The organism is Hephaestia caeni (genome assembly GCF_003550065.1).
GTDB lineage: Bacteria > Pseudomonadota > Alphaproteobacteria > Sphingomonadales > Sphingomonadaceae > Sphingomonas > Sphingomonas caeni_A.
This window is the reverse complement of record NZ_QXDC01000002.1, coordinates 57,672-115,342: the sequence shown is the minus strand read 5'-3', so window position 1 is coordinate 115,342 and position 57,671 is coordinate 57,672. Positions and strand designations below refer to the sequence as shown.

Annotated in this window: 47 protein-coding genes (2 of these 47 cut by a window edge); 17 read left to right on the top strand and 30 right to left on the bottom strand. The window is 64.7% G+C overall.

Features of this window, described 5'->3' with window-relative positions:
- The 5 genes in view from gspK to DFR49_RS00455 are tightly spaced (each overlapping or abutting the next) and all read left to right on the top strand, a layout consistent with a single transcriptional unit that may run on beyond the window.
- Positions 1-836, top strand: partial view of a type II secretion system minor pseudopilin GspK gene (gene gspK / locus DFR49_RS00475; RefSeq protein ID WP_119034106.1) — the 3' portion only. The gene continues 160 nt to the left of window position 1, outside the view; only the last 836 of its 996 coding nucleotides appear in the window; the start codon falls outside the window, past its left edge; it ends in the stop codon at positions 834-836.
- Entirely contained in the window at positions 833-1,930 is a 1,098-nt protein-coding gene (gene gspL / locus DFR49_RS00470; protein WP_170150881.1) for a type II secretion system protein GspL, read from the top strand. Before gspK ends, gspL begins: the two co-directional genes overlap by 4 nt.
- Positions 1,927-2,403, top strand: coding sequence for a type II secretion system protein GspM (gspM, locus tag DFR49_RS00465; protein WP_119034104.1), 477 nt, complete (start codon positions 1,927-1,929; stop codon positions 2,401-2,403). The genes gspL and gspM overlap by 4 nt, the downstream gene beginning before the upstream one ends.
- Positions 2,400-3,125 carry a type II secretion system protein N gene (gene gspN / locus DFR49_RS00460; RefSeq protein WP_119034103.1) on the top strand — a complete coding sequence of 242 codons (726 nt, stop codon included), beginning with the start codon at positions 2,400-2,402 and terminating at the stop codon, positions 3,123-3,125. Before gspM ends, gspN begins: the two co-directional genes overlap by 4 nt.
- Positions 3,122-3,883 (top strand): prepilin peptidase, encoded by a 762-nt coding sequence (locus tag DFR49_RS00455; RefSeq protein ID WP_119034102.1) that lies wholly within the window; start codon positions 3,122-3,124, stop codon positions 3,881-3,883. The genes gspN and DFR49_RS00455 overlap by 4 nt, the downstream gene beginning before the upstream one ends.
- Before the next feature lie 26 nt (positions 3,884-3,909).
- Here DFR49_RS00455 and DFR49_RS00450 read toward each other — a convergent pair whose 3' ends face one another.
- The 4 genes from DFR49_RS00450 to DFR49_RS00435 form a co-directional block, all read right to left on the bottom strand.
- The gene (locus tag DFR49_RS00450; RefSeq protein ID WP_119034101.1) at positions 3,910-4,950 is read right to left on the bottom strand and encodes a glycosyltransferase family 4 protein; all 1,041 of its coding nucleotides are present in this window, start codon (positions 4,948-4,950) and stop codon (positions 3,910-3,912) included.
- Positions 4,950-5,840 carry a UDP-2,3-diacylglucosamine diphosphatase gene (locus tag DFR49_RS00445; RefSeq protein WP_119034100.1) on the bottom strand — a complete coding sequence of 297 codons (891 nt, stop codon included), beginning with the start codon at positions 5,838-5,840 and terminating at the stop codon, positions 4,950-4,952. The genes DFR49_RS00450 and DFR49_RS00445 overlap by 1 nt, the downstream gene beginning before the upstream one ends.
- A gap of 73 nt (positions 5,841-5,913) precedes the next feature.
- Positions 5,914-6,990, bottom strand: coding sequence for a phytase (locus tag DFR49_RS00440; RefSeq protein WP_119034099.1), 1,077 nt, complete (start codon positions 6,988-6,990; stop codon positions 5,914-5,916).
- A gap of 13 nt (positions 6,991-7,003) precedes the next feature.
- Positions 7,004-9,847 (bottom strand): TonB-dependent receptor, encoded by a 2,844-nt coding sequence (locus tag DFR49_RS00435; RefSeq protein ID WP_119034098.1) that lies wholly within the window; start codon positions 9,845-9,847, stop codon positions 7,004-7,006.
- 300 nt (positions 9,848-10,147) lie between these two features.
- Here DFR49_RS00435 and DFR49_RS21790 point away from each other — a divergent pair, with 300 nt between their 5' ends.
- Positions 10,148-10,312, top strand: coding sequence for a hypothetical protein (locus DFR49_RS21790; protein WP_170150880.1), 165 nt, complete (start codon positions 10,148-10,150; stop codon positions 10,310-10,312).
- Positions 10,313-10,342: 30 nt separating this feature from the next.
- Here DFR49_RS21790 and DFR49_RS00430 read toward each other — a convergent pair whose 3' ends face one another.
- Positions 10,343-11,212 (bottom strand): LysR substrate-binding domain-containing protein, encoded by an 870-nt coding sequence (locus tag DFR49_RS00430; RefSeq protein WP_119034097.1) that lies wholly within the window; start codon positions 11,210-11,212, stop codon positions 10,343-10,345.
- 179 nt (positions 11,213-11,391) lie between these two features.
- On the opposite strand from DFR49_RS00430, the gene DFR49_RS00425 reads away from it, so the two are divergent.
- From DFR49_RS00425 to DFR49_RS00415, 3 genes are all read left to right on the top strand, one after another.
- Complete coding sequence (locus DFR49_RS00425; RefSeq protein WP_119034096.1) at positions 11,392-12,855, top strand: putative 2OG-Fe(II) oxygenase; 1,464 nt, start codon at positions 11,392-11,394, stop codon at positions 12,853-12,855.
- A gap of 99 nt (positions 12,856-12,954) precedes the next feature.
- On the top strand, positions 12,955-14,136 hold the full coding sequence (locus DFR49_RS00420; RefSeq protein WP_245968174.1) for an acyl-CoA dehydrogenase: 1,182 nt from the start codon (positions 12,955-12,957) through the stop codon (positions 14,134-14,136).
- A gap of 12 nt (positions 14,137-14,148) precedes the next feature.
- Positions 14,149-15,717, top strand: a complete 1,569-nt coding sequence (locus DFR49_RS00415; RefSeq protein WP_119034094.1) for a long-chain-fatty-acid--CoA ligase — start codon at positions 14,149-14,151, stop codon at positions 15,715-15,717.
- On the opposite strand, the gene DFR49_RS00410 is transcribed toward DFR49_RS00415, so the two are convergent.
- From DFR49_RS00410 to DFR49_RS00400, 3 genes are all read right to left on the bottom strand, one after another.
- Entirely contained in the window at positions 15,669-17,261 is a 1,593-nt protein-coding gene (locus DFR49_RS00410; RefSeq protein ID WP_119034093.1) for a spinster family MFS transporter, read from the bottom strand. The two genes, DFR49_RS00415 and DFR49_RS00410, sit on opposite strands and share 49 nt — an antisense overlap.
- A gap of 127 nt (positions 17,262-17,388) precedes the next feature.
- The gene (locus DFR49_RS00405) at positions 17,389-18,609 is read right to left on the bottom strand and encodes an acyl-CoA dehydrogenase family protein (protein ID WP_119034092.1); all 1,221 of its coding nucleotides are present in this window, start codon (positions 18,607-18,609) and stop codon (positions 17,389-17,391) included.
- Between the two features lie 287 nt (positions 18,610-18,896).
- Positions 18,897-21,689: a TonB-dependent receptor domain-containing protein gene (locus DFR49_RS00400; RefSeq protein WP_170150879.1), complete on the bottom strand. Its 2,793-nt coding sequence runs from the start codon at positions 21,687-21,689 to the stop codon at positions 18,897-18,899.
- A gap of 363 nt (positions 21,690-22,052) precedes the next feature.
- On the opposite strand from DFR49_RS00400, the gene DFR49_RS00395 reads away from it, so the two are divergent.
- Both DFR49_RS00395 and DFR49_RS00390 read left to right on the top strand, forming a co-directional pair.
- Positions 22,053-23,255 (top strand): hypothetical protein, encoded by a 1,203-nt coding sequence (locus DFR49_RS00395; protein WP_119034090.1) that lies wholly within the window; start codon positions 22,053-22,055, stop codon positions 23,253-23,255.
- Between the two features lie 26 nt (positions 23,256-23,281).
- A complete protein-coding gene (locus DFR49_RS00390; protein WP_119034089.1) occupies positions 23,282-23,965 on the top strand; it encodes a nitroreductase in 684 nt (227 codons plus the stop codon).
- A 59-nt stretch (positions 23,966-24,024) separates the two neighbouring features.
- On the opposite strand, the gene DFR49_RS00385 is transcribed toward DFR49_RS00390, so the two are convergent.
- The 8 genes from DFR49_RS00385 to DFR49_RS00350 all read right to left on the bottom strand — a co-directional run bounded on the left by DFR49_RS00385 (position 24,025) and on the right by DFR49_RS00350 (position 32,092).
- A complete protein-coding gene (locus DFR49_RS00385; RefSeq protein ID WP_245968173.1) occupies positions 24,025-24,960 on the bottom strand; it encodes a 2-hydroxyacid dehydrogenase in 936 nt (311 codons plus the stop codon).
- A 69-nt stretch (positions 24,961-25,029) separates the two neighbouring features.
- On the bottom strand, positions 25,030-25,413 hold the full coding sequence (gene mnhG / locus DFR49_RS00380; protein ID WP_211325777.1) for a monovalent cation/H(+) antiporter subunit G: 384 nt from the start codon (positions 25,411-25,413) through the stop codon (positions 25,030-25,032).
- Positions 25,410-25,691 (bottom strand): K+/H+ antiporter subunit F, encoded by a 282-nt coding sequence (locus tag DFR49_RS00375; protein WP_119034087.1) that lies wholly within the window; start codon positions 25,689-25,691, stop codon positions 25,410-25,412. Before DFR49_RS00375 ends, mnhG begins: the two co-directional genes overlap by 4 nt.
- Positions 25,688-26,170: a Na+/H+ antiporter subunit E gene (locus DFR49_RS00370; protein ID WP_119034086.1), complete on the bottom strand. Its 483-nt coding sequence runs from the start codon at positions 26,168-26,170 to the stop codon at positions 25,688-25,690. Before DFR49_RS00370 ends, DFR49_RS00375 begins: the two co-directional genes overlap by 4 nt.
- Positions 26,167-27,789 carry a monovalent cation/H+ antiporter subunit D gene (locus DFR49_RS00365; protein WP_119034085.1) on the bottom strand — a complete coding sequence of 541 codons (1,623 nt, stop codon included), beginning with the start codon at positions 27,787-27,789 and terminating at the stop codon, positions 26,167-26,169. The genes DFR49_RS00370 and DFR49_RS00365 overlap by 4 nt, the downstream gene beginning before the upstream one ends.
- A complete protein-coding gene (locus DFR49_RS00360) occupies positions 27,786-28,127 on the bottom strand; it encodes a Na+/H+ antiporter subunit C (RefSeq protein WP_119034084.1) in 342 nt (113 codons plus the stop codon). Before DFR49_RS00360 ends, DFR49_RS00365 begins: the two co-directional genes overlap by 4 nt.
- A complete protein-coding gene (locus DFR49_RS00355) occupies positions 28,127-31,042 on the bottom strand; it encodes a monovalent cation/H+ antiporter subunit A (protein WP_119034083.1) in 2,916 nt (971 codons plus the stop codon). The genes DFR49_RS00360 and DFR49_RS00355 overlap by 1 nt, the downstream gene beginning before the upstream one ends.
- A 159-nt stretch (positions 31,043-31,201) precedes the next feature.
- The gene (locus DFR49_RS00350; RefSeq protein ID WP_170150878.1) at positions 31,202-32,092 is read right to left on the bottom strand and encodes a universal stress protein; all 891 of its coding nucleotides are present in this window, start codon (positions 32,090-32,092) and stop codon (positions 31,202-31,204) included.
- A 276-nt stretch (positions 32,093-32,368) separates the two neighbouring features.
- On the opposite strand from DFR49_RS00350, the gene DFR49_RS00345 reads away from it, so the two are divergent.
- The 5 genes from DFR49_RS00345 (at position 32,369) to DFR49_RS00325 (ending at position 35,484) form a co-directional block, all read left to right on the top strand.
- Positions 32,369-33,247: a pirin family protein gene (locus tag DFR49_RS00345; RefSeq protein WP_119034081.1), complete on the top strand. Its 879-nt coding sequence runs from the start codon at positions 32,369-32,371 to the stop codon at positions 33,245-33,247.
- Between the two features lie 105 nt (positions 33,248-33,352).
- A complete protein-coding gene (locus tag DFR49_RS00340) occupies positions 33,353-33,691 on the top strand; it encodes a GNAT family N-acetyltransferase (protein ID WP_119035187.1) in 339 nt (112 codons plus the stop codon).
- Positions 33,688-34,248: an NADPH-dependent FMN reductase gene (locus DFR49_RS00335; RefSeq protein ID WP_170150877.1), complete on the top strand. Its 561-nt coding sequence runs from the start codon at positions 33,688-33,690 to the stop codon at positions 34,246-34,248. The genes DFR49_RS00340 and DFR49_RS00335 overlap by 4 nt, the downstream gene beginning before the upstream one ends.
- On the top strand, positions 34,208-34,696 hold the full coding sequence (locus tag DFR49_RS00330) for an OsmC family protein (protein ID WP_245968172.1): 489 nt from the start codon (positions 34,208-34,210) through the stop codon (positions 34,694-34,696). The genes DFR49_RS00335 and DFR49_RS00330 overlap by 41 nt, the downstream gene beginning before the upstream one ends.
- A 32-nt stretch (positions 34,697-34,728) precedes the next feature.
- Positions 34,729-35,484, top strand: a complete 756-nt coding sequence (locus tag DFR49_RS00325; protein WP_119034079.1) for a FadR/GntR family transcriptional regulator — start codon at positions 34,729-34,731, stop codon at positions 35,482-35,484.
- A gap of 12 nt (positions 35,485-35,496) precedes the next feature.
- On the opposite strand, the gene DFR49_RS00320 is transcribed toward DFR49_RS00325, so the two are convergent.
- Positions 35,497-36,624 carry an iron-containing alcohol dehydrogenase gene (locus DFR49_RS00320; RefSeq protein ID WP_119034078.1) on the bottom strand — a complete coding sequence of 376 codons (1,128 nt, stop codon included), beginning with the start codon at positions 36,622-36,624 and terminating at the stop codon, positions 35,497-35,499.
- Positions 36,621-39,026 carry an SUMF1/EgtB/PvdO family nonheme iron enzyme gene (locus DFR49_RS00315; RefSeq protein WP_119034077.1) on the bottom strand — a complete coding sequence of 802 codons (2,406 nt, stop codon included), beginning with the start codon at positions 39,024-39,026 and terminating at the stop codon, positions 36,621-36,623. The genes DFR49_RS00320 and DFR49_RS00315 overlap by 4 nt, the downstream gene beginning before the upstream one ends.
- Before the next feature lie 312 nt (positions 39,027-39,338).
- Between DFR49_RS00315 and DFR49_RS00310 the strand changes: the two genes are divergently transcribed.
- The gene (locus DFR49_RS00310) at positions 39,339-40,718 is read left to right on the top strand and encodes an Nramp family divalent metal transporter (RefSeq protein WP_170150876.1); all 1,380 of its coding nucleotides are present in this window, start codon (positions 39,339-39,341) and stop codon (positions 40,716-40,718) included.
- Positions 40,719-40,741: 23 nt separating this feature from the next.
- On the opposite strand, the gene tpiA is transcribed toward DFR49_RS00310, so the two are convergent.
- From tpiA to DFR49_RS00250, 12 genes are all read right to left on the bottom strand, one after another.
- Entirely contained in the window at positions 40,742-41,488 is a 747-nt protein-coding gene (gene tpiA / locus DFR49_RS00305; RefSeq protein WP_245968303.1) for a triose-phosphate isomerase, read from the bottom strand.
- 113 nt (positions 41,489-41,601) lie between these two features.
- On the bottom strand, positions 41,602-42,516 hold the full coding sequence (locus DFR49_RS00300; RefSeq protein ID WP_119034075.1) for a dihydrodipicolinate synthase family protein: 915 nt from the start codon (positions 42,514-42,516) through the stop codon (positions 41,602-41,604).
- 88 nt (positions 42,517-42,604) lie between these two features.
- Positions 42,605-44,041: a sulfatase gene (locus tag DFR49_RS00295; RefSeq protein ID WP_170150875.1), complete on the bottom strand. Its 1,437-nt coding sequence runs from the start codon at positions 44,039-44,041 to the stop codon at positions 42,605-42,607.
- A 95-nt stretch (positions 44,042-44,136) separates the two neighbouring features.
- Positions 44,137-45,312: a four-carbon acid sugar kinase family protein gene (locus DFR49_RS00290; RefSeq protein WP_147373601.1), complete on the bottom strand. Its 1,176-nt coding sequence runs from the start codon at positions 45,310-45,312 to the stop codon at positions 44,137-44,139.
- A 5-nt stretch (positions 45,313-45,317) separates the two neighbouring features.
- Positions 45,318-46,358 carry a 4-hydroxythreonine-4-phosphate dehydrogenase PdxA gene (gene pdxA / locus DFR49_RS00285; protein WP_119035184.1) on the bottom strand — a complete coding sequence of 347 codons (1,041 nt, stop codon included), beginning with the start codon at positions 46,356-46,358 and terminating at the stop codon, positions 45,318-45,320.
- A gap of 108 nt (positions 46,359-46,466) precedes the next feature.
- Positions 46,467-49,298, bottom strand: a complete 2,832-nt coding sequence (locus DFR49_RS00280) for a TonB-dependent receptor (RefSeq protein ID WP_170150874.1) — start codon at positions 49,296-49,298, stop codon at positions 46,467-46,469.
- A gap of 213 nt (positions 49,299-49,511) precedes the next feature.
- Positions 49,512-50,522 carry a LacI family DNA-binding transcriptional regulator gene (locus DFR49_RS00275; protein ID WP_119034071.1) on the bottom strand — a complete coding sequence of 337 codons (1,011 nt, stop codon included), beginning with the start codon at positions 50,520-50,522 and terminating at the stop codon, positions 49,512-49,514.
- Positions 50,523-50,587: 65 nt separating this feature from the next.
- Positions 50,588-51,754 (bottom strand): enolase C-terminal domain-like protein, encoded by a 1,167-nt coding sequence (locus DFR49_RS00270; protein ID WP_119034070.1) that lies wholly within the window; start codon positions 51,752-51,754, stop codon positions 50,588-50,590.
- Positions 51,755-51,797: 43 nt separating this feature from the next.
- Positions 51,798-52,580: an aldolase/citrate lyase family protein gene (locus DFR49_RS00265; RefSeq protein ID WP_211325776.1), complete on the bottom strand. Its 783-nt coding sequence runs from the start codon at positions 52,578-52,580 to the stop codon at positions 51,798-51,800.
- 74 nt (positions 52,581-52,654) lie between these two features.
- Positions 52,655-54,313: a right-handed parallel beta-helix repeat-containing protein gene (locus DFR49_RS22080; RefSeq protein ID WP_211325775.1), complete on the bottom strand. Its 1,659-nt coding sequence runs from the start codon at positions 54,311-54,313 to the stop codon at positions 52,655-52,657.
- A gap of 11 nt (positions 54,314-54,324) precedes the next feature.
- Positions 54,325-56,922 carry a LamG domain-containing protein gene (locus DFR49_RS00255; RefSeq protein ID WP_119034068.1) on the bottom strand — a complete coding sequence of 866 codons (2,598 nt, stop codon included), beginning with the start codon at positions 56,920-56,922 and terminating at the stop codon, positions 54,325-54,327.
- Positions 56,923-57,106: 184 nt separating this feature from the next.
- Positions 57,107-57,671, bottom strand: partial view of an enolase C-terminal domain-like protein gene (locus tag DFR49_RS00250; RefSeq protein WP_119034067.1) — the 3' end only. It continues 746 nt past the right edge of the window; the window shows 565 of its 1,311 coding nt (coding positions 747-1,311); its start codon lies beyond the right edge, outside the window; the stop codon is at positions 57,107-57,109.

Below are 57,671 nucleotides of genomic sequence, written 5' to 3'. Positions count from 1 at the left end.
GCGCCTACACGTTGTCGGCCGAAGCGCTCGCCGCGGCGCGCATCGGCGATCTGATCGCCGCCGATCCCGAACGCACCACGCTCGCAGGTGGCTGGAACGATACCCCCGTGCCGCTCCCCGTCGCCGGAGGCAGCGGCACCGCGCGCGTCACCGACGGCGGCAATTGCTTCAACCTCAACAGCCTCGTGTCAGGCGACGACCAGGCCGCGCTCGCCGCGCGCCCCGGCGGCATCGCCCAGTTCCGCGGGCTGATGCAGATCCTGGGCATCGATTCCGCGCTGGCGACATCGATCGCCGCCGCCGCCGCCGACTGGATCGATACCGACGATCGCCCGCTGCCCGACGGCGCCGAGGATGATACCTACGCGCGCGCCGCCATCCCCTATCGCACCGCCAACCGCTTCGTCGCCGATCCAAGCGAGTTGCGGGCCGTGCGCGGCGTAACGCCCGCGATCTACGCGACATTGCGCCCCTGGGTCTGCGCGCTGCCGACGAGCGACCTCTCGCCGATCAACGTCAACACGTTGCGGCCGGAGCAGGCGCCGTTGATCGCGATGCTCGCGCCCGAGCAGCTTTCGATCGGCGAGGCCCGGCGTGCGATCGCGGCGCGGCCGCTGCGCGGCTACGACAGCATCGATGATTTCTGGAACAGCGGCGCGCTCAAGGGCGTCGGCGTGGCGCCCGCGAACAGGGCGCAACTCGCCATCAAGACCCAATGGTTCGCGGTCGAGACCAACATCCTGCTCGGCGACATGACAAGCCGCGAGACGGCCCTGTTCGATGCCCGCGAGGCACCGGTGCGGCTCGCGCGGCGGCAATGGGGAGACGCGTCGTGACGCCGGCGCTCGTCATCATCCTTCCCGCCGATCTCGCGGACGCGCCCGAATGGCTGCGCGTCGCCGGCGACGCCATCGTCGCGCGCGGCCGGGGCGAGGATTGGGGAACGCCCCCCGATGATCCCGATGCGATCCTGCTCGTCGCCCCCGCCGCCACGATCACGCTCCATCGCACGATGCTCCCCGATCTCGCAGCGCGCCAGGCGATCGCCGCGGCGCGGCTGCTCGCACTCGAAAGCAGCCTCGGCGGCGCCGACACGCTCCACGCCGCGACCGGCCCGCGCGCCTCGGACGGCGAGCTCGACGTCGCCGTCGTGCGCAACACCGATATGGCCGCATGGCTGCTCTGGGCGCAGCATCACGCGCTGGACCCGGGCGCGATCGTCCCCGCGGCCACGCTGTTGCCGCGCCCTGAAAGCGGCTTCACTGCCGCGGCAATCGGCGATGAGCGCATCCTGCGCGACGCGAGTTCGGCGCTGCTCGACGACGGCATCGGCGCGTATCTGATCGGTGACGCGCCGGTCGAGGTACTTGCCCAGGATGCCATCGACGCCGCGCTCGTCGCCGCGCTTGCCGCGCCCGCGCTCAACCTGCGCCAAGGCGCGTTCGCGCGACGGACACGCCGGACGCTCGATTGGAAGACGCTGCGTCGATCCGGGGTTCTGGCGGGACTGATCCTGATCACGCTGCTCGCGACCACGCTAATCCGCATCGTGCGGCTGCACGCGGATAGTGCGGCGCAGGACGCGGCCGCCGTCGCAATGGCGCACGCGATCGCGCCAACGGTGACCACCGCCGACGAGGCGGATGCCGCCGTCCACGCCCGGCTCGCGGCGCGCGGTCTTGGCGGGCGCAGCTTTTCGGGGCCGGCGGCCCAACTCGTGAGCGCGATGCAGAACGTGCCCGACGTCACCATGACCACGCTCGCGCGCACCGGCGACGGCACGCTGACGACGACGCTGTCGGCGGCCAGCGTCGACGAGATCGATGCCGTCCTGCTGGCGGTGCAGAACGCGGGCTATGTCGTCACCGCCGAGCCGCCCTTGACGCAAAGCGGGCGCAACGCCGTCGCGATAACGGTCTCGGCGCCATGATCGCATCGCTTCATGCCTGGTGGATCGCACGCGCGCCTCGCGAGAAGCGCCTGATCGCCGCGATGGTCGCCCTGATGGCGATCGTGATCCTGTGGCTTGGTGTCCTGCGCCCGGTGACGCGCGGCCTCGCCGATGCCAAGGCTGCGCACCGCGTCGCGATCGATCGCGCGGCCGGCGTAAAGGCCGGCCTGGCCTTGCTCCGGCACGCCGCGCCGCGACCGCCACGTATCGACGGCCCGCTCGATCAGTTCATCGCCTCCAGCGCCGCCGAGGCCGGCTTCACGCTCGACGGCAACACGGCGGCCGGGCCTGACACCGTATCGATCACGATCGGCGCGGCACGCGCCCCTGCCCTTCTCGCCTGGCTGAGCACGGTCGAGGCGAAGGGGCTTGTCATCGATTCGGCCGCCATCCAGCCCGGCGCCAACCGCACCGTTTCGGCACGAATCACGGTGCGGAGGGTAACGCGATGAGGCTATCGCGATTGTCGAAGGGCCGCTGGCTGCTGGTCGCGCTCACCTTGCCGATCGCGCTCGTCGCGTTGCTACCGCTGCGGCTCGCTGTCGGTTGGGTCGCGTCCGATGCGCGCGGGCTGAGCGCGCGCGGCGTGCACGGCAGCATCTGGGACGGCACGATCGAGCAGATGCGCGTCGGCGCGCTGCCGCTGGGCACGCTCGACGCCGCGCTGTCCCCCCTCCCCCTCCTGCTCGGCCGCGTGCGGCTGAACCTCGCACGGCCGGCCAACGGCGCGTCCGCGCTGCACGGTACGATCACGATCGGCCACGATCGCGTCGGTGTGGATCATCTTACCGCGTCGCTCCCCACGGCGGGCCTGCTCGCACCGCTGCCGATCGGGGCGCTCGATGTCGACGATGCCAGCGTGCGCTTCGTCCGCGGGCGCTGCGACCATGCCGAAGGGCGCGTCCGTGCCCGGCTCGACGGTGCGCTTCCCGGCGTCGCGCGCGCGCAGGGGCTGACGGGATCGATCCGGTGCGACGGCACACGGGCGCGGCTGGCGCTCGCCAGCCAATCGGGGCAGGAACGGCTTGACCTGAGCATCGGCGCGACGGGTGATTACATCGCCGACGCACGCATCGCCGAACCCGATCCGGCCCTCGAACCGACGCTCACCGCGCTAGGCTTCGTCCGCGTCCCCGGCGGCTTCCGGTTGCGCACCACAGGCGCGCTCGAATGATCGAGACCGCCACGATCATCGCGCCAATGGGTGCCCTGCTCGGCGCGCTCGTCGGCAGCTTCCTCGCGACCGTCCTCGTCCGCTGGCCCGCGGGCGAAAGCGCCCTCACCGGCCGGTCACGCTGCGACGGCTGCCGGCGGCCCCTCACACCGGCCGAGCTGGTGCCGGTGCTGAGCTTCGCCCTGAACCGCGGCCGATGCCGATGCTGCGCTACGCCGATCGATCGTACTCATCTGCATGTCGAGATCGCCGCCGCGGCGATCGCGGGGGCCGCCTTCGCACTCGCGAGCCCGCCCGCCGCGTTCGGCTGGTCCGTTCTCGGCTGGGGCCTGCTGTTGCTCGCGCTGCTCGACTGGCGCCATTTCTGGCTGCCGGACACGCTGACGCTGGGTCTTGCCCTGCTCGGCCTCGTGATCGGCGGCGTCATCGGGGCGGGCTCCGCCGCCGACCGGTTGATCGGCCTGATGGCGGGGTACGGCGTCTTGTGGGCGATCGCGCGCGCCTACACCGCTGTGCGGCATCGCGACGGGATGGGCGGCGGCGATCCCAAGCTGCTGGGCGCGATCGGCGCCTGGCTGGGCTGGCAGGCGCTGCCGTTCATCCTGCTGCTGGCGTCGGCGCTCGGCTTGATCCTGGTTCTGGTCGCGCTGGTCCGCCATCGCAGCGTCGTCGCGACGACCGAACTCCCCTTCGGCACCTTGCTTTGCATCGCGGCGCTACCCGGCTGGCTCGTCGCCCAATCCTTGGGTATCGGATGATCGGTCTCGGCCTCCGATCGGCGAGGTTATGCCGCCACCGCGCCTTGCCCTGCCTCGTCGCCCGACCGCACCGATACGAGCGCATGTTCGAACTGGTCCGCGCTTCGCTGCCAGCTAAAGGTTCGTCCATAAGCAGCACATGACCGGCGGTCCTTGCCGAGCGCAAGGGCCGTGGCGCGCGCGAGGTCGCGATCGGTGGCGCCGACATCGTCGGTCAGGATATCGCGCGGCCCGATGACCGGATAGGCGGCAACAGGGGTGCCGCAAGCGAGCGCCTCGATCATCACCAGGCCATAAGTATCGGTCATGCTCGGGAAAACCAGCACGTCGGCGCCGGCATAAGCGGCGGCAAGCGCCGGCCCGTGAAGCGCGCCGGGAAAGCCAACCTCGGGATATCGCCGCATCAGCAAGTCGCGCGCAGGGCCGTCACCGACGACGATCTTCGATCCGGGGTGGCCGCTTTCGAGAAACGCCTCGATATTCTTCTCGACCGAGACGCGCCCGACATAGAGCTGGATCGGCCGCGCCGCCGCCTCGAAGGCGGCGCACGGCGGTGCGTCGGGGTGGAAACAGTCGAGATCGACACCGCGCCCCCACAAACGGGTCCGATACAGCCCATGCGCGCGCAGCAGTTCGGCCACGCTCGGCGTTGCGGTCAACACCGCACGCGACGGCCGATGGAACCAGTGGATATATTTCCAGAACAGCTCGGGCGGCAGCTTCGTCCGCTTGGCAAGATATTCGGGGAATTGCGTGTGATAGGCGGTCGTGAACGACAGACCGCGGCGCAGGCACCAGGCGCGCGCGGCGACGCCGAGCGGCCCTTCGGTCGCAATGTGGATCGCGTCCGGATCGAACGACGATATCAGGCGGCCCACCACGCTGGCCGACGCAAGCCCCAGACGGATTTCGGGGTAGCTCGGGCATGGAAGCGACCGGAAGCGGTCGGGCGAAACGACCAGCACCTCGTGTCCCCGCGTTTCGAGAACACCGCGCAGCGCCTGCAATGTGCGGACCACACCGTTGACCTGGGGCAGCCAGGCATCGGTGACGATCAGGATTTTCATCAGGCCGCCTCGACCGGGGTCGCCAGGGAGCGAGCCGCGTGCGGTTTTGGCCGCGCCGCAACCTCATCGGCCCAATGCAGGATCTCCATGCGCCCGTCGAAATGTTCGACGAGCGCGGTGCAGCCTTCGACCCAGTCGCCGTCGTTGTAATAAGCGACATCGCCGAAATATCGGGCCTCAGCGGTATGAATGTGGCCGCAGACAACGCCGTCCACTCCCAGCCGCGCTGCTTCGTGCGCGATCGCTTCCTCGAAGCGCGAGATGAAGGCAACCGCGTTCTTCACCTTACTTTTGGCATGCTTCGACAGCGACCAGTAAGGCAGGCCGAGCCGCTGGCGCACCGCGGCGACGACGACGTTGAGCCGCAGGAGCGTGGTGTAGGCGATATCGCCGAACAGCGCGAGCCAGCGATGCGCCATGACGACCGCATCGAATTCGTCGCCGTGTAGGATCAGCAGGCGTCGACCATCGACGGTGGTGTGCACCGCCTTTTTCCTGATTTCGACACCACCGAAATTCGAGCCCGCGAACTGGCGGAACATCTCATCGTGATTGCCGGGAATATAGACGACGTGCGTGCCGCGCTTGGCACGCTTCATGATACGGCGGACGATCGCATTGTGCCGCTCGGGCCAGTAAAAGCGCTTCTTCAATCGCCAGCCGTCGATGATGTCGCCGACCAGATAGATGATATCGCTGTCGACATGATCGAGGAAATCGAGCAGCAACCGGTCGTTGCATCCTCGCGTGCCGAGGTGAACGTCGGAAATCCAGATCGTTCGATACCGGCGCCTGGGGCTGCCCGATGGCCCTACGGGCTTGTCGAACCGGGAAACATCGTTGCGAAATCGGTCGATCATCCCACCGGGCGTGCGCTTGAACGAATTCATCGCCGTGATCCTCCGTTTGCCGTCGCTCTACGGGCGAAATGTTACAGTTCGAAAGAACCGCCGGATGCCCCGCTCATTCGGGAGCCACTCGTTCGGACGGATGCCGCCCGAGCGCGCGCTCGACATCCGCCCAGCTCACCAGTTTGAAATTCTGCGCGGCGGGCGCGTTGTCGCCATCCTGCGCGACCAGCAGCCCGCGCGGATAGGCCGGGCCGAAGTCGCCGACGGCGATCTCGATCCCATCGGTTTCCTGTGTGCCGTCCACCGCGCCGGCCTCGATGCGGAAGCGCCCGACATATTCTTCATCGACGAGTTGCCAGACCGCATAGGCATTATCGCCCTGGCTCGATGCGACGAGATACCCGCCGTCGGCGCCCTCGGGCACGATCGCCAGACCTTCGACATCGTCGAACAGGCGCACGCGATCGACCTTCGCCACCGCGGTCGCCTCTACCGGCCCCGCGGCACCCGCATCGAAACGCCAGATGCCCACATCTTCTTCGGCGACGTACAGCCGGCCGGAGCGATCGTCGGCGACGCAGCCTTCGGCCTGACTGGCGAGGTGGAGCGTCCGAACGAGCCGGCCCTGTGGTGTGGCCCCCTCCAGATCGAGCGCGATCTGCCCGATCGTGCCGTCCTTCATCACCAGAAAGGCATAAAGCGCGTCGGCGGCGCGATAGAGGCACAGCCCATAGGCTTCGCCCGCAAGCGCCGGAATCTTGCCGAGCGCCTCCAGTCGAGCGGCAACCGGATCGAGGCGAAACAACGCGAGGTTGCCATGCGCGGGATCGGAGCGGTCGCTCGCCACCACCAGAATCCCCGCTCGGCCGCCGATCCGAACATCGTCACGCAGATCGACATTGTTGACCCGCCCGGCATCGATGAAGCTGCGCTTGGCGCCGTCGAGGCCATAGACGTAGAGGCCCGCCTTCTTGTCGGTCGCGACGATCAGGCTCGCTTGCGGATCGCCGGCATTGCGCCAGATCGCAGGATCGTCGGCCGCATCGGCGTTGCGCGTCGCCACCGCTTCGGTTTCCGCGACCGCCGTCACCGCGACCGTCGGCGCCGGTGACAGCGACATCGAAGACCGTCCCTCGACGCAGCCTCCGAGCAAGGCGAGCGGCACTATTGCCATTATTTCCAGGCGCATCGTTCGTTCCCCTTCAGAAGTGCGCGCGGACGCCGAATTTCCCTGTCCACGAATAGGTTTCGGACTGGAGCAGACGATCGCGGCCCGGCCCGCGCTGATAGGCGCGATACGGCGCGTCGTTGAGGTTCACGAATTCCGCAAAGAGCTGCACCTGCTCGACGATGCGGTATTTCACCGTGGCGTCGAACTGGAAGTGCGACTTGACGTAGCGATCCTCCTGCGCGTCGCCGCCGATCTCGTCGAGATAGCCCGACCGATGGGCACCGGCGAGGCGGATGCTGAGCGGCCCCTTCTCGTAACCGAGCACGGCGTTGAAGGTATGTTTCGCCGACGCCGGCAGCGGAATGTCGCGCCCCGGCTCGCCCCCTTCACCGTGCAAGCGCCCCTCGGCGTCGGTATAGGTGTAGTTGAGATTGATCAGGAACCCGTCGAGCGGCGCGGGCAGGAACGTCAGCGCCTGCTGATAGCTGAGTTCGATACCCTTGACCTTGGCGCTGTCGCCGTTGACCGGAATCTTGGCCTCATCATACGCGATCCCGTTGAAGCTGCCGCCGAAGGGATCGTTGGCATCGCCATCGAATTTACCCTCGACGATGAAATCTTTGATGTCCTTATAGAAAAACCCTGCCTGCACGACCGCGTTCGTGCTGAAATAATATTCGGCCGCGAGATCGATATTCCAGGCATGATAGGGTTTCAGCGCGGGATTGCCGAATTCGCCCTCACGCTCGCCATCGTCGCTTTCCTCGACGAGGAAGCGCGGCGCGATGGCGCCGAAGTTGGGGCGCACGATGCTCTTGGAGGCGCCGAAGCGCAGCACGACGTCGCGCGCCGGCTCGTACCGCAGATTGAGGCTCGGCAGCCAGTCGGTGTAGCGCCGTTCGAACGCGACCGGGGTCACCACGACGAGATCGTCGCCGTTCGCCGCCCCTTCTTCGATCGTCTCGACGCGATTGCCGGTGAAGCGGTTGCTGGTACGCTCGACGCGCACGCCACCGACAATTCTGAGTGCCGATCCCTCGTAGCGGCCAAGCAGATAGCCCGCGTAGACATCTTCTTTCGCGCCATAATCGGCGGCCGAGGATTCGTAGAGCGTATCGATCGGGTTGAGGATGAAGCGATCGAACCCGCCCGCCAGCAGATCGCGCTCGCCCTCCTTGCCCACCACCGGCTCGATATCGGCGAGGCTGTAGCTCTGGCGGCCCAGCACGTCGGCAAGCGTCAGGTCGCCTTCGACGCCGTCATATTTGTCCTGCGTGTATTCGAAGGTCTTTTTGCGCAGCCGCGCCTTGCCGCCCGCCTGGATATCGAACGTGCCGGTATCGAGCGCGAAGCTGCGCGTCACATCGATACGGCCGCTCCACTCGCGATCCTTCGACAGGCTCAGCGTCGAGCGTTCGATCTTGTCGAATTCGTACACCGTCGGGTCAAAGAAAGCGGCCTCGCCATTGTCGATCGTGTAGCCGGGATGCCCCAGCCGCGTATAATCGAACGTCACCCCCAGTTCGTCCGGTTCCTCGAACTTGTGCCGGAAGGTGATCGGATCGATCGATCCGTGTTCCTGCTCGTCGGCATAGGAATAGGCGCCTTCATAGCGCAGCTTCCACGGGCCGGTCTCGGTCTTGCCGCCTGCCGAGACGGTCTTGACGTGCTGGACCTCGAAGCGATCCTTCAGATCGCGTTCGACGTTGATCTCGCCATCGTCGGATCGGAAGCTCGCGTGGTCGGCGTCACCGGCATAGGGATCGGCATCCATCTCGAAAATCAAGCGCTTGCGCAGTTCCTGGTCGGCGAAACGGCTGTAAAGCCCGCGCACGAACAGGGTGGTCGTATCGCTGGGGCGCCAGTCGAGCGACAGCGACGCGCCAAGGCGCGTGCGCGTCACGTCATAATCGCGGAATTCGAGCGTATCGGCGAAGACAGTGCCGTCATCGGCGGTTTTCCAACCATCGGGCTCGACCCCGTCGGTCGCGAAACGCCGGCGGTAATAAGACAGCCCGCCCGAAACACCGAGATCTTCGCCAAGCCGGGTCGAAAAGTCGATCGATCCCTTGGGCGACCATTTCTCGGTCTTGTCATTGTACGATCCTTCGGCCGAGATCGCGACGAACGGCTTCTTCCGATCGAGCGCATTGGTGGTGTTGATCTCGATCGTGGCGCCGATCGTGTCGGCATCCATGTCCGGGGTCAGCGTCTTCTTGATCTCGATCGATTCGACGAGTTCGGACGGGATCGTATCGAGCGCGACCGACCGCACGTCGGATTCGGGCGACGGGATACGCACGCCGTTGATCGACGCGGCGTTCAGATTGGGATCGAGCCCGCGCACCGAAACGAACCTGCCCTCGCCCTGGTCGTCGAGGACATTGACGCCCGGCGCGCGGCGAACCGCCTCGGCGACGTTCTGATCGGGGAACTGGCCGATCGCATCGCGGGTAAGGACGGTCTCGACCGTTCCGGCAGCGCGCTGCCGCGAAATCGCGCTCGCCAGATTGGCGCGCTGACCGACGATGAGGATCGTGTCCGCCGCATTGCCGAGCAGGAGATCGATATGCGCGACGCCATCGGCGGTGACGGTCGCGGTGGCGCTGACAGGCTCGGTGCCGGCATAGCGCGCGCGCACCGTATAGGTGCCGGCGGGAAGGTTGGCGAAGCGAAAGCGGCCGTCCGTACCGGCATGGTCGACGCGGCCAAGCTCGACGATTTCGACTTCGGCCCCCTGGAGCGCACGGGTGCCGCTCGCGTCGACGACGCTACCGACGATATCCCCCGCGATCGCCGCGGTCGGAAGCGCCAGCGCGATCGCCGCCGACGAATAGAGAAAGGCGAAATGAACATGGCGTTTGCCGAAAAACATGGGTCCCCCGCTGCCGATTTGTTGGCTGACGGGGCGCCGGTAGATGTCGCAAGTGACTCTCGCGTGACACCGGGCGCTACATCGGGGATTTTGACCGTTATATTACTAACGACGGTCACGTCCGGTAGTGGGTCGGCGCGAAAGCCGATAACGATTTGACCTACAGGTTGTGGCGCGACGGTCCCGTTGACTCAAGACGATTTATAGCACACGCTTACTATATCGGCGCGTTCGACTACGAGCACGGCGCCGACGGACAGTAAATGGAAAGCTGCCGCTTGTCGAAGCCGGGAGCTTACCATGAACAATCTCGATCGAAAATATATTGAACGACGCCGTCAAGAATGTCTTGCAGCCGCCGAGAAGGCAGCCGATCCGGGTATCGCCCGCGTTCACCAGAAATTTGCCGACGAATACGACCGCAGACTGAAAGGCGGTCAACCTGCTACTTTGCGCACGGGGTGATCGATAAAGTGTATATAGGGTCAGCGAACGTTACGGCACCACCTGGTTGAGCAGCCAGTTCGCGAATTCCCTTACCTTGGCGTTGCTTTCGGATTCGGCCGGGAACGTCAGCCAATAAGTCCGCCCGCTCTGAATCGGAGAGCCGAACGGGGAAATCAGCCTTTTGCTTGCCAGTTCCTTGGCGATGTACAGCGTCGGTAGCACCGCGACCCCCAGCCCGAGCGACGCGGCCTCGATCATCATGCTGTAGTTTTCGAAGCGCAGCCCCGCCTGGCCGACGGGCGCACCATAATCCTCCAGCCATTTGCCCCATAGTTCAGGGCGCGAAGGCATATAGAGCTTGTTGAAGACCGCGCCCGACGCGGTAACTTCCTCATAATGTTCGGGGGTGACGACGGCCACGATCTCCTCGGTCACCAGCCTGTGCGCCTTGAGATCGGACGGCGCCTCGGGAGAACATTCGATCGCGGCATCGACCCGCAACCGGGCGAAATCGGAGCGGCTCAGGCCCCGCACCAGATGCAGTTCGATATCATCATATTCGTGCGTGAAGCTCGCCAGCCGAGGCATCAGCCACCTTGAACCGAAGGTCGGCAGCACGCCCAGCCGCAAGACCCGGTCCATCGAACCGAAGGTAAGAAGGCGCGCGGTTTCGATTTCCAGTTCGTTGAGCACGCGCGAGACGGCCTCGAAGAAGAAATCGCCGGCTTCGTTGAGGATCAGCCGCTTCTTGTCGCGCACGAACAAGGGCCGTCGGGCGAAGCTTTCCAGATTGGCGATCTGGCGGCTGACCGCGCTCTGCGTCCGCCCCAATTCATCGGCGGCCTTGGTGACGTGGCCCAGTCTTGCGACCGCTTCGAACGCCTCGAGCGCGGGCAGGGTCGGTAGAATTCGGCGCATGCCCAGAAATCCCGGAAATCAGGAACCCAGCCTGTGATTTTACTGAATCGGGTACGCTATTGCACCGATCGCCTCGCTAACGCAAACCTGCCCGTCAATTCACGATCGATCGAGACCTGCGCGCTGCGCGCCGGTTTACGAAGGCATGTCTGGAGGCCACTATCCCCGATCTGGCGCCGTTGGAGAAGGCTGAAGCCGCGTTCGCAAACGCCGATTTCGTCGCGTTGCGCGCCGCGGCACAGGCGCTGGTCGATGCCGAACCCGACACGGCGCGCGGATGGCACCTGCTCGGGATCGCGTTGCGCCATGCGCACGAACCCGGGCTCGCTGTGGACGCAATCGATCACGCCATCGCACTCGCGCCCACCGACGCCAATTTGCTCCACCTCCGGGCACTGCTCGAAGCCGAACGGGGTGGCGCATCCCTCCCCTTCTACACCAAAGCGCGCGACGCCTCTCCCAACGATCCCGAGATCGTACTGGGCGAAGCAGTCGCCTTGTGCGAGGCCGGAGAGATCGACCGCGGGCTCGCGGCGCTCGACGCGATCAGCGCGGCGAATCCGGCATGGGTGAAGGCCCATGCCACGCTCGGCAAATTCCTGTGGGAAGGCGGTCGCGGCGAGCACCTCGCGGCACCGTTCCACCGCGCGATCCGCGATCGGCCCGACGATCCCGACCTCCGCACAACCTTGATCGCGCTGCTGATGCAGGCGGGCCTATACGGCGACGCTCTGGATGAAATCGACGCCGCCCGGCAGGTGTTCGGTGCCGCCGCATGGTTCGACGAGGTCGAAGCCGCCAGCGCCAGTGAAACCGGGCAGATCGCGCGCGCCGATCGCGCCTTCGCGATCGCGGGCGATACGCCGGGGGTCAACGCGGCCCGCGCGCGGCACGCACTGCGCACCGGGCGGTTCGATGAGGCGGCTCGGGTGGCGGAACGGGCCGTGGCATATCCCGAAGGCAAAGCCGCCTGGCCTTGTCTGGCCGCGGCATGGCGGCTGCTCGATGATCCGCGCTGGGCGTGGCTCGAAGGCGATGCGCGGCTTTTCGGCGAGATCGATCTGGCGATCGCGCCGCGCGATCTCGAGACTATCGTCGCGCTCCTGCGCACACTCCACACCGCCAGGCAGCCGCCGCTCGACCAGAGCCTTCGCCTGGGCACCCAGACACCGGGTTCGATCCTAGACCGGCCCGAGCCGGAAATACGCCGGTTGAGGGAGGCCGTGAGCGACGCGGTGCACGCGCACCTCGCCCAGCTCCCATCACCGGACGACAGCCATCCGGTGCTACGCGAGGTCGGCCGGGGCTTCCGATTCGCCGGATCGTGGTCGTCGTTGCTCCAGCCCAACGGTTATCACACCAGCCACATCCACCCGGCGGGCTGGTTCAGCTCGGCGCTCTATCTCTCGCTGCCGCCTGCGACCGGCGACGGCGCCGCGAGTTTCGACGGCTGGCTGCAATTCGGCGCACCGCCCGCCGAATTGGGCCTGGCGCTGCCACCCTTCCGGCGGGTGAAACCGCGCCCGGGGCTGCTCGCGCTGTTTCCCTCGATCACCTGGCACGGCACCGTGCCGTTTGCCGCCGGGGATCGGCTTACGATCGCGTTCGATGTCGTCTCCACCGCGCCGCTTCGGCAAAGTTGATGATCGCGGCGCATGATCTTTCGGCCCAATATTCATGCGACGCGGCCGCGGCGACATCCTACCAGCGAGGCGCCCACTGGTAATTTTGGACGGATTTTTGTGTCTCACTCCGGTTTGTCATTCGCCTGGAACGACCCGCTCCATCTGAGCGCGCAATTGACCGAGGAAGAGGAGAGCGTCGCCCGCTCCACGCGTGCATACGCGCAGAACGAATTGATGCCGCGTATCCTGAGCGCCAATCGCGAGGAGCGCTTCGATCGCGAGATCATGTCCGAAATGGGCGACCTGGGCCTGCTCGGCGCGATGGTGCCCGAACGCTTCGGCGGCGCGGCGCTGGGCCATGTCGCCTACGGGCTCATCGCCCGCGAGATCGAGCGCGTCGATTCGGGCTATCGCTCGGCAATGAGCGTCCAGTCGTCGCTGGTCATCCACCCGATCCTCGCCTTCGGCAGCGAGGCGCAGAAGGACGCCTATGTTCCTAAACTGGCCGGCGGCGAGCTGGTCGGCTGCTTCGGCCTCACCGAACCCGATGGCGGTTCCGATCCCGGCGCGATGCGCACCCGCGCCGAACGCGTCGCAGGCGGATTCGTCCTCAACGGCGCCAAGACGTGGATTACCAACGCCCCGATCGCCGATCTCGCGATCATCTGGGCCAAGCTCGACGGCGACATCCGCGGCTTCATCGTCGAGCGCGGGACGCCCGGTTTCGACACCCCGAAGATCGACGGCAAGATGAGCCTTCGCGCCTCGACCACGGGGATGATCGCACTCACCGATTGCGCCATTGCCGAAGACGCGATCCTGCCCGATGTGACGGGGCTGAGGGGCCCCTTCTCATGCCTCAACAAAGCGCGCTACGGGATCGCGTGGGGATCGATGGGGGCGGCGGAATTCTGTTGGGAAGCGTCGCGCGCTTATGCGCTCGATCGCACCATCTTCGGCAAACCGCTCGCCGCGATGCAGCTCGTCCAGAAGAAGCTCGCCGATATGCAGACCGAAATCGCCCTGGGGCTACAGGCCACGCTTCGCCTCGGGCGCCTGCTCGATGAGGGCGCCTGGTTGCCCGAGGCGATCAGCATGTTGAAACGCAACAATTGCGGCAAGGCGCTCGATATCGCGCGGCTGGCGCGAGACATTCATGGCGGCAACGGGATTGCTGACGAATATCATGTCATCCGGCACATGATGAACCTCGAAACGGTCAATACCTATGAAGGCACGCACGATATCCACGCGCTGATCCTCGGCCGCGCGCAGACAGGTCTGGCAGCCTTTGCCTGAGCCGGCCGGATCGTGAGCGAGGACGCGGCAGCATTGGAGTCGATCGCCGACATCGTACGTGTGCGGGCGCGGACGTGCGGCGACAAGATCGCGATCGTTCACGACGAAAAGCGAACGAGCTATGCGGCGCTCGATGCACGCTCCGGCGAGGTTGCATCGGCACTCGACACCGCCGGGATCGCTCCCGGCGACAGGGTGGCCGTGCTCAGCCGCAATTGCGATACCTTCTACGACCTGCTGGCGGGTGCCGCAAAAGCACGAGCCTGCCTGCTGCCGTTGAACGTTCGCCTGTCCGAAGGCGAACTCGCCTACATCATCGACGATGCGCAGCCGCGCCTGCTGTTCGTCGGCAGCGGGTTCGAAGACGTGGCGGCGCGCGTCGTGCAGGGCTGCGCGGCACCGCCGATACTGGTGACGCTCGACCACGCCTATGCGGGCTGGCGCAGCCGGCGACCCCAAGCGCCCCGGAAACGGGTATCGCAGCCCGACGACGATGTTCTGCAACTCTACACCAGCGGGACCACCGGGCGCCCCAAGGGCGTCGTGCTCAGCAACCGCAACCTTGCCGCGGTGTGGCGGATGAGCGCGACAGTACCGGGCTTCGATTACCGCGCCGACGATGTCGTGATGACCGTGATGCCGCAATTCCACGTCGCCGGGATCAATACCGGCCTCCTTGCGCTCCATCACGGCGCCGCGATGGTGATCGCTTCCGACTTCGCGCCCGCCGCCTTGCTCGCATTGATCGAACGCTACCGCTGCACGCAGGCGTTCCTGGTGCCGTCGATGATCATCATGCTGCTCGATCATGGCGGCTTGCGCCCCGACCACGTGGCGAGCCTGCGCCAGATCGCCTATGGCGGCTCGGCGATCACCGGGGCGCTGCTCGACCGCGCCCGCGCGACGCTGGGCTGCGATTTCGCGCAACTCTACGGCATGACCGAAACCACGGGCGCGGGAACCGTCTTATCGCCGGAAGAACACGATCGCCCCGGCAAGGCGGGGTCGTGCGGGCGCGCCTGGCCGGGGCTCGAAATCGTCGCGATCGACGAGGCCGGATGCGTGCTGCCGCCGGGGCAGCACGGCGAACTCGTCATCGCCGGTGAGACTGTGATGGAAGGCTATTGGCGTCAGGCCCAGGCCACCGCCGAGGCGCTCCGCCCCATTGGCCTGCTGACCGGCGACGGCGGCTATATCGACGCCGAGGGATTCGTCTTCATCGAGGACAGGATCAAGGACATCATCATCAGCGGCGGCGAGAATATCGCGCCGTCACAGGTGGAGGATGTGCTCGCCGGTTATCCGGGCGTGCGCGACGTGGCGGTGATCGGCGTGCCGTCCGAGCGCTGGGGTGAAGCGGTCAAGGCCTATATCGTCGCCGAACACGGCGCCGCGATCGATCCCGCCGCGGTGATCGCCTGGGCACGCATGCGCCTCGCGGCCTACAAGCTGCCCAAGTCGATCGACCTGATCGATGCGATCCCGCGCAACGCCTCTGGCAAGGTTCTGCGCCGGCAACTCCGCGACTTGAATCAAGCGGCGGCGATCGAGGCTTCGGGCCTCGGCTCGCCCGCGGCATAAGCGCGCTCGAACTTGGTCGCCTCGGCCTCGCCGGTGCGGCGCGCGACGATCCACAGCAACACCAGCGACACCGGCGAAATGATGAACAGGCAGTACATGCCCGTCGCCAGCGAGCCGGTGACGGTCGCCACCTTGCCGACGAAATACGGGCCGAGCGCCAGCCCGAGCATCGTCGCGCCCAGCAGATAGGTCGCGCCGATCGTGCCGCGCATCCGGGGCAGCACGAAATCCTGATACGCCGTGATCGCCGATCCGAGCCACAGGCTGTTGAGCAAATACACGATCGCGCTCAGCACACAGTAGAGCGCGAAATTATCGATCGCGAACATGATCGCGGCGAACGGCGCGGGAAGAACAATCGCCAGCATGCAGACATAGACGCGCCCGCGCACGTCGCGGCCCTTCCACATGTCGGAGAGCCTCCCGCCGATGATGACCCCCGCCGCCGACGCCGCGGCCGCCGGAAGCCCGATGTAGAGCCCGGCGACATCCTTCGCCACGTCGAACGTGCGGATGCCGTAGGGCGCGACCCAGAACATATAGCCGTAAGTGAAGAACGACAGGCTGCCGAAACCAAAGATCGCGAGCAGCACCGTCTTGCTGCCCCAGATCAGGCGATAGGTCGGCGGATCGCTGAATTTGAGCATCTGGATCCACGAGAACACCGAATAGATGCCGACTCCATAGCCGACCCATTGCGCGGTATCCCCCGTGCCGGTGACCAGCGCGTAGACCGCCAGTGCAACGCCGCCGAGCACCATCAGGTTGATCCGCAGCGCGCCGGGAAAGCGCGCCACGCTCCATAAGGTCAGCGGGGGCAGGACCGCCGCCATTTCGAGCGCGAAGCGCCGCCACGCGCCGGGCTGCGCGGGCGGCATCGGCGTGCCGTCGCTCGCGCCGCGCATTGGTTCGCGCAGCGTGAACATCCACAATGCCATCAGCAGCCCCGGCAGGCCGACCGCGAGGAACGCCGCCTGCCACCCCGCAAGCCCGAAGGGCGCGCCGCCGGCGGCATAGGCATGGTTCCAGCTATCGGCGATCCAGCCGCCCAAGGGCAGGCTGAGCCCCATCCCCAGATAAAGTCCCGCCGAATAGATCGAGATGGCGAGCGCGCGCCTGCGCTTCGAGAAGTAATCGGCGAGCATCGAGAACGCGGCCGGCGACGCCGCGGCTTCGCCGATCCCGACGCCCACCCGCGCCACGGCAAGCTGCGCGAAATTCGCCGCGAGTCCCGACAACGCGGTCATGCTCGACCAGGCCAGCAGGCCCAGCGCGATCAGCCGCCCACGATACCAATCGTCGGCCAGTCGCCCGAGCGGAATCCCGAACAGCGCGTAGAAGATCGCAAACGCGGTCCCGTAAAGAAAACCAAGCTGCGCATCGGTGAGCGCGAGATCCGCCTTGATGTCCTCGGCAAGGATCGAAATGATCTGTCGATCGATGAAATTGAGCGCATAGACGAGAACCAGGACGCTCAGCGCATACCAGGCATAAGGCCGATCGGATTGCGTGGCGTCGTCCGCCCCGTTCTCATTCGCCGCCAATCGTCATCCCCTCATAAGGCGTTGCTCTGTGGTCAAGGTCGCAAACCGCGCCCGAGAAATCTCACAAAAAGTACGACTGGGTTCATGATCCTATCGAATGGATCGGTCTCGGTGATCGCGACCCCTGTCATTCGCGGAGATGGCGGCGCGCGATCACCACCTTCTGCACTTCGGACGCACCCTCATAGATGCGTAGCGCACGGATCTCGCGATAAAGGCTCTCTACCGCCTCGCCCTTGACCACCCCCAGCCCGCCGAACATCTGGACGGCCTTGTCGATGACGCCCTGCGCGGCTTCGGTGGCATAGAGCTTGGCGATCGCCGCTTCGCGGCTGTTCTGGCGCCGCGCCACGTCATGCGTCCACGCCGCGCGGTAGATGAGCAGCGCCGAGGCATCGACCTCGGCCACCATTTCGGCGAGGCGCGATTGGGTGATCGGGTTGGACGCCAGCGACGCACCGAAAAGCTGGCGCGACCGCGCGCGACCGGTCGCCTCGTGCAGCGCGCGGCGGGAAAAGCCGAGCGCCGCCGCGCCGACCGTCGATCGGAAGAGATCGAGCGTCGTCATCGCATTGGCGAAGCCACGGCCCACCTCGCCGATCAAGGCGTCTTCATCGAGGAGACAGTCCTCGAACCGGATTCGCGCCAGCGGGTGCGGCGCGATCACCTCGATCCGCTCGGCGACGTGGAGCCCCGGCGCGTCGGCATCGACGATGAAGGCCGAGACACCTCTCGCCCCCGGCGCTTCGCCAGTGCGGGCGAACAGAACGTAGAAATCCGCGATACCGCCGTTCGAGATGAACGTCTTTTCGCCGTTGATCCGATAGTGCCCGCCACGCCGCTGTGCGAGCGTTTCCATATTGGCGACATCGGATCCGCTGTGCGCCTCGGTCATCGCGAAGGCGGCGATTTTTTCGCCGCGCACCACCGCGGGCAGATAGGCTTGCTTCTGCGCTTCGTTGCCCGCCAGGCTGATCGTGCCCGATCCCAGCCCCTGCATCGCGAAGGCGAAATCCGCCAACCCCGAATGGTAGGCGAGAATCTGGCGGATGATGCACACCGACCGGATATCGAGTTCGTCGAAAATGCCGCCATAGGCAGCGGGCGCGACATACCGCAGCCAGCCCCCCGCGGCGAGCGCGCCGACCAGCCGGCGACACGCCGCATCGATATCGGTTTCGTCATGTGGGTGCGCGGCAAGCTCGGTGGCGCACCACGCTTCAAGCTCGGCGGCGAGCTGGCGGTGATGGTCCTCGAAAAAGGGCCATTCGAGGTACGTCTGGTCGACGAACGGCGCCGGCGGCTCGCCGTGTTCCGCGAGCGGACCGGTATTCGTATCATTATGCATCGTTGATTTCACTCAAGGAGCGCCCGGCACGCTCGGGGAAGCGTGCCACGGCCGGACCTTCACCGTGCAGGCAAGGAATTGGTGCGATCGTGTCGCGGGCTCACGGTGCTGCGGAGGCAGCAACCCTACCCGCACCCACGACGGCCCCGATGCTCGCGACGCCTCGCCGGAACGTCCGCCGCGCGGTGCGCGCGGCCAATACGCCGCGCATTGGGAAAGCATCCGATGCGCCCGGTGCTTCGATCATAAATTTCCCTTTCATTCTCGACGTACGAGCAAGACGATGATCAGAACCGGAAGCGGAAACCCGCCGTGTAATAACGGCCGATCGCGTCGTAGACCGAGTAGTTGGACCAGCTCAGATGCGTGCCCGACACGCGTGGTGAGAGCGGCGGATCGCGGTTGAACAGGTTGTTCACCGTCAGATAGAATTCGTGCTGTTGGTCAGCCCCCACCCGGAAGCGCGCGGCAAGATCGGAATACCAGACGGCCGGGATGGTATTGTCGTTGATGTCGACGCCCTCGACGAAGGTGACGTCATACTTCCCCTTGTGGATGTAGCGTTGCTTCCAGCTAAGCTCGATCGGACCGGTCTTGTAATTCGCGGTGAAGGTGCCCTTCCATTCGGGGTTGTCCGACAGGCCGACCTCGCCCGCGCGATTGATCGAGATCGACCCCGGCGTCGTGCGCGCGAACTGCCACTGATAGTTGGCCAGCGCCGACAGGCCGAGCTGTCCGCCCAGGAACGGAAGGCGATAGTCGATCTCGAAATCGATACCGCTCAGCTTGAGCGCATCGAGATTGAGGTTCGGAAGATCGATCCGGTAATTGGTGCCGGCGACGATGGTGATGTTGTCGCAGGCGGTCTGGTTGTTCCTGAGATAGCACTCGTCCATCGTCTCCTGACGGCCGAGGTTGGAGATCGCGCCCTTGATGTTGATGTTGTAATAATCAACCGAGGCGCGGAAACCGCGGATGAACGCCGGCTCCACTACCACGCCTGCCGTCAGCGTATCGGCCTTTTCCGGGTCGAGATTGGGGTTGCCGCGCGTCAGCGTGACGACATCGACCGTCTCGCCGGTGATCGGGTGGCGCGCGGTGCCGATGCCCTGGCTGCCGCCGGTGAAGAGTTCGGCGACGTTGGGGCCGCGAATATCGCGTGAACGGGTCGCGCGGAAGCGAAGGCCGGAAATCGGCATATAGTTGGCGCCGAACTTCCAGGTGACGACCGTTCCGCTGGTGCTGTAATCGGCAACGCGCGCGGCGGCGTTGAATTCGAGCAATTCGACCAACGGGGCGTTCCGGGCGATCGGCGCGGCGATCTCGAGGAAGCCCTCCTTGATGTCGAACGAGCCCGCTAGCGGCTGCGGATTGCCGACGATGAACGGCCCGACGCGGCCGGCGAGCCCCGCGGGGCCGCCACGGACGCCGGTGTAATCGACGATCTCCGCGGTGTTGGCCGACGTCGTCTGGCGCGCCGATTCCGAGCGGTATTCGATACCCGCGGCAACCGTGATCGGATCGGACCACAAGGCGAACAGCGACCGCTGAACCGTCAGTGCGACGACATCCTGCCGCAAGCTCAGGTTTCGCCATTCGTCGCCCGTAATATAATCGAGCGCCCCGGCAGAGGGTGATCCCGCGCCGAAGGGATTGAACGGCACGCAGCCCGCGTCATAGCCCGCCAGGGTCGAACGGCAGACGATGTCGCCCGTCACGGGATCCTCGACGGCGTCGATCGCGGCGTAGAAGCGGCGATTGTGCAGAACGTCGAAATTCGTGATCCGGATCTCGTTTTCGCCGTGCGTATAATAGCCGTCGATCGTCCAATCGCCCGGTGTCGCGGTGAAGCCCGTCGCCACGCGCCACATTTCCTTCTTGTTCTCCGCCCTGATCATGCTTTCGGAATGGATGCGGCCGAGGCGGAAGGACGCGATGCCCTCGTCCGCCATCCGATCGCGGATGACGTCGGGCAGAAAGGCGTTGTTGGCGTAGATGGTCGGGGCGGCGGTGGCGTAGGTGTAGTTGTAATACTGGTCCCAATTGGCTGTCGCCTTGCCGTAATTGCCCTCGACGAAGACGTTCAGGTCGTCGGTGACGTCATAATCGCCGCGCAGGAACCCGGTGTAGCGTTCGGTGCCCGCCGAGATGTTGCGATCGTTGCGGATACCGTCACCGCCCAGCATGAAGCTCGCCGAGCGCACGGTGCCGAATTCGAACGGCGCCGGCGCGCCGCCCGGCAGGAACTGGGTTCCCGCGAGTGGCCCCGCGGTGATCAGGCCGCCGAAGGTCGAGTTGGAAACCACCGCGCCATCGGCGACGATCAGCCGCGCCGGGCCGTCGCCCGAATTGGGGAGGAGCCCCGATCCGCGCCGGTTCCAGGCGCGATCGCCTTCGTACGGGCCGATCCCCGAATTCTTGTAATATTCGACGCTCGCGAGGATGTGGCCGCGCCCGAGGGCCTTGCCGGCGGTCAACGACGCCTTTTGCGATCCCGCATCGCCATATTCGGAAATCCCGGCCTGGACGGAACCCTTCAACCCCTCGAATTCGGTATCGAGGATGAAGTTCACCACGCCCGCGACGGCATCCGAACCGTAAGCGGCCGATGCGCCGCCCGTCACCACCTCGACCCGCGAGACGAGGCTTTGCGGCAGTGTGTTGATGTCGGTCGCGCCCTGATCGGTGCCGGCAACCACGCGACGCCCGTTGAGCAGCACGAGGTTCCGCTCGGCACCGAGATTGCGCAGGTTGAGCAGGTTCGCGCCCGCCGCTCCGTTGGCGGAAACGCCGCCCGCCTGGGGCACGTCCGAGCCGCGGAACTGGGGGAGCTGGTTGAGCCCGTCGGCAAGCGTGCCGGGCGCCGAGGTGAGCAGTTCGTCGGAGGTCTGCACCGTCACCGGCGTCGGCGCGGTGAACCCCGAGGTGATGCGCGTGCCGGTAACCACGATCGCGTCGGCCCCGGACTGGTCGGCATCACCCGATTGGGCCGCGTCCTGCCCGAATGCCGGCGCCGCGCCCAGCGCAAGAGCAAGGGCAAAAGCCGAGGGCGCCCCGTAGAAACCATGCTTCCGCCTCATGACATCATCTCCCTCTTCACGATTTTTTTGAATCTTAGGGGCAGGTATCGACGAAGCCTCACGACTAATCTGTATGAAATGATGATCGGGATGAATGATCATCGGCGTCGCGGGCTCGAATGACCCATCTGACACCACGTTAAGTCGCTATGCAGCCGCGCTCAGAACACCGCCCTCGCCGGTGCCCGAGCGCGGATTCTTGCCGCGTCCACAGTGCCGTCAAAAACAATGACGGCAACATCGCCGCTGGCAGTGCCCGGATCGGTCATTCGCTAATCGCATACTCCCATGAACATTATTCCTGAGGCATCCGCGGTTCTGGTGCTAATCTCAAGCGAACGACACCAGGGAGAGGGCGAGTTCATGACTTTCGAACATGGATTGGAAAAGGCCGGATCGAACGACGTCGATCAGCTCGACATCGGACGGCGCGAATTCTTCAGAAACGGCGGCGCGGCCGGCATCATGGGGGTGGCGCTGGGCACCGGTTTGATCGTGCCGATGGGCTCCGCGATGGCACAGACCGGGCCTGAATTTCCGAAGCCGAAGGGGTTACTGCCCGGCGGTCAATCCGATTCGCGTTTCCCGGTCTCGTTCGCGGAACCGGTGACCGAAGGGCTGCGGCTCGTCATCGAATATTTCACCGCGCTCAATCAGCGTGATGTCGCGGGAATCGCGAAAACGCTCCATTTTCCGTTCGCCATTTACGAGAACATCGAACCGCTCGTCTACCAGAGCGAAGCCGAGTTCCTGCGCAATCCACCGCCGACGCTGAACGCCACCGGTAGCGGGCCGACGCACATTTCCCCGCACTCGTACGACCTGCTCGAATCGGTCAACGTACACCTCTACTGCCCGGTCGGCGGCGTGTTCTCGCTCGGCTTCACGCGCTACAAGCCCGAAGCCGACAAATTGTTCGATTGCGAGGGCATCTATGCCGTCACCAACAACGACGGGCGATGGGCGATCGAAATGGTATCGACGATCATCCACGAACGCGGGTTCGAGGGCGATCCGCACCCCGATGCCGAAACCACCGCGCGGCTGGCCAGCGAGGGTTATCTCGCGGCCTTCGGCTATCGTGATGAAACGCTGCTCGACGATCGCACCAAGGGGCGCGGATCGTTCGAGGAGCGCCTGCCCATCGGCACTCGGACCGCGAGCGTGGATTTCGGTTACGGGCCGCGCGATCGAACCCGCAATGCGCGCAATAACGATCCGATGAAGGGCTGGAAGGTCGCGGGCGTCAAAAGCCGCTTGCGCGTGTCGAACGTCACCGCCGACGTCGGCGAACAGCAAACCAACCTGAAGGAATTCGTCGAGCTCGCCGGCGGCACCGTCGGCGATTACGGCTATACGCGCATCAACGAGCACCGTCCGCTCGTGCTCCATGCCACGCACGACAAGGCGCATGTGCTCGGCGGCTATACCCGCTTCACCACCGACAGCCGCTTCATCTCGGAAACGCGCAGCGTCGGCATTCGCGTGCGCAAGGGCGGCCATTGGGGGTCGTCGGGCGGCATCGGCCAAGTCACGCATCACGACGCGTCGAACTCGAAAGCCTGAGGGCGCACGAACGAAACCTCGCTGGTATGATGCGCGATCTCGATCTTTTTGAAGCGATCGCACGGCGCAGGCGCGCGGTCAGGGCCTTTCTTCCGCAATGCGTGGACCGTGCCCTGATCGAGCGCCTCGTCGCGGCGGCAACAACCACACCATCGAGTTGTAATACCCAACCCTGGACCCTCCACATCACCTCCGGGATGGCGCTCGATCGCCTTCGTGTGGCGCTGATCGATGCGGTGTCTTCGGGGGTGCCGCCCGAATACGAGGTGGAAGCTGCCGGTCGTTACGAAGGCCAATTCCGCGAACGCCAGATCGACGCGGCGGTCCGGCTGTTCGAGACCCAGGGTGTCGACCGGAACGACAAGGCCGCCCGCGCCGCCTCGATGCTGCACAACTTCGCCTTTTTCGGGGCGCCGCATGCCGCCTTCCTGTTCATGCCACCCGATGGCGGCCTGCGCGAGGCGGCCGATTGCAGCAAATTCGCGCAGACGTTCATGCTCGCGCTGGCGGCGGCGGGGCTCGGCTCGTGTCCACAAGCCTCTCTCAGCGGCTATCCGTCGATCATTCGCGCTGCGTTGCGTTTGGACAACGAGCCAGGAAAGTTATTGCTCGGCATGTCTTTCGGCTATCCCGACGACGAAGACCCGACGGCGCTGGCCCGCCCGCCCCGCGCGACGACACAAGATGTGGTGTGTTTCCACAGCGACTGAACGCGTCTCCGCCGGTTGAACGCCTTGCCCAAACGAGGCAAGCGATGCCGCCCCTGCCTTCAGAACCGCGTCTCGGCGACCGGGGTCAAGGCATGGCCGTTTTCGAACCACGCCATGAGGTTGTCGGCGACGAGCGCGCCCATCGCCGCGCGGGTATATTCCGAGGCCGACCCTATGTGCGGCAGCAGCACTGCATTGCGTGACGTGAGCAACGCCGGCGGCACGTTCGGCTCGTCCTCGAAAACGTCGAGGCCCGCCGCGAGGATAGTGCCGTCTTCGAGCGCCGAGGCCAGCGCCTCGCCATCGACGACGCTCCCCCGCGCAACGTTCACGAACACACCGTTAGGGCCGAGTGCCTTGAGCACCGCCGCATCGACAATGTGCCGTGTCGCCGCGTTGCCGGGCAGGATCGCGATCAGCGTGTCACATGCCGCCGCCAGCGCCACCGGCGTCGGATGCCACGGATAGGCGACGGCCTCCTGCCGGGTGCGTCCGTGATAGGCGATCGCGACATCGAATCCTTCGAGCCTCCGCGCAATCGCCTTGCCGATGCCGCCCAGGCCGAGAATGCCGACCCGCCGCCCGCGCAGCGTCGGCGAGAGCGGAAACGGGCCGTGGGGCCATCGCCCCTCACGCAGGAACCGTTCCGCCTGCGGTAGTCGCCGGATCGTCGCCAGCAGCAGCCCGATCGTGAAATCGGCCACTTCCTCGTCGAGCACGCCGGGCGTGTTGGTGACGACGATCCCGCGCGTCGCCGCGACCTCAGCGTCGACATTGTCGTAGCCGACCCCGAAACTCGCCACGATCTCAAGCGCGGGCAGGCGCGCGAAAAGCGTGTCGTCGACGCGTCCGTAGAGCGTGCTGGTGGCGATGCCGCGGATCACGGCGCCGTGCGATCGGAGAAATGCCTCGGGATCGTCCTGTTCCCACAGCCGGTGGAGGGCGAAGCGCTGGTCCAGCCGCGCGGCAGCCGCGGGATGCATGGGCGCTGTCATGAGAATATCGGGGCGAGTCATGACGCGTCCGATAGCCGCACGATCGCCATCGCTCCACCCACTACGTCATCAGGTCGGCGAGCCATCGTCGTCGACGGCCGCGGTCGCGATCCTGTCGTCCGGGACATTTTCCGAACCCTCGATCCGGTCGCGATACAAGGCCGCGCGCGCGAGCAACATCAGCGTGATCGGCGTCGTCAGCGTCACGAAGATCGCGATCAGGATCTCGTGGACCATCGGGCGGGCGTGGAGCGTCGAAAAGCAGATCATCGAGGCGATGAGGATGCACGCCGTGCCCAGCGTCGTCCCGAGCGTGGGTGGATGAATGCGCTCGTAGAAATTACCCATCCGAAGCAACCCCAGCGCGCCGACAAGCGTGATCGACGCGCCGAGAAGCACGAAAAAGCCCACCGCGATCGCGGCCCATAGCGGCAGATCGGGCGCCTGGATCATTCGATCACCTCGCCGCGCATCAGGAACTTGGCGAGCGCCACCGTGCCCGCGAAGCCGAGCAAAGCGATCACGAGCGCCCCTTCGAAAAAGAGCGTGCGGCCCGTCTGGATGCCATAAGTGAGAAAGAGCAGCATCCCGGCGATGTAGAGGCTGTCCATGCCCAGCACCCGATCTTGCGCGCGCGGGCCGCGTAAGATGCGGAAAGCCGCGCAGCCCATCGCGAGCGCCAGCAATATCTGCGCGCCGGTGATGGCAAGGGCGAGCACGAGCGTGGTCATACGAAAATTTCCAGCAACAACCGTTCGTAGCGATCGCTAATCAGCGCGATCCATGCCTCGTCGTCGACCAGATCGAGCACATGGATCAACACCACATGGCGCCGCGCGTCATGCTGCACCCACAAGGTTCCCGGCGTCGCGGTGATGATGATCGCGAGCACCGCCAGCGCATAGGGGCTGCGCAGCTCGGTGGGGAATTCGATGAATCCCGACCGTTGCTCGGCCGGCCGGAACAGCACGATCCTAGCAACCGCGATATTCGATCGCACGATATCGGCGACGACAAGCGCGGCCAGCTTGACGATCGCCGAGCCGAACCGGATTCGCACCGGTTCCGGCCCTAGCATCAGCATGACCCGCGAGACGAGCAGCGCGACCACGGCCCCCAACAACACATGGCCGGGCGAAAAGCCGGTCAGCAGCACCCACATGACGAACAGGGCCGCGGCGAGCAGTGGAAAAGGCACGAGCCGCGTCATGGCCCGGCCTCGCCCGCGCGCGGCGCGTGCCGCACCGCCTCGATATACGCCGATCGATCGCCCAGCGCGACGGCGGTGGTTTCCATGTAGAGGAAGATCGGCCCGGCGCAGACCATCAGCGCAAGGCAGGCGGCGAGCAGCAACCCGATCGGCGCGACTTCGATCACGCTCAACCGCGGGGGGCTATCCTCGGCCGGGGTCCACAACAGATCGATGCCGGCGCGCGTCAGGCCGATCAGTGTGGCGAGGCCCGAACAGATGATGATCGCGATCAGCAGCCAACTCGTCGGCGTGATGACCGCGGGGCCGAACAACGCATCGATGATGGCGAACTTGGCGATGAAGCCGGACAGCGGCGGCAGGCCGGAGAGCAACAGCGTGCAGAAGATGAAGCCGCCGCCCAGAATCGCGATCGTCCCCGGAATGACGATGCCGGTCTCGTCCTCATCCTCCTCGAGCGCGCCGGTATATTCGTCGTCGAACACCGGTTCGAGGATGCGGGGGGTCTTGTCCTCTTCCTCCACATTGCGCCCGACCGGCTCGATGATGAGATACAGCGCCCCCACCGCGAGCGTCGAGCTGACGAGATAGAACAACAAGGCCGCCGTCACCGCGTGCCCGCCGATGCCGATCGCGGCCAGCAGCGTCCCCGACGAGACCAGGATGTAATGGCCCGCGATCCTGGAGAGCGTGCGCGCCGAGAGGATCCCGATCGTGCCGTACACCATCGTCGCAAGCCCTGCCCAGATCAGCCAGCTATCGGCAAAGCCCGCCACGCCGCCCGATGCGTTCCCGAACAGCAGCGAGGTGAGCCGCAGGATGACGTAGATGCCCACCTTGGTCATGATCGCGAACAGTGCCGCCACCGGCGGGGCCGCCGCCGCATAGGTTCGCGACAGCCAGAAACTGAGCGGCCAGATGCCCGATTTGACGAGGAAGGCGGTGCCCAGGATCGCGGCGCCGCCTTGCAGGATGGCGAGGTCTTCGGATGGAACCTCGGGGATACGCTCGGCCAGATCGGCCATGTTGAGCGTGCCGGTGGCGGCATAGATCATCGCCACGCCGATCAGGAACAGCAGCGAGGTCGCGATATTGATCGCGATATAGTGCAGGCTTGCGCTCGTGCGCTCGATTCCCGAACCATGCAGGACGAGGCCGTAGGACGCCGCCAGCAGCACCTCGAAGAACACGAACAGGTTGAAGATGTCGCCGGTCAGGAACGCGCCGTTGATGCCGGCCAGCAGCAGCAGGAACAAGACGTGGAAGCGCGGCCCCGATCGATCCCATCGCGCGATGGCATAGAACAGCGCCGTGAAGCCGAGCACGCTGGTGAGCAGCAGCATCAGCACCGACAGCCGATCGGCGACCAGCACGATCCCGAACGGTGCCGGCCAGTTGCCGAGCAGATAGGCACGCGGCGCCGACGCGGCGTCCAGCCCGAAACCGTCGGTCACCAGCCACAGCAGCATGACGGCGATGCCGACGAGCGCGGCCACCGTCGCCAGGCTGACCAGCCGCTTCAAGGTGCGCCGGCGTTCGTCGAAGGCGAGCAGCAACCCGCTGACCGCCAGCGGCAGCAGGATCGGCGCGACGATCAGATGCTGCATCCAGCCGCTCACGGATCGCTCTCCTCGCCGTCGACATGGTCGGTGCCGGTGAGGCCGCGCGATGCGAGCAGGACGACGAGCAGCAGCGCGGTGGTCGCGAACGAGATGACGATCGCGGTGAGGACCAGCGCCTGCGGCACCGGATCGGCATATAAAGCGGGGTCCGCGGCGCCCTTCCCCACGATCGGCGGCGCATCGGTGCGCAGCCGCCCCGCCGCGAGGATGAACAGATTGACCGCATAGGACAACAGCGACAGCCCCAGGATGACCTGGAAGGTCCGCGGGCGGAACAGCAGCCACAGCCCCGATGCCGTGAGGATGCCGATGGCGAGCGCGAGCACGATCTCCATCAGTCTGCCCCCTCGCCGACGTCTTGCGACGGTTTCGCCGCGCGGGGCGATCGAATCGACTGGTGCGCCAAAGCGACGAGGATGAGCGCGGTCGTCCCGACCACCACCGCGAACACGCCGATATCGAACAGCAACGCGCTCGCCATCGGGATCGCGCCGATGATCGGCAGATCGAGATAGCGGAAATGCGTCGATAGGAACGGATAGCCGAACAGCCAGGCCGCCATCCCCGTGGCGGTCGCACAAAGCAGCCCGGCGCTGATCCATTGCACCGGTTGCACGGTGAGGCGCATTTCGACCGAGCGCGTCCCGCTGGCCATATAGAGCACGATGATCGCGATCGAGGCGGTCACGCCCGCGGCGAAGCCGCCCCCCGGAAGATCGTGTCCGCGCACCAGAAAATAGAGCGCGCACGTCAGGATCACCGGGAACAGCCATTCCATCAGCACGCGGGGGACGAGGAGGTAATGCCGAACCGTGTCGCCGCGGTCGCGGTCTTCGCGGGCATCGTCGAACGCGTTCTGCTGGCGTTGCTGCTCGGGCAGTTCGATGCTTTCGGCCGCGGGACGGAACCGTCGGAGCAATGTGAACACCGTCAGCGCCACGATCGCGAGCACGGTGATCTCACCATAGGTATCGAAGGCCCGGAAATCGACCAGGATGACGTTGACGACATTGGTGCCGCCGCCGCCCGAATAGGCGTGCTCGACGAAATAGCGCGACAGGCCGTGCGGCGCGTCGCGGGTCATCATCGCATAGGCGATCGCGGCGATGCCGCCGCCGCCTGCCAGCGCGAGCAACAGGTCTCCGCCGCGCCGGAAATAGACCGTGAACGGCATATGCGCCTCGGGCCATCTGTCCGGGAGCCGCTTGGGAAGCCAGCGCAGGCCGAGCAGCAGCAGAACGAGTGTCACGATTTCCACCAGCAACTGGGTCAGCGCCAGATCGGGCGCCGACAGCCAGGCGAAGCTGAGGCAGGTGACGAGACCGCAGACACCGATCAGCACCAGCGCGGCGAGACGGTGAAATTTCGCCTGCCACGCCGCGCCGATCGCACTTGCGCCCGCCAGCATCCAGAGGATGGCGAACCCCGGATCGACGAGCGTATCGGGCCGCGGCCCCCGGCTATAGCCAACGTTGAGGAAAGGCAGGACGCCGACGATGATCGCCGTGACCACCAGCAGGCGCAACTGGACCTGCAATCGCTTTGTCCCCGAAATCCGATGCACGACGCGCGCGCCGTCGATGATCGCCGCCAGCACGATTTCGAACGTCCGCCGTCCCTTGAAATGGCCGATGATCGGCGATTGCGAGAAACCGTTCAGGCGCGCGCCGAACAGGAGATAGAGCCCCGTTCCGCCGACCAGCGCGGTGACGCTCATCAGCAGCGGCAGGCTGAACCCGTGCCAGATGGCGAGGCTGTAGGTCGGTGTCCTGCCCCCCAACACGGATTGCACGGCGGTCGCGAGGAAGGGGCCGATCGTCAACGCCGGAATGATGCCGACCAGCAGGCAGATCAGCACGAGAATCTCGATCGGGAAGCGCATCCAGCGCGGCGCCTCACGCGGCTCGTGCGGAAGCTCCACGGGGGGCGGGCCGAGAAACGTCTGATGGATGAAACGTACCGAATAGAGCACGCTGAACACGCTCGCCAGCGTCGCCAGAACGGGCAATATGCTGTCGAGCACGGTGCCGCTATGCGTCTCCAGCGCCTCGGCGAGGAACATCTCCTTCGACAGAAAGCCGTTGAGCAGCGGCACGCCGGCCATCGCGGCGGCCGCCACCATCGCCAGCGTGGCCGTGATCGGCATGAACCGGGCAAGACCGCTCAGCTTGCGCAGGTCGCGCGTGCCGGTTTCGTGGTCGATGATGCCCGCGGCCATGAACAGCGAGGCCTTGAAGGTCGCGTGGTTGACGGTGTGGAAGATCGCCGCCACCGCCGCCAACGGGCTGCCCAGCCCGAGCAGCAGCGTGATGAGCCCGAGATGGCTGATCGTCGAATAGGCGAGCAGCCCTTTCAGATCCTGCTGGAAGATCGCCGCCCATGCCCCGATCAGCAACGTGACGAGGCCGGTGGTGGTGACGATCAGATACCAGCTCTCGGTGCCCGCGAGCACCGGCCAGAGCAGGATGAGCACATAGATGCCCGCTTTCACCATCGTCGCCGAATGGAGATAGGCCGATACCGGCGTCGGCGCCGCCATCGCGTGCGGCAGCCAGAAATGAAACGGGAATTGCGCGCTTTTGGTGAAGGCGCCGATCAGGATGAGGATCAACGCCGGCAGATAAAGGGCATGACCGCGGATCAGGTCGCCGGCGTCCAGCACCCGATCCACGTCGTAGCTGCCGACGATGTGGCCGAGCAGCACGAAGCCGACGAGCAGGCACACGCCGCCGAACGCAGTCACGACGAGCGCCATCCGCGCGCCGTCGCGCGCGCTCTGGTTGTGATGCCAATAGCCGATCAGCAGGAACGAAAAGAGGCTCGTCATCTCCCAGAAGAAGGCGATCTGGATGAGGTTGCCCGACAGCACCATGCCGAGCATCGAGCCCATGAAAGCCATCAGAAACGCGAAGAAGCGCGACACGGGATCGTCCGACGACAGGTAATAGCGCGCGTAAAGGACAACGAGCCCACCGATCCCGAGGATGAGGATCGAGAACAGCCACGAAAATCCGTTGAGCCGCAGCGTCAGATCGAGCCCGAGCGTGGACAGCCAGGGAATGACGAGGCGCACGGCGCGCCCCGATGCCAGCACCGGATAGAAGCCGGCCGCGAGAACGAGCCCCACCAGCGCGACGGCGCCGGCCAGCAATGCTGCCCTGTTTCGCCCTCGCGTGGGCAGAAACGCCGCGCCCAGACTACCCAGAAAAGGGAGCGCGAGAATGATCAGCAGCAATCGCGCGTCCGTCATGGGCGGGTGCGTGGCTCCTTACTCCAGGTGCTTTGCCAAGAAGGTCGGTCTTCTATGATAGAAATCGGCCCGGCCGGGCAAGCACCGAATATCGATAATCACCTGCATGAAGACCGGCGGCCGGATCGCGCGCCGCGTCGGCCGACCCTTCGGGCAGCCTCAGCTTTCCTCTTCCCTGTGGCGTACGATCAGCAGATCGCCTTCCAGCGATTCAACCAGGCGTTTTGCGGTGCTGCCGATCAGCGCGTCGAATACCGCGCCGCGGCCGTGGCTGCCGATCACCGTCAGGTCCATATGCTGGTCCTCGACGAAATCATCGAGCAGCGCTTCGGGTGAGCCGTGCTCGATCTCGACGTTGATCCGCGCTCTGAGCGCCGGATCGATACGCTCGTCACCCAGAACCCGCGCGGCGACGTCGCTCTCCATCGCCTGCAATTCTCTGCTGAAATCGCGATCGGTGACGAAACCGGCGAACGGGATGTCATAGGCGTGGAACAAGGTCAGGCTGCTTTCGGGGAAGATGGCGGCGGTCCTGAGCAAGGCCTGGAACGAGGCTTCCGAAAAATCGGTCGCGACGGTGATGCGGCGATAGGGCCGCGCGCCGCGATCCTGCACCATCAGCACCGGTGACGGCGAGCCCCGGACGAGGCGGATGATGGTGCTGCCCCATAGCATCCGCTCGATCGATTCCTGCCGCGCCGCGCCGGTGACGATCAGGTCGCATTCCTCGCGTGCGGCGATTTCCACGAGCTTCTCGGCCGGTTCGCCCTCCTCGAGGATGAAGCGCATATTTGCCATGTCGCCCGCGAGATCGCGCCGGATGCGCCATCGCATCCGTTCGAGGGGATCGTGAATTCTGCGCCACCGGCGACGCGACCGATCGACATGGAATTGGGGCGTATGCGCCGGATCGACGATATGCGCCGCGACCAGTTCGGCGTCCCATTCGGAAGCGAGCTGGCTGGCGCGATCGAGCGCGCGATCGCAGCGCGAGGTCAGATCCGTCGCGAGCAGGATCCGCCGGGGCTTCGCGATCGCCGTTACGGTCAAAGAAAATCCCTCACTGATGGTTTGAAACAAGAACGTTCGGATGCCTGCGGCAACAATGCCATCCGCGCCCTCAGAAACAAACCGGGATTTTGCAGGCGGGGACATGGTGCCGATCCCATGCCAGGCTTTGATGGTCGCACGCGAACAGTTCGCGTGCGACCGGCCCCTTTCCACAAAGCGGCCGGGCCGAATAATATCCCCTCAAACGGCCCGCACGCCGTTACGATACCGATCGTCGGATCGTCGATTTCAGAAAGCAAGGGAGCCGCCGGGAACATGACTATCGAACGCACCATCGACAAGCGCGAACGTGATCTGGGCGGCGGCTTCGTCGTCGGGCGGGTGCTGCCCTTCCACGCGCGCCGGATGGTCGGGCCGTTCATCTTCTTCGATCACCTGGGGCCGCTGGAACTGGCGCCGGGCATCCCGCGCGCCCTCGATGTGCGCCCCCACCCGCATATCGGTCTTTCGACCGTGACCTACCTTTATTCGGGCCGGATCACCCATCGCGACAGCCTCGGCTTCGAACAGGAAATCCGCCCCGGCGAGGTCAACTGGATGGTCGCGGGCAGCGGTATCACGCATAGCGAACGGCTTGAATATGCGCGTGTTCACGGGGCGAACATGCACGGCATACAGGCCTGGGTGGCGCTGCCCACCGACGCCGAGGAAAGCGATCCCAGCTTCCACCACCACGAAGGGGCCGATCTGCCCGAATGGCACGAACAGGGCATCAAGGGCCGTTTGATCGCGGGCGCGGCCGACGGCCTTTCATCGACGGTGAAGGTTCATTCGCCGCTATTCTACCAACATTGGGAGATGCAGCCCGGCGCGCGCCGCAGCGTCACCACTGCCTATCCCGAACGCGCGGTCTATTGCGCGGCCGGCGAGATCGACATTGGCGGCACGGTGTTGGGCGCAGGCCAGATGGCGGTGCTGAACGGCCGCGACAGCGCCGATGTCGTCGCGAACCGGCCCTCCACGGTGATGGTGCTGGGCGGCGAACCGATCGGCGAGCGCTTCCTGCTGTGGAATTTCGTCTCCTCCAGCAAGGAACGTCTCGAACAGGCAAGAGAGGACTGGAAGGCCGGACGCATGAAACTGCCCGATGCCGACCATGCCGAATTCATCCCGTTTCCAGAGGCAGTAAAATAGGCGCGGGCGGCTCCCCGCCGATAGTGGCGGCGTGCCGCTGCAGAATATCGTAGATATTCGGGAATGTCGGAAAACGCCGATAACCAGATCAGGAAAGGTGCAGCGATGGCCGATGTAACGATCACCCGGGAAGACGATGGCCGCCACGGCCGCTACGTGGCGCGGATCGCCGGGATAGACGATGAGGCCGAACTGACCTTCACCCATCGCGGCCCCGGCCTCGTCAGCGCGGATCACACCGGCGCCCCGGAGAGTATGAGAGGTACGGGCGCGGCGGCGGCGCTGGTCGACTTTCTCATCGCCGATGCGCGGCACGGCGGCTTCCGCATCATCCCGCTGTGCCCCTATGTCCGCGCGCGATACGAAAAACATCCGGACTGGCAGGACGTGATGACCGTCGGCCCCGGCGAGAAGCCGAGCATCCCCGTCAGGCCGCGGGCGTGATCCGCCTGCTCGGCATTTCGGGCAGCCTGCGCGCGGGCTCGTTCAACACCGCTCTGTTGCGCAACGCCGCCGAGTTGCTGCCGCAGGGCGTGTCGCTCGATATCCGCACGCTGCATGGCATCCCGCTTTACGACGCCGACGCGGAGGCGGCGCATGGCCCGCCCGAGGCGGTGGTCGATCTCAAAGACGCGATCGCCTCGGCCGACGGCGTGATTTTCGCGACGCCCGAATATAACAACGGGATACCCGGCGTGTTCAAGAACGCGATCGATTGGGCGTCGCGCCCGCCGGGCGATATCGCGCGGGTGTTCGGCGGGCGCCACATCGCGATCCTGGGCGCATCGCCGGGCGGGTTCGGCACCGTGCTCGCGCAAAATCACTGGTTGCCGGTGCTGCGCACATTGGGCGCGACCCTGTGGACCGGCGGCCGCATGCTCGTCCCGCGCGCCTCCGGGGTGTTCGATACGACGGGCGCGATCAGCGACCCCGCCGTCCGCGACCAGCTCCAGGTGTTTCTTGCCGGCTACGCCGCCTTCCTCCGACAAAAGGACGATTGAACCGATGGTGCAAAAAACCGTGGCAAACATTTCCGATGCGCAGGGCAGCCCGCTCGCCGTCGCCATCGAGGTATCGGGCCATCATGTCTTCGGGGACGAGCCCGTGGCACAGGGCGGAAAGAATCTCGGGCCGACGCCTTACGATCTCCTCACCGCGGCGCTGGGCGAATGTACCGCCATCACCATTCGCTGGTATGCGATGCGCGAAGGCTGGCCCGTTGAGCATGTCGACGTCCAGGTGCGTCACGGCAAAAAGCTGGAGGCCGGCTCGAACCAGATGATCGACGAGTTTCACAAGACGATCTCGATCGTCGCCCCTGATCTATCCGAAGCGCAACGCCAGAAACTCTTCGACGTCGCCGGGAAATGCCCGATTCACAAAACCTTGACCGGGACGATCAGGATCGAAACGGATCACGGGCAAGCGAACAACCGAGGCACCAGTTGACAAGTCGGGGGCAACTTGGCCAAGCTGTCAATATGGCGAACATCGATACCGTCGCTCGTCCCTCCCCTGCGGACGAGTTCACACCGCCGCGCCCCGTTACCCTCGCCGAGCGCGTATACGATCAATTGGCGGGGCTGATCGCCGAGAATCATTACGGACCGTCAGGCAAGCTGCCGAGCGAACATGAACTCGCCAGGACTTTCGATGTCTCGCGGCCGGTGGTGCGCGACGCATTGCGCCGGTTGCGCACCGCGGGCGTCATCTATTCGCGCCAGGGCGCCGGAAGCTTCGTCGTCGGCACGCCGGCGGAGAAAACCAGCCTTGCCTTTCGTCCTGCCGAAACGATCGCCGACGTCCAACGCTGCTACGAATTCCGGGAGACGATCGAGACGATCGCCGTCGCACTCGCCGCAAACCGCCGCAACCAGGCGATCCTTGATCAGCTCGAGGCGATCGTCAGGCGATTCCAGCGCGCGACGGCGAGCAACACCCATTCGGAGGAACTCGATTTCGAGTTTCATCTCACGATCGCGCGAGCATCGAACAATCAGTATTTCCCGACGGTGATGATGGCGCTTCGCGAACAGATCGCCGCCGGCATGCGGCTGCATGGGCTCGCGCTCATGAGCCCTACCGGGCGGCTCGAGCAGAGCACCGAGGAGCATATCGCGATCCTCGATGCGATCCGCCGGCAGGATTCAGCGGCCGCCACCGAGCGGATGCGGCTGCATATCCGCAACTCACGCGACCGTCTGTTCGGCGGGGGTCTGCTCGACCTCAGCATGTAACCCGCAAGGGCGCTACAACGCGGCCTGGTAGAGCCGCTCGATGTCATCGCGGGTCAGCACGCGCGGATTGTTGTCGAGCAGGCGCCTGATCCCGAACGCTTCTTCGGCCATTTTGGGCACCGCGTCGGCGCCAATGCCACGGCGCGACAGTCGCATCTCGATCCCGAGATCGGCGCAGAACCGGTAAGCGGCCTCGAACACCGTGTTGTCGCCGACCGTGCCCCAACCGAGCGCGCGGCAGATTTCGTGCGTTCGCGCCGCCCGGTCCCGCACGTTGAATGCCAGCATGTGCGGAAAAACGATCGCATTCGCCGCACCGTGCCCGATCCCATGTTGCGTGCTCAGCGGATACGCCACCGCATGCCCGCCGGCGGTGTTGACCGGCCCGAGGCAATACCCCCCATAGAGCGATGCGAGTGCCATTCCGGCGCGCGCCTCGAGGTCGTCGCCATGCGCCACGGCGCGGGAAAGATAGCGCCCGACGAGGCGAATGCCTTCGCGTGCATAATGGTCGATCAGGGGATGCGCCTTCACGTTGGTGAAAGCCTCGACGCAATGCGCCAGCGCATCGACACCGGTTTCGGCGGTGACCGCGGGAGGCAGGGAGGCCGTCATCAACGGATCGAGCACCGCGACATCGGCGAGAAGGTGGCGACTTTCCACCGCGATTTTTGCGTGTGTCGCGCTGTTGGTTATCAGTGCGCGCGTGCCGGCTTCGCTACCGGTCCCCGCAGTGGTCGCGACCTGTGCGAGGCGGACGCGGCGCGATGGCGCGCGATCCGGCCCCGCGATATCCATAAGGCTCAGCGCGGTGCCGTGGAGCACCGCGACGACCTTGGCGAGGTCCATCGCGCTGCCCCCACCAAAGCCCACGATGAGTTCGGGCTCGGCCTCCATCGCCATTGCCCGCGCCGCGGCGAGGGTCGCATCGTCCGGCTCACGGGTAATGGCGTCGAACACCGTGACATCACCCGCCAGACCCAGCACCTCGACGCGGGTCGCATTGAAAGGATCGGCGATGACGAGCGTGCGCCTCGCCTGCTCGGCGGCGGCGTAGCGCCCGATCTCGGCGGTGCTGCCGGTGCCGAAATGGAGTAACGTCGGGCGTTCGAGAGTGATCGGGGTCGTGAGGTCGGTCACGGATGCACCCCTTTCGTCTGCGCTCCGATGATTTCGCCGCCGGCAGGCGCCCCTTCGTGGAACGTGGTCGAGGTCAGAAGCCTGCCCTCCGGATCCCAGGTCATGGCCTCGCCATCGGCATTGGTGCCGTTCCAATGCGAGATCGCGCGGCGCTTGCCGTTGGCCCACCAGCGTTTCCACGTCGAGCGCCCGTCGGCCGCGTAATCGCGTTCGGAGATCAACACGCCCGTGCGATCGAATCGCTTCTCGACCCCGGTCTTGCGTCCAAGCGTGTAATCGGCCTCCCACGCCGGTTTTCCGTCGGGATAGAACCAGCGTTGTGGCCCGTCGAACACGAAGGCGCCGTTATCGGCGCGTCCCCCGCTCCAGGTGCCCCGCAGCGCGCCGTCCGAATAGCGTTCGGTGAAACTCTTACGCGGACCGGTGAGGGCCGTGATGGACGATGTTTCCAATGCCTCATCGGACGAGGCAGAGGCTTCGGGCGCATCGAGCCAGGCTTCATTGAACGCCAGCGTCACGATCGGATGCGTCATCGTCGTAACGACGTGGATGACGCCATCCGGGGCTTGCGCCATCGCGGCATAGCCAAGCGTCCCGCCCTTCATTCGTGCCGCGGCTGCCGGGTCCTGATGCGGATTGACGCCCGGCAATCGCTTGAAGCGCCATGTTTTTCCGTCATCGTTCGAAACGGCGGCATACGATCCGCGCTTGCCCGGCAAGGGGCCGACGCCGTCATTCTTGCTCACATAGTCGCCGATCATCAGCAACCGCCCGCTTGCAAGCCGCAGCACCGCCGGGCGCTGGTTCGATCCGAGCGGCGGAAACGGCGTCTTGGATTTCACATAGGTCTTGCCGCCGTCGTGTGAGGTCGCAAGCGGCATGAAGCCGTCGATATCGGTGTTCTTGCCGCCATAGCCCAGCAGCCGGCCGTCCTTGCCTTCGACGAACGTGGTGTGGCGGCCGAAGGTGCGGCCGCCGGTATCGTACCAGGTCATGCCGCTATCGTCCGACGCCCATAGCAGCGCCTCATTTCCACTACCGAGGCCGGTCTTCGGATCACGCCCGCCATCGCTTGCGAGCAGCAACCTCCCGCGCCGGTCGCGGAATGCGGTGTTGATCGGCTGGCGGGTATGGCCGCCAACAGACCCTATGACCTTGGGATAGAGAATCGGCGACCAGGTTGCGCCGCTGTCAGCGGTCACGATCTGCTGGAATGGAAAGCCCTGCGGACCAACCTCCTGCCCGCCAAGAAAGGGGGAGCCCCAGAAAAAGCGCACGTCGGCGCCGTCGCGAACAAGCAGCGGCGCATGATCGTTGACGCCGACGATATCCACGAACGCAGACGGCGGATCCCATTGATCGGCGCCGTGACGCAAACGCGTGGCGATGATCGAAGTGCCCGCCTCATATTCGCTGTAGCTGGTGTAGATCGTGATCAACACATCGCCGTTGGGCATCACCGCGACGCCCGGGCTGTGATGATGATTGCGCAGGCGGGCATCCCAGCCCGAGGCATCGATCGCGGTGCTGTGGCTGTCATCGGGCGGCGTCGGGAGGAAGGTGCGTTTGCGGAAATAGGGCTTGCTCGGATCCGGCCCCATTGCCGCGGTCGACAGGTCCTGGCGGACGCCGAGAGCGTTGAGGGGCGGCGTCGGAGGGATCGGTTGCCCGGCCGGATCAGGCCCCTCGACCAGCCGGATGCCGATGGTGTGCAAGCCTCCGCCGTTCGGTGCATCGGCGAACGGGGCGAAGCTCGGAGGCAGCGCGAGCCGCGCCTCGGCCCGATGATAATCGATCTCGAGCATGCTCCAATCATGGTCGGGATCGTGGGAGATCGGGCCGCCGCGCACGACCTTGAGCATGCCCGACGCCGCACCGACCGGATCCGTCCTGGGGCTCGGGGCATAAGGCCCGAACCAGTCGCTGGTCCATTCCAGCGGCCCCGATTCAAGACCCTGAATGGCACCATATCGCCCCGGATCGGCGGTCTTGAGCTTCGCGACATATTCCCATTCGGCTTCGGTCGGCAGCCGATAATGACGGCCGGTTTTCCGTGACAGCCAGGCGGCATAATCCTCGGCGTCCTTCCAACTCACGCCCGCAACATAGGGTGTAAGCTCGGTGGTCACGACCGCGTCGGGGCGGAAGGCGCGATATTCCGCGAGGGTGACTTCGTGTGTGGCGATGCGGAAGCCCCGGCTAATCGTCACTTGGTGCTGCGGGCGCTCGTTGAACCAGTCGCGCGAGGGCAGGTCGGCGCCGGCCCCCATCGCGAAACTACCTGCCGGAATCGCCACCATCTCCGGCTCGGCCGTCGGCGCAGGCGATGCTCCGACGGCGCTTGGCATCACGATCACCGCGATCGCCGCACCAATCGTCGCCGCCTCTGCGAATCGAGTCATGTCGCCCCTCCCCTGGAAAGTTGTCTGGTCATGACCGTCCCACTTGTTATAACTGTTTGTCAACTCGATTTCCCGCGCACCGCTCCAAGAGGTGTTATGCGAAAAAGAGCCATAATCTAAGATATTGCGTGCTCCTATGAGTCACCTCGAGATCATGCCCGACGCTGGAGACGGGATGTATGTTGACAGGTATATATTTACATGTCACGCCGATCGCAGCGAGGTCAGCTCAAACATAGCGACCCGAAACGGGGAGGATTGCGTGTCGATTCGAATGATCGCCGACGAGGCCATTGGCGTGCCGTGGCGCGCATGAAACCGGCTGCCGACGCGCTCATGCCGCCCGGTGCCGGCCCCGCCGATCGCCCCGAGGCGGGGCTGTCGCAAGCGCCGCCGACGGGCCTTCGCGGCTATCTGCGCGGCATGGGGCCGGGCCTCGTGCTGGCCATGACCTTCCTCGGCACCGGCGATCTGGTGAGTTCGAGCGTTTCCGGCGCGAACTACGGCTACGCGCTGATGTGGACGCTCATCATCGCGCTCGCCGCCCGCTATTTCATGATTTCCGCCATCGCCAAATACAAGTTGCAGAACCGCTTCGGCGACCATTCGCTGCTCGCCGGCTACCAACGCGTATGGTCGGGCTTCCCGATGTTCTTCGCGGTGACGATGCTGTTCTACGGCATGATCGTGCAGGCGGCTTTCCTCCGGGCAGGCACCGTCGGGCTTTTCGAGCTGTTCGGCCGCCACGGCGGCGAATGGGGCCATTTCTTCTGGGGTGTGCCGATCGTCGCGCTGACGGCCGTCGTGTTGACGCGCGGCAGCGCTTTCCGCTTCCTCGAATGGAGCGCGAAGGTCGCGTCGATCGTCATCGTCGGGTCGTTCCTGTACGCACTCATACGCATCGGCCATATCGATTGGGGCGCACTCTTGCGCGGACTCACGTTCGACGTGCCGGCCGACAACGGCCCGTTCGACGCGCTGTTCATCGCCGTCGCCACGATCGGGACGATCGGCGGGTCGGCGGCGAACCTGCTCTATCCCTATTTCATGGCCGAACGCGGCTGGACGGGGCCGGAACACCGCAAGATCCAGAATTTCGATCTTCTATCCGGCATCCTGCCGCTGCTGCTGATCAACATCCTGATCTGGATCGTTGCCGTGGAAACGATCCGCGGAACCGGGTTCACCGTCTCCAACGAGGAGGGGCTGGCACGCATGATGACGCTGGCGGTCGGCCCGATCGGGCCGACGTTGCTGTGGATCGTGTTCGGCCTCAAGGCCTTCACCAGTTTCCCGGCGCAGGCGCACGGCTTCGCCAAGCTCATGTTCGACGGCCTCCATCGCGGCACCGCGCGCGGCAGCCGTCACGAGAAGGTCACCGACGATCGATGGTTCAATCGCGCGATGATCGTCTTCTTCATCATCGTGCCGCTGGCGATCACGTTGCCGGGCGCCCCCGATCTGGTCCATCTGAGCATCTTCGGCACCAGCGTCGTCACTGCGTTGACGCTGCCGCCGATCCTCCTCGGCATCCTGCTGATGACGTCGAGCAAGCGCTTCATGCTGCCGCAATATGTCAATCGCTGGTGGGAAACGCTGATCCTGGTGATCATTTCCGCGGTCGGGATCTGGTCGCTTTACGCGATCCTGACGAATCTGACCGATGCGATCGCTCGCGCGTCGGCGGGATGAGAACGCAGGCAGGCGCCTCCGTTTCAGCGTAACCGAGACAGGCTATGGCGCGCGGCGGCGGCGATGATGGGCGCGAGTCGTTCGGCGGTCAGGCTTGCGCCGCCGACGAGAACGCCGTCCACCGTCTCCAGACCCAGGATTGCATCGGCATTGTCTCCGGTCACCGAGCCGCCGTACAGGATCGGAACATCGGCGCCTTGGTCGCCCAGCCGATCCTGAACCGCGCGTCGAATGTCGGTATGGATCGTTGCGATTTGCTCACCGGAGGCTGATCGGCCGGAGCCGATCGCCCAGAGGGGTTCGTATGCGATCATGAGACGATCGGCCCTCGCCTGCGCCGGGAGCGACGCTGCCACCTGGCGGCACACGAACGCCGCCGGATCGCCCTCGCGGCGCTGCGCTTCCGATTCACCGACGCAGAGGATGACACCCAGGCCGTGGGCGATCGCAGTATCGAGCTTGGCGTTGACGATCGCGTCGGTTTCACCGTGGTCCCGCCGGCGTTCGCTATGGCCGATGATCGTCAGCCGCGCGCCGGCGTCCGCGATCATTGCCGCGGAAACATCGCCCGTATGGCTGCCGCTCGCGTGCGCGTGGCAGTCCTGCGCGCCGATGATCGGGTCGCGGGCGCGCTGCGCCGCCGCCATAAGCAGCGTCGCGGGAAGACAAACCGCCACATCCACCCGCGCATGCCGTGCCGCTTCGGCAATGCCATCAAGCTCGACAAGCGCGGCCGACGAGCCGTGCATCTTCCAGTTGCCGACCACCATTTTGCCACGCCGCTCAGCACCGCGCGAAGCAAAGAACGAGTCGCCCGCAGCAGCCCTGGGACCGGGCCGATCCCCGCAAAGCATGCCAGCCACGCGCGCGCCTCCGGCCGCCGTCAGCCCAGATAGGCGCCGAAGCGGACACGCACCTCCTCAGCGACGCGCGCAAGTTCGTCGTCGGCAAGGGGCTGCATCGGCGGCGCCACGTCGGGGCCGCACAAACCCGCCGCCGCCATCATTGCCTTGAAGACGGGAATCGCCCGGCTGAGGATGCGCCCTTCCTGATAATAACGGCTGATGTCGTCGGTGACGGATTGCAGCCGATCGGCCTCGGCGACATCGCCTCGCTTGGCCGCATCATAGAGGGCGCGGTACAGCGCGGGCACCAGATTGGCACTGCTCGGCACGATGCCGTCCAGCCCGTTTTTGAGCCCGTGCGCGGATTTGGCCGCCCAGCCGAGGTGAAAGGTAAAATCCTCACGCTCCCGCCAAAGCGCCAGCGCCTCATCCAGCCGTTCATCGCCGCGTTCCGAATCCTTGAAGCCGACGATATTCTCGTGGCGGCTGAGTTCATCCACCAGCGCAAGCGGCATCGACAGCCCGGTGGTGACCGGAATGTTGTAAAGGATGACAGGCAGCGGCGATCGCTCGGCAAGCGCCAGATACCAGCGTTTCATCTGGTCTTCGTCGATCGCGTAATAACACGGCAGGTGCGCAACCACGGCGTCGGCGCCCAGCGCCTGATATTCCCGCGCCTTGTCGATCGCCGAGGCCAGGCGGTTGTCGGCAATGCCGGCATAGACCAGTTGCCGACCCGCGGCCTGATCGACGGCTTCACGGACCAGCGCGGCCTTCTGCGCGTCCGACAACGACGCGGATTCCCCGGTCGTGCCGGCGACGAAGGGCGCGCACCGCGCCGAGACGCTCGCTTCAACGATACGGCGCGTCGCGGCGGCATCCAGGTCGCCGTCGGCGGTCAACGGCGTAATCATCGGCACGACGACACCGATATAGCGTTCCTTGTTGGTCATGCTTTGCGGTCCACCTTCGAACAGCGGCTGAACGTATCAATGACGATTGGCGCCATCGGGCGACGAAGACGTTGCGGCGGCATTCCCACTATTTCGAATCGTCTCCCTTGGAATCCGCGAAACGCCAGTCGACCCGCTTGATGTCGAAATTCGGGTTGGGCGTCATTTCCCCGGCCCCCACCTTCTTGCGCCAGTTCTTCAGCGCGGCGGCCATCTCAGCGACGATCTCGGGCTTTTCGGCGCTGAGGTCGTCCGATTCGTCCACGTCCGCATCCATGTCGTACAGCGTGTATGGCTTGCCGGATTCCCCGATCGACCCTTCAAACCATTCGATCAGCTTGTACTTGCCGCGGATAATGGCACCCCCCGGCTTGAAGCCGAGATGGTGATAGTGCGGATAGTGAAAATAGAGCGTGTCGCGCCCGTTCGATCCCGTGCCGGTCAGCGTCGGAATCATCGACATGCCATCGATATCCTTCGGCAGCCGCTTCGCCCCGATCATGCCCGCGAAGGTGGGAAAGAAATCGTCGGACGTTACGAGATCCCTCGCCACCGATCCCGGCGCCACCTTGCCCGGCCATCGGACGGCGAGCGGAACGCGAAGGCCGCCCTGCCAGACCGTCGCCTTGCCGCCCCGGTAAGGATATTGGGACTGCAATTGTTCGAGCCCGCCATTGTCGGAATAGAAGATCACCATCGTATTGTCGTCGAGGCCGTCCTGCTTCAGCCGGGCGAGCAGGCGACCGATGCCCTTGTCCATCGTCTCGATCATCGCGCCCATGACGGGATTGTTGATCGGATCGTTCGAATGCGGCTTCGCGGCGTATTTCGCGATCAGTTCGGGCCGCTCCATGATCGGCCGGTGCACCGCATGATAGGCGACATAGAGGAAGAAGGGCTCGTTCTTGTGCCGATCGATGAACTGGAGCGAGCGCTCCGTGATCTCGAGCGTGTGATGCGCGTCCTTCAGCGGATCCGCATCGGGTTCCGGCTTCACGGTCGTCAGCACTTCGTCGAATCCCTGGCTGCCGGGGTCGCCGGGACGGACCGGATCGTAGATCTTGTCCTCACTGAGATGCCATTTGCCGAACAGGCCCGTGGCATAGCCCTTCGTCTTCATCAGTTCGGCAATTGTGAATTCCTGCACAGGCAGCGCGGGCACCTTGTACGGCGTCTTCAGCAGGGCATAGGGATAGGGGCTACCCGGAATATAATCGGTGATGTGCGTTCGCGCGGGGCTCTTTCCGGTCATGATGCTCGAGCGGGTCGGCGAGCACACCGATGCGGCCGCGTAGGCATTGGCGAAGCGCATGCCGTCTTTCGCGATCGAATCGATATTGGGCGTCTCGTAATAGGTGGAGCCATCGAACCCCACCTGATTCCAACCCAGATCATCGGCAAGGATGAAGACGACATTGGGGCGCGCCGGTTCGGGCGCGCGCGCCTGAGCATTCGCCTGGGTCGGGCCAGCAAGCGCTGTCGTCAATCCCAGCGCCACCAGACACTTTTTCACCGCAGATCGCATGGTTCCTCTCCTTTGTGGTCCGGCGCCCTCGCCGCAGCGCACGCCAGCATCGGCGGCGTTAGGGACGACGACAGCGCAATCGGGGACGCGCATCTTCACAGCCTTTTCTCGTCGAACTTCCAGATGACACTCGGCCATGAATAGCTGCCGGGCTTCATGGTGACGTGAAGCCCGTCGCGCCCCGCGACCCGCATCCGGGTTACCCCGGCCGATAGCGCCTGAACAGGAAGAAGGGTTTCGATGTTCAGCGCTTCCATGACGGCCTGTGCCGTCGCCCCGCCCTCGATCATGAGTTCGTCAGGGGCCGCGCGGTCGAAAACGCGGGCGACGCAGCGGGCGAGGACGCGCGTGACGTCCGAGCCTGCGAAACCCACGCCACGCGTCGATTGGGGAGCGAACAGGATGACGTCGTCGTAGCGCTCGAACGCGCGGACGACATCTTCCGCCCAGGCTTCGATCAGATCCGGGTCGAAGTCGCGGTCGAAATAGATGGCATCGGGCACATAGGCGACACAATGGCCGTTTGCCGCCGCCGTGCGCACCGCTTGCCCACTCGCCGGAAACCGGCTTCCACAGACATACAGCGATTTTGCCGCCTTGAACGATATCGGCGCGCCGCTCGGCGCCCCCGCCGATGGCCGCAGACGATCGAGCAGCGCCGAAAAGAAGTCGGCGGCACCGGCGGGCACCACATCATCGGTTACCTTTTCCGCCCACGCCGCAACGTCGGCGGGCGTGCGGGTATTGCCGATCGCGATGCCGTCGCCGGCGCCGCCATAGTCATCGATGTCGAAGCAGGCGAGGTCGGGATAGCCGCGCTCTTGCAGGATATCGACCACGCGAGAACTGCCGGTCGCCACGGCATTGTCGGCGGCGAAGCCGCTTTCGGCGATCGGCGTTCCCGACACGAAATAGATGCCGTCCTCGATCGTCCGCCCCAGTGATGGATTGGCAGGCACCAGAAGCGCGCGCGACTTGCCCTGAGCCTCCATCATCGAACCGAGTTCGGGCCCGATATGGCCGCGCAGCACCGAATCGACCTTCTTGAAGATCATCCTGGGCTGCAAGGCCATCAGGCCGGCCGTCAGGCGCGCCGATTCCTTGCTGGCATCGGTGCGCCCGATCGAGCGCATATTGGTCGCGATTACGAGGACGTCGGAGGTGGTGGCATGCACCGTGCGGGTTTCGATCGCCGCGGTGAAGCCCTTCGCCAGGACGATTCCGGCGATTTCGGCAGCGCCTGTGAAATCGTCTGTGATGACTGCAAGCATGACCGTCAGTTCCCGGCCGCGGCCGACCGGCACAATCTGACGGCATAATCGATCGCCAGATCCATCGCGTCGGCGCTGGCGATGTTGCGCCCCGCAATCTCCATCGCGGTGCCATGATCCACCGAGGTGCGGATGATCGGCAGCCCGAGCGTGATGTTCACGCCGCGTACGCTCTTCATCGCCTCGACGCCGCGATCCCAATCGAATCCCACGACCTTGAAGGGGATGTGCCCCTGATCGTGGTACATCGCGACCACGCCGTCATAGACGCCGCCGATCGCCTTCGGGAACAGCGTGTCGGCGGGCACGGGGCCGTCGACGCGATAGCCGTCGGCGCGCGCGCGGAGGATCGCGGGCAGGATTTCCTGCCGTTCCTCGTCGCCGAAAAGGCCGTTATCGCTGGCGTGGGGATTGAGCCCCGCGACGCCGATGCGAGGCTCCGCGATGCCGAGTTGCCTGCACGCGCCGTCGATCAGTTCGATGGCAGCGAACACCCTCTCTTGCTTGACGAGATCGCACGCTTGGCGCAGCGAGACATGGGTGGAGACATGGACCACCCGGAGGTTCTCCTCGACCAGCAGCATCGCATATTGCTCGCTGCCGGTATGGGTCGCGTAAATCTCGGTATGGCCGCCGAACCGGTGGCCGGCGAGATGCATCGCCTCCTTGTTGATCGGGCCGGTGACGGTAGCGTCGACCTCGCCGTTCATGGCGAGTTCGATCACCTTCGCGACATAGTCGAACCCCGCCTGGCCGCACATCGCATCGACCTGGCCGAGGCGAAACCGGGCCATGTCCACATTCGCGAGATCGTAGACATTGATGATACCCGGCGCGAACGTCGCCTGATCGACGGCGGTGATCGCGTTTATGTCGAGCGCCACCCCGGTAAAGCCGATCACGTCCCGCACGACGTTGGCGTCGCCGACCACGATCGGGTGGCAGCGACCGAGCATGGCGGGATCGGCAAGCGCCTTCACCGTCACCTCGGGGCCGATCCCCGCCGGATCGCCCATCGAAATACCAAGGACATAATCGTTACGCATCAACGCGAACCCCAATCACTGCCGGCTGGATATCGTGGGGCGCAGCACCCACCGCTTCGGCAGGCGCACGCGCCCTGCCGCCCAATCCCGTGTTCCCGCTTCCCATGATCAGAATGTGTACCGCGCGCCGATCGTGATGGTGCGGCCCGTCAGCGAATATTCGTCCGATCGGGTCGGCCGACCGAAATAGGCGTACTTTATGGCATTGGTCAGATTGTTGCCCTGCACGTACAAATCGAGATGATTGCGGAACTTGTACGTGAACGAAAAGTCGACCGTAACGAGTTTATCGTCCCAGAAATCTTCCTCTTCGTTGGCGCCAACTTCATCGATCGATTTTCCGGTGTAGTTGAGCGCAAGCTTCGAGAGGATCGCGCCCCGCTCATAGGTGAGCGCCAGATTGCCGACATGCTTCTTCTGTTGGGGCAATGCTCCGAGCGACGTGCGCTCGCTGTCCGGTGCCAGATTGACGTTGAAGGCATCGGTATAGGTGTAATTGGCATAGATCCCGAAACCGGAGAGCAATCCGGGAAGGAAGGTGAATTGCTGCTGCCAGGCGATTTCGGCGCCGACGAGTTCGGCACTCGCCCCGTTGGCATATTGCTGCACTTCCAGGCCGGCATACGGGCCGTCGGGCTGGTCATATCTGGAGAGATAGGTGAAGTTCTCGATCTTCTTGTAAAAGATCCCGGCAGACAAAAGCCCGAGCCGCTTGAAGAAATGTTCGCCGAGCAGATCGAAGTTGTGCGAGACAGCCGGATTGAGCCCTGGGTTACCCCGCACGATCGCCCCGTCGATCTCACCGTCCTCGATTTCGACGGACGTTGTCGAATAGGGAGTCGCATCGAAGAAGTTCGGCAAGGCGAGCCCCTTCGAATAGGCCGCGCGAATATTCGTGCTTTCACCAATCCGATAGCGGAATTGAAGATTGGGAAAGAAATGATGATATTTGCGCTTGGAGTTAACCAATTCGTTGAGGATGACGACGCCATCGGTGCCGGTATCCTGGTTGGTCTCCAAAATCAGGTTGGTCGCACTATAGTCGAGCTTGCGGAACTCGGCCCGCACCCCGGCCAGGACGAGCAGGTCGCCATATTCCTGAGTCGTCATCGCATAGACGCTCGAGATGGTCTCCTTCGCGTCATACGGCTCACCGAGGCTGACCTCGGCGCGCTGAGTGAGTTCGAAGCTCGATAGATTGTCTTCCCAGAATTTGCGGAAGGCGTCGCGATCGGTCGTCGGGCCGACGCTGTAACCGTTCTTCAGGTGATATTCGTCGCGCGACGCGATGAAGGGCGTCAGCGTCAGATCGTCGTCGCCCGCCCAATGGTATTGGTTGCGGATATCCGCGCGGACCTTGTGTTGCCGACTGTACTTGGCGCCGATCTTGATGCTGCCGGTATCGCTGCCGAACGTGATCGGCTTGGTGAAATCGAGCCGCGCGGTATCGATCTTGCTGGTCGTGTTCTCGTAACGGAGGTCCAGCGTGTCGAATTTGTAGATGTCGCCATCGGTCAGGTCGACGCCGTTGGTGATCGTCCAGTGCGGATGGCGGGTGTCCAGATCGCTGAACGCGTAATCGAGCCCTCGCGCCTCGAATTCGGGCTTGAGCTGGCCGTTGCTCTTCTTCGTATAGGCCTTGCTGTGCGACAGCGAGAATTCGATCGTCGAATCGCCGATATATTGCTCGCCGCCGAGCATGTAGGAGGTGATCAACTGCCGCTCCATCCGGTCGTGCAGCCCCATGATGGCGCGCGCGCCTTCCACCGCATCGGCCGACAGATAGTCCCCGCGATCGAACCGATGCCGAAGATTCTGGCGATCCTGGTCGTCATAGCGAACGTTATAGACGCCGGACGCGTACAGGCTGGTGGTGGGGCTGGGTCTGAAATCTATGCGACCGTTGACTCCGTACCAATCGCGGACATTCTTGGAATAGGTCGCGGTCGCCTCTCTGAAGGCGTAAGGCAACGTATTGCCGTTCACGTCCTCATTTTCTTCCCACCGCGCCTCCATGATATGCTGCTCGGTATTGGTGCGCGCGAAGTTGGCGCCGAGTGCCAGCCCGATGCTGTCATCGGCACCGATCACGTCGGAGAAGAAGCCCGAAGCACGCAGATCGGTGCCGTCCGCGATCGAATTTCGGCCGGCGCCCGCATCGACGACGATCCGGCGCCCGTTATAGTCGAACGCACCGCGCGTCTTCAGGTTGATCGCGCCGCCGACCGCCGTCGCATCCATGTCGGGCGTGACGACCTTGGTGACCTCGATCCCCGAAAGCTGCGCTGCGGAAACCACGTTGAGTTCCACCGACCGATCGGAGGAGTTCGAGAAGGCGACCTGCTCGCCGTTGATGGTGACCTCGGTCATCTGCGGCGCGGTGCCGCGGATGGAGACGAAACGCCCGTCGCTCGAAACACCCGGTACGCGCGACAGCACGTTGGCGGTATTGAGATCGGGGAAGCTCGAGATCATCTCCTCGGAGATGACGTTCTTGATATTTGCGGCTTCCTTCTGTTCGTTCAACGACTTGGTCGTGCCGAACCGATAACCCTGCACCAGGATCTCGCCCATGTCGGCGCGCCCCGACGCGATGTCGCTCGCCTCGGCCCGGAGGGCGATCTTCTTGGCGATCGCACCGTTGTCGCCGATCGTGACGGTGTCGCGGTAATCAGCGAAACCGACATAGGAAACGGTCAGCGTGTACGTTCCCGGCGCGATGTCCGCCAGGCGATAGCTGCCGTCGCGGCCCGTGACGGCGCGATATTCGGTGCCCTCCAGCGTGACGACCGCTCCGGGCAGCACGTTGCCGCCCCCTTCGCTGGAAACGGTGCCGGTGATGCTCCCTGCCGATTGCGCATACGCCGCGCTGACGATGGCAAGGTTGAACGCTGCACCGCAGATGGTGGCGCCCATCATCGCTTTGAAACCGTGTCCCATTCCCCCTCCCCTCCTGGCATTTTGACACAGACTTCCCCGCTCCACCGCACGCATGTTCCGTGGTGGATGAGCGAAAATCCTGCCGTTGCTCGATCTAGTGATGCTTTAATGGCAACGTTTTCATTGGGGGTCAAGAGTGTTTGCGACGTGGCCGCGGCAGGGCGAATCGCAGGCACCGCTCACGTGCGGACCGGTTCGCCAATTTCAGATATTTTAGTTTCTTGTCAGTTTCTTGCAAGACTTCCGCTTGACCAGCGTGGTTTCGAAAATGACATTCGTGCTGTGCCGGGCCGCCGCCCCGACTCGCTGGATCAGAAGTTCGGTGGCCTTGTTCCCGATATCGTAACCCGACTGCTGAACCGCCGTAAGCGGCGGATTGAGCGACACTGACCAGTACATATCGTCGAAACCGATGATGGAAATATCATCCGGCACAATGAGATCGTTATCATAAATCGTCTTGAGAGCGCCGAGAGTCAGCAGATTGTTCGCGGCGAAAACCGCGGTCGGGCGTTCGGCAAGGTCCAACAGTTCCTGCATGATCGCCGCGCCGCTTTCGTAATCGGATTTGGAATAGCGGACCAGTTCATCGATCACATCGACGCCGTGCTTTTCCATCGCCGCCTTGTACCCGCCGACTCGCTCGGTGGTCGTCGGAATATGCGACAGCCCCGCGATATGTGCGATCCGGCGGTGCCCCAGCTCGATCAGATATTCGGTCGCGGTGAAAGCGCCCTTGCGGTTGTTCACCTTCACCACATCGACGTCGACGTCACCAAGGCCGCGATCGATGCAGACGACGCTGAACCCTTCCGCGATGGCATCGAGGATATGCCGGTTCTCGCCCTGCGACGGCGCGACGATAAGGCCGTCGACCGCCTCCGACTTGAAGATATCGAGATACAGCTTCTGGCGCGTTTCGTTCTGCCCGAAATTACCGATCATCACGGCGAAATTATGCTGGTAGGCATAAGCCTCCACCCCGCGGATCACGTCGACGTAGAACGGATTCTGGATATCGGGCAGCACCAGGCCGATCAGGCCCTTGCGCGCCGAACTGCGCAGCCGCTGCGCCACTCTGTTGGGCACGTAATTGAGTTCGCGGATCGCCGCCTCCACCCGTTGGCGGGTCTTGGGATCGACGAGCGGCACGTTGTTGATCACCCGCGACACAGTGGAAATCGAAACCTTGGCGTAATCGGCCACCTTGCGCAGGCTGGTCATGGTCTTCAATGGTTCCGTTTCGAGTGATGCGTCGCGATGATCGGCGTCAATGATGCCAAGCCGTTCTATGACAACGTTTCCGTTGACAAGATACGATAAATTTCATCGATCGCCTCATACCCGATGCCGGGGTGGTCGGTCAGCGTGACCTTGCCGTTCGCCAACGTCATGTCGGGGGCGAACCGGCCGAAGGGCTCGAATACCTTCGGATAGGCCTCGTTACCCATCAGGCCCAGGCCGGCGGCGAGATGAAGCCCGAACTGATGCCCGCCGTGCGGCACGCACCGCCGCGCCGACCAGCCGTGCGACGCCAGCATGTCGAGCGTGCGCAGATACTCGACAAGGCCATAGCTCAACGCGGGGTCCATTTGCAGGTAATCCTGCGCCGGATCGAGGCCGCCGTACCGCACGAGATTGCGCGAATCGACCATCGAGAAGATATTCTCGCCGGTCGCAATCGGCATCGACGCCGCCGCCGCGACCTCGGCCAGTCCCGCGAAATCCAGTACCTCGACCGGCTCCTCATACCATCGCAGCCCATAAGGCCGCATCGCCCGCGCGTAAGCGAGCGCAGTCGCGACATCGAAGCGGGCATTGGCATCGACGGCCAATGCGTCACCGCCACCCGTAACCGCAAGCGCGGCCTCGATCCGCCGGAGATCGTCCTTGAGCGGGGCGCCGCCGATCTTCATCTTCACGGCGGTGAAACCCATGTCGAGATAGCTTTTCAGCTCGTCCTGAAGCTTCGTTTCCTGCTCGCCCGGATAATAATAGCCGCCCGCGGCATAGACCTCGACAGCGGGGTCCGCGACGACGCCGCGATACCGATCGGCAAGCAGCCGATAGAGCGGCACGCCTTCGGCTTTCGCGGCGAGATCCCACAACGCCATGTCGATAGTCCCCACGGCCACCGATCGCTCGCCGTGGCCGCCGGGCTTCTCGTTGCGCACCATCGTGTCCCAGCATTTGAAGGGATCGAGGACGCCCGACGCATCGACCAAGGCGTCGGGATCGGCAGCGAGGAGCCGCGGAATGATCCGCTCGCGCAGAATGCCGCCCTGCGCGTATCGGCCGTTCGAACTGAACCCATAGCCCACCAGCGGCCGCCCCTCGACGACATGGTCGGTCCTGACGGCGACGGCCGAAACGGTCATCGCGGAAAAATCGATCACGGCGTTGCGGATCGGCGAGCCGATCGAAACGGTTTGCTCGACGATCTCGGTGATTTTCATGACATCTCCAGACGCGGTCATCCGCGAGTGCCGGGTATTCCCGTCACCACGGCATCTTGCGATGGGTATGATCGCGGCCGGCCTCGGCCGAATCCTCACGCCGCCCCGCGCCGATCATCACGCCACGATCGAGCTGCGCCGCGACATTGTCCGGCAGCACGTTGTCGAGGAAGAATATCCCGTTCTTCCTGGTGAGCGCGAGCACCTTGTCGCCTGCCGCATTGACCTCGGGCGGCACGGGCGGATCGGCGCGGCCCTCGAGGTGGCCGTAGGACAACCCCATGTCTCGCGGCCCGTGCTCGGCGAAGGCGATCCCCGGCACGGCGAGCGTCCTGGGCGCATTGGCGAGCGCGACGCGATCCTCGATCTTCACCCCGAGCATGATCTCGCCCTTGGGATTGAGCGGCCAGACGTCCGCTCGCTCCAGATATTCCCGCGGACTCACCCCCCACACCCAGGCGGCGAATTTCTGGCTTCCCCATCCGCGCAGGCCTTCGCCGACACTGTTCGTGCCCTGCTTGTGAAACGGATAGCGCGCCGCGCGCACATAGCGTTCCACGGCTTCGGGGTCCTGTGCGCGGGCGAGGTGGAGGCCATGCACGCCCTGCGCCAGCGCCTGCTCGATCATCCAGCTATTCGCCTCGACCGCCTGTGGGCTGGTTCCGAGCATCGGCAGCACCACGATCACCGCCGGGGTGCGGTGCCCGCTCCTGGTCGGCCCCGCATCGACCAGCCCGCGCATGAACTCGTGAAGCAGCGCGAAATCGAGCGGCGCGTGCTCCATATTGTAGGTGATATAATCGGCCCAGGTGCCGCCCAGGCGCACCCCTTCGTCATAGCCGCCATAGGCATCGGCATAATAGATCGGCTGCCCGCGCTCGAGCAGCTCGATCGCCTTGTTTATCCGGTGGGGAGCCCAGCTAGGGTCTTTTTTTTTACGGCGTCCGCCCCCTTCCCGGCACCCTTCGAATCCGCGGTCTGGCGGTATTGCGACACGACCGTCAGGTTGCGGACGCCGCGCATGTCGCCCCACAGCGTCAGGCTGTTCGCGGTGGCGTTCTTGATGACTGCCCATTTGCCGTCGCCGAACACCGCGCGGCCTTCGAGATCAGCCGGGTCGATCGGATCGGCAAGCAACATCCTCGTCTGATAGCTGTCCGTGGCATAGGTGACGCCGAGCGGGGCGATATGGCGCTCGTCGTCGATAAAGCTGGGCTCGCCCGTTTCGTTACCCTTGAATCCGTCGCGGAACAGCGAATTCGTCACGCGCGCCTTGGTATCGTATTCGATCGAGCCCCAGACGATGTTGTTGTCGAAGATGCTGGGTTTCAGATAATCCTTGCTCTCGATCAGGATGAGGTTCTCGAGGATGGTGTTGTTGACCACCTTCGTCTCGGTGCGCTGGAGGTAGAAGCCCGAATTATAGGCGGCGACATTGCCTTCGATCAGCCCGCGCGTCTCCATCGTGATCCGCGTCGCGCCCGAATTGCGCGAGGAATTGCTGTTGCCGAACAGCCGGTTGCCGATCACGTTGACGAAATAATCGCTCGCGGGGGGCATCGGATCGAGCGGCGCGCCGTAACGATGCTCCTGTCCACCGACAAACAGCCCGCCCGCATCGTCCCCCGCCTCGTTGCCGACGATCAGATTGTCGCGCACCTGCGGCGATGACCACAAGGCGACGAAGATGCCCCCGGCATCATTCTTCGCGAGCGCCTTGTTGTTGAGGACGACATTGCCCTCGACGATCGGCGCCGACCAGTCGAAGATCGATATGCCGCCGCCGTCGCTGCTGCGCATCGGATCGTCGAGGCCGGCCACGTTGTCGAGAATGACGTTGTCGGCGATCTTGCCCTTGCAGCGATGGTTGAACGCGATCGCCGCGCCTCGGCCGTTCTCGGTCTGGTTGCCGACGAAGAGGTTGTTCGCGACGATCGGGGCGCCGCCGTTGGTGCAATAGAGCGCGCCGCCGTCGTTCGCCGTCTCGTGCCAGTATTTCGGCTTCCAGTTCTGCGGCCCCAGCGTTTTGTTGGCGGTGAAGATGTTGTTCGAGATGACGGGAGACGTGCCGTCGATCCGAACGCCGCCCCCCGTGCCACGAACGACGCCGCCGCGAACCTCGAAGCCGTCGAGCGTCGCGTGGTCGGCCGCCACGAGCACGCGGCCGCTGCCCTTGCCGGCAAGCGTCGTGCGATGCGCCCAGATATCGCGGCTCCAGTCGGCGGCGTCGAAACCGCCGTACAGATCGATGCCGGCGGGCAGTTGAAGATTTTCTGTGGGATAGCTTCCCTCGGCGACGAGAACCGCGGTCGGTTGAGCGGTTTTGGCAAGCGCCGCGAGCGCCGCGCTCACGGTCGCCCAGGGCGCCTGCTTCGTGCCGCGCGCGGCGGCGTCCGATCCGTTCGCCGCCGATACGTAGACGACGTTCTTATACGCCGTCAGATCGACGGCGACGGTCCGCGGGCCGTCTTGCGCCGCGGCGGCGACGGCCCCGCCCGAAACCCCGGCAACGATCAGCATCGTCCGGCCGACGCGCATGGCGGTTCTCAAAGTCTTCACGATCCGTCCCCTCAATTGCCGGCCGAAGCGTCGGCGCTCCGGGCAAATTCCATCGAGTACAGTTTTGAACCACGCAGGCGGAAGACGAGCCTGACTTCCTTGCCCGCAAGCGCCGATACATCGACGCCCTTGTTCAGCCATTTGACGTCTTCGCTGATGAAATCGCCGTTGATGTAAATGCAATCATCCACGCCGAACCCCGGGATCGGGCGGCCGCTCGCATCCACGAACCCGACCTGCGCATAGCCGGTGGCGTCGGTGTCGATGTTGAGCTTCAGCCGGTCGCCGTCGAACACGAGCGGCTTGGTCGTCACTTCGATTTCATGATCGTAAGGGCTGTCGAGCGACACGAAACCGTCGAGCCGCTGCACCAGCCGGTAGACGCCGCGCTCGTCCTCCGTCCGCTTGATCGCCGAGTGATATTGCGTTTCGCCGAAATAATATTGCCAGATCTCGTCGCCGCGGCGAACCATGCCGTGGGCGATATAGGCGGTCTTGACGTCGCGCCCTTCGTGAAGGCCGATACCGACGTAAGCCGGCCGGGGGGATCGCGTCCAATCGAGGCCGTTTCGGCTGACCGAAATCTGCGTCTCGAGAGGGCCGGAACCGCGGCCTTCTTCTTTCGAACCCAGCGCCTGCCGGGCGGGAGGGCCGACATCGTACTGAAAATACGCCACCGGGAACGCGAGATAGGTATCCGGCGCCCAGCGATATTTGGTCGCCTTGGTGAGGTAGAAATCCACACCGATGGGATCCATCGGCTCGGGATCGAACGCGTGCGGCAACTCCAAGCCGAACCCGCCCGGCGTGAGCGGGCCGTTGTCGAGGAACCAGGGCATCAGCCCGTCCATTTTATAGCGCTTCGCCAGCTTGAAATAATCCTGCTGGGTCAGCGGGGTGTAGTGGATCGGCACCCCGAGATCCTTTTGCTGCGTGAGCACCGAACTGCGAAGGCGAAGCGCATCGGAGCGGTGATAGCTCACAAAGGTCTGGCGCTGATCGTCGTAGAAGGTGGCGGTTTGCGAGCCGGCGCGGAACGGCACCGACGCCGTCCGTTCGCGCTTCCAATGATAGCCGTCGGGCGAGGTCCACAGATAGATGCCGCGCCGATCGGTGCCGGAGAAATATTTCCAGCGTTCCTGCGGCGGCGCCTCGCGGTCGATGAAGGGATTGCCCATCCCTCCCACTGCATCGGGAATGACGATGTTGCGACGGCCGGAATAGACGCCGTTGCCGACATCCGGCGCAGTGAAGTGAATGCCGTCTTTCGACGTGTAGACCGCCAGATAATCGTCCTCGACCGAATTGTAGATGCGGATGACGCCGTCATCATCCTCCTCGACGGTCAGATGCTTGCGGAACGGCCCCTTGATATCGCCCATCACCCGCTCGGCGCGCCGGGGCGGGTTCACGACGAGCTTCGCATCGCCGAGCCCTTCGAGGATCTTGCCGTCGATGAAGAGATATTTGCGCGCGCCGAAATCGAGCGGAGCGCCCGGCTTCACATCCGCGAACAGCGGATGAGGCCCCTGTGCCCGCTTGATCACGGGACGCGGCTCGACAAGGCTCGCGGGCGGCGTGAAATCGCCCTGGTAGCGCGCGCCCGCCGAAAAGCGCACTTCATCGAGCGCGCCCTTCAGCCCGGATTGCCAGCGCGCATTCTTGCCGATCGTGAAATAGGCTTCGTCGCCGCGTGGAAGCTCCTCGATCGGTGCGGCGTTCGGCAGGCGCTGCGCCTTGCCGTCGACGAAGTGGACGAGTTGATCGGTCGCGGCATGATAGACGAAGGCGTAATGGTGCCAGCCGTCGGACGTCGCCGCCCGATCGGTTGGAATGTCGAGGTTGAGGCCCGTCGGCTGGTTCACCAGAACGAAGCGGCTGCCGTCGGCGGCGAGCCGCAATTGCGTGATCTTGTCGTTCTCGCCGCGCGGACCGGTGCCGATCTCGAACACGACGCCGTCTTCGCTCAAGGGCTGGCCCGCGCGGGTGTACCAGAATTCGACGGTCCAGTCGTAATCGCCCAGATTGAGGTCGGTATCGGTCGGGTTGGTGAAGCCGACCTCCTTGCGCAGATGATCCTCGCCGTCGGTGATCAGGGTCGCGAACTGCGCGTTGAACCAGGTGAGCGGCGGCACGGTGCGCCCCGGGGCCGGGGGCAGTTCCACGAGACCGAAGCTCGCCTGCTCCGCCGTCCCCTTGGGAACGGTGAACCTCGGCTGCGGCGTCAGGAACAGCGCGTTACCGAACTTGCCGGACTTGATCGTGGCAGCCTGCCCGAGCGCCATCACCAGATCGTTCGGGCTCGAATCGTCGAGCGGATGGCTCGGATACAGCCCCACGGATTCGTCGAACGCCCAGAGCGCCGTCGTGCGGACATCCTTGCGTGCCCGGCGCGCGGCCTTCACCGCCGCGGGGATATGGCGATCGGCGTTGCGGATGCCCGTTTGCTTGCCGTCGCCGTTCAGAACCGCGCCGCCCCGGGCGAGCGGCACGGTTTCATTCGCAGCTTGCGCGACCGCGGGCGACGACACCGCGCCGCACGGAAACCCCGCGACGGGAAGCAGCGCCAAAAGCGCGCTGCGCCGCGCACTCGTTCCGAACATCCTCATCCGTTCTCTCCCCCTGCTGCGACACCCCGGGTTTCTCGCTCTCGCGGAGGGGCGTTCGATCGCTCGCCGTTTATGCGAACGTTTTCATGAAGTGTCTATAATGGTCTTTCGGTGTCGTCCGCAAGACCAAAGGTACGTCTTTCAATCCCGCCGATCGAACCGATCGGTCGTTCGGCGCCACGCGTCAACGATCGACATAGGCGCCGTCGCCGGTTTGCAGGGTTTCCCAGTTCTTGGGCTCGTACGGATATCTGGCGGCGACTTTCTCATCGAGGTCGACGCCCAGCCCCGGGCGGCTCGGAGGATTGCCGTAACCCTTGTCGTACGAGAAATGGCCGCCGTAGAACAGATCGTCCCAGAACGGATCTTGCCCGCTGCCGATCTCGAGAATCGTGCAATTGGGCGTCGCCATGCAGACGTGCATTGATGCCAATGTGCTGACTTCGCTTTGCGGATTATGCGGCGACACCTCGACCCTGAAGGCGTCGGCGAGCGCCGCGATCCGGCGCAGCTCGGTGATGCCGCCGACATGCACGACATCGGGCATGATCACGTTCACCAGCATCTCGCTGCAAAGCGGCGCGAAATCGAATCGGGTGGTCAGGCGTTCGCCGGTTGCCAGCGGTACATCGGTATGCTCGCGGATATACCGCACTTCCTGTAACACCTCGTTCTCGAGTTGCGTGACCTCCTCCACCCAAAGCGGATGGAACGGCTCCACGCGCTTGCAGAATTCGACCGCAGTCGAG

Excerpts from the sequence above, each read along its gene's own strand:
- DFR49_RS00455 (WP_119034102.1), top strand. The coding sequence starts at position 3,122 with ATGATCGAGACCGCCACGATCATCGCGCCAATGGGTGCCCTGCTCGGC.
- DFR49_RS00345 (WP_119034081.1), top strand. The coding sequence starts at position 32,369 with ATGACTATCGAACGCACCATCGACAAGCGCGAACGTGATCTGGGCGGC.
- DFR49_RS00395 (WP_119034090.1), top strand. The coding sequence starts at position 22,053 with ATGACTTTCGAACATGGATTGGAAAAGGCCGGATCGAACGACGTCGAT.
- DFR49_RS00355 (WP_119034083.1), bottom strand. The coding sequence starts at position 31,042 with ATGACGGACGCGCGATTGCTGCTGATCATTCTCGCGCTCCCTTTTCTG.
- DFR49_RS00370 (WP_119034086.1), bottom strand. The coding sequence starts at position 26,170 with ATGACGCGGCTCGTGCCTTTTCCACTGCTCGCCGCGGCCCTGTTCGTC.
- DFR49_RS00435 (WP_119034098.1), bottom strand. The coding sequence starts at position 9,847 with ATGTTTTTCGGCAAACGCCATGTTCATTTCGCCTTTCTCTATTCGTCG.
- DFR49_RS00390 (WP_119034089.1), top strand. The coding sequence starts at position 23,282 with ATGATGCGCGATCTCGATCTTTTTGAAGCGATCGCACGGCGCAGGCGC.
- DFR49_RS00280 (WP_170150874.1), bottom strand. The coding sequence starts at position 49,298 with ATGGGACACGGTTTCAAAGCGATGATGGGCGCCACCATCTGCGGTGCA.
- DFR49_RS00315 (WP_119034077.1), bottom strand. The coding sequence starts at position 39,026 with ATGACTCGATTCGCAGAGGCGGCGACGATTGGTGCGGCGATCGCGGTG.
- DFR49_RS00340 (WP_119035187.1), top strand. The coding sequence starts at position 33,353 with ATGGCCGATGTAACGATCACCCGGGAAGACGATGGCCGCCACGGCCGC.
- gspM (WP_119034104.1), top strand. The coding sequence starts at position 1,927 with ATGATCGCATCGCTTCATGCCTGGTGGATCGCACGCGCGCCTCGCGAG.
- DFR49_RS00255 (WP_119034068.1), bottom strand. The coding sequence starts at position 56,922 with ATGAGGATGTTCGGAACGAGTGCGCGGCGCAGCGCGCTTTTGGCGCTG.
- DFR49_RS00310 (WP_170150876.1), top strand. The coding sequence starts at position 39,339 with ATGAAACCGGCTGCCGACGCGCTCATGCCGCCCGGTGCCGGCCCCGCC.
- DFR49_RS00385 (WP_245968173.1), bottom strand. The coding sequence starts at position 24,960 with ATGACAGCGCCCATGCATCCCGCGGCTGCCGCGCGGCTGGACCAGCGC.
- DFR49_RS00360 (WP_119034084.1), bottom strand. The coding sequence starts at position 28,127 with ATGGAGATCGTGCTCGCGCTCGCCATCGGCATCCTCACGGCATCGGGG.
- mnhG (WP_211325777.1), bottom strand. The coding sequence starts at position 25,413 with ATGATCCAGGCGCCCGATCTGCCGCTATGGGCCGCGATCGCGGTGGGC.
- DFR49_RS00430 (WP_119034097.1), bottom strand. The coding sequence starts at position 11,212 with ATGCGCCGAATTCTACCGACCCTGCCCGCGCTCGAGGCGTTCGAAGCG.
- DFR49_RS00445 (WP_119034100.1), bottom strand. The coding sequence starts at position 5,840 with ATGAATTCGTTCAAGCGCACGCCCGGTGGGATGATCGACCGATTTCGC.
- DFR49_RS00450 (WP_119034101.1), bottom strand. The coding sequence starts at position 4,950 with ATGAAAATCCTGATCGTCACCGATGCCTGGCTGCCCCAGGTCAACGGT.
- DFR49_RS00400 (WP_170150879.1), bottom strand. The coding sequence starts at position 21,689 with ATGAGGCGGAAGCATGGTTTCTACGGGGCGCCCTCGGCTTTTGCCCTT.
- DFR49_RS00405 (WP_119034092.1), bottom strand. The coding sequence starts at position 18,609 with ATGCATAATGATACGAATACCGGTCCGCTCGCGGAACACGGCGAGCCG.
- DFR49_RS00275 (WP_119034071.1), bottom strand. The coding sequence starts at position 50,522 with ATGACCAGCCTGCGCAAGGTGGCCGATTACGCCAAGGTTTCGATTTCC.
- DFR49_RS00290 (WP_147373601.1), bottom strand. The coding sequence starts at position 45,312 with ATGCTTGCAGTCATCACAGACGATTTCACAGGCGCTGCCGAAATCGCC.
- DFR49_RS21790 (WP_170150880.1), top strand. The coding sequence starts at position 10,148 with ATGAACAATCTCGATCGAAAATATATTGAACGACGCCGTCAAGAATGT.
- DFR49_RS00375 (WP_119034087.1), bottom strand. The coding sequence starts at position 25,691 with ATGACCACGCTCGTGCTCGCCCTTGCCATCACCGGCGCGCAGATATTG.
- DFR49_RS00325 (WP_119034079.1), top strand. The coding sequence starts at position 34,729 with ATGGCGAACATCGATACCGTCGCTCGTCCCTCCCCTGCGGACGAGTTC.
- DFR49_RS00270 (WP_119034070.1), bottom strand. The coding sequence starts at position 51,754 with ATGAAAATCACCGAGATCGTCGAGCAAACCGTTTCGATCGGCTCGCCG.
- tpiA (WP_245968303.1), bottom strand. The coding sequence starts at position 41,488 with ATGGTGGTCGGCAACTGGAAGATGCACGGCTCGTCGGCCGCGCTTGTC.
- DFR49_RS00295 (WP_170150875.1), bottom strand. The coding sequence starts at position 44,041 with ATGCGATCTGCGGTGAAAAAGTGTCTGGTGGCGCTGGGATTGACGACA.
- pdxA (WP_119035184.1), bottom strand. The coding sequence starts at position 46,358 with ATGCGTAACGATTATGTCCTTGGTATTTCGATGGGCGATCCGGCGGGG.
- DFR49_RS00300 (WP_119034075.1), bottom strand. The coding sequence starts at position 42,516 with ATGACCAACAAGGAACGCTATATCGGTGTCGTCGTGCCGATGATTACG.
- DFR49_RS00440 (WP_119034099.1), bottom strand. The coding sequence starts at position 6,990 with ATGCGCCTGGAAATAATGGCAATAGTGCCGCTCGCCTTGCTCGGAGGC.
- gspN (WP_119034103.1), top strand. The coding sequence starts at position 2,400 with ATGAGGCTATCGCGATTGTCGAAGGGCCGCTGGCTGCTGGTCGCGCTC.